At 71.2% G+C, this 55,679-nt stretch carries 56 protein-coding genes (1 of these 56 running past the window's edge); 29 read left to right on the top strand and 27 right to left on the bottom strand.

From position 1 onward, the window contains the following. Positions 1-79: 79 nt before the first annotated feature. On the bottom strand, positions 80-1,006 hold the full coding sequence (locus DT019_RS13750; RefSeq protein ID WP_114037072.1) for an SMP-30/gluconolactonase/LRE family protein: 927 nt from the start codon (positions 1,004-1,006) through the stop codon (positions 80-82). Between the two features lie 85 nt (positions 1,007-1,091). Here DT019_RS13750 and DT019_RS13745 point away from each other — a divergent pair, with 85 nt between their 5' ends. After that, a complete protein-coding gene (locus DT019_RS13745) occupies positions 1,092-1,544 on the top strand; it encodes an Lrp/AsnC family transcriptional regulator (RefSeq protein ID WP_114037071.1) in 453 nt (150 codons plus the stop codon). Positions 1,545-1,634: 90 nt separating this feature from the next. Here DT019_RS13745 and DT019_RS13740 read toward each other — a convergent pair whose 3' ends face one another. From DT019_RS13740 to DT019_RS13720, 5 genes are all read right to left on the bottom strand, one after another. Next, positions 1,635-2,411 carry a succinate dehydrogenase iron-sulfur subunit gene (locus DT019_RS13740; protein ID WP_114037070.1) on the bottom strand — a complete coding sequence of 259 codons (777 nt, stop codon included), beginning with the start codon at positions 2,409-2,411 and terminating at the stop codon, positions 1,635-1,637. Continuing rightward, complete coding sequence (gene sdhA / locus DT019_RS13735) at positions 2,411-4,165, bottom strand: succinate dehydrogenase flavoprotein subunit (RefSeq protein ID WP_114037069.1); 1,755 nt, start codon at positions 4,163-4,165, stop codon at positions 2,411-2,413. Before sdhA ends, DT019_RS13740 begins: the two co-directional genes overlap by 1 nt. A gap of 31 nt (positions 4,166-4,196) precedes the next feature. Continuing rightward, positions 4,197-4,679 carry a succinate dehydrogenase hydrophobic membrane anchor subunit gene (locus DT019_RS13730; protein WP_114037068.1) on the bottom strand — a complete coding sequence of 161 codons (483 nt, stop codon included), beginning with the start codon at positions 4,677-4,679 and terminating at the stop codon, positions 4,197-4,199. Between the two features lie 7 nt (positions 4,680-4,686). Then, complete coding sequence (gene sdhC, locus DT019_RS13725) at positions 4,687-5,067, bottom strand: succinate dehydrogenase, cytochrome b556 subunit (protein WP_114037067.1); 381 nt, start codon at positions 5,065-5,067, stop codon at positions 4,687-4,689. 166 nt (positions 5,068-5,233) lie between these two features. Further along, a complete protein-coding gene (locus tag DT019_RS13720) occupies positions 5,234-5,881 on the bottom strand; it encodes a 2-oxo-4-hydroxy-4-carboxy-5-ureidoimidazoline decarboxylase (protein ID WP_223279485.1) in 648 nt (215 codons plus the stop codon). A 263-nt stretch (positions 5,882-6,144) separates the two neighbouring features. On the opposite strand from DT019_RS13720, the gene DT019_RS13715 reads away from it, so the two are divergent. Next, complete coding sequence (locus DT019_RS13715) at positions 6,145-7,893, top strand: beta-N-acetylhexosaminidase (protein ID WP_223279484.1); 1,749 nt, start codon at positions 6,145-6,147, stop codon at positions 7,891-7,893. A 254-nt stretch (positions 7,894-8,147) separates the two neighbouring features. On the opposite strand, the gene DT019_RS13710 is transcribed toward DT019_RS13715, so the two are convergent. Beyond that, a complete protein-coding gene (locus DT019_RS13710) occupies positions 8,148-8,348 on the bottom strand; it encodes a DUF397 domain-containing protein (protein ID WP_114037066.1) in 201 nt (66 codons plus the stop codon). Then, positions 8,345-9,166, bottom strand: coding sequence for a helix-turn-helix domain-containing protein (locus DT019_RS13705; protein ID WP_189389509.1), 822 nt, complete (start codon positions 9,164-9,166; stop codon positions 8,345-8,347). The genes DT019_RS13710 and DT019_RS13705 overlap by 4 nt, the downstream gene beginning before the upstream one ends. 367 nt (positions 9,167-9,533) lie before the next feature. Between DT019_RS13705 and DT019_RS13700 the strand changes: the two genes are divergently transcribed. The 4 genes from DT019_RS13700 to DT019_RS39540 all read left to right on the top strand — a co-directional run bounded on the left by DT019_RS13700 (position 9,534) and on the right by DT019_RS39540 (position 13,139). Further along, positions 9,534-9,731: a hypothetical protein gene (locus DT019_RS13700; RefSeq protein ID WP_147267309.1), complete on the top strand. Its 198-nt coding sequence runs from the start codon at positions 9,534-9,536 to the stop codon at positions 9,729-9,731. Positions 9,732-10,722: 991 nt separating this feature from the next. Beyond that, positions 10,723-11,148 (top strand): hypothetical protein, encoded by a 426-nt coding sequence (locus tag DT019_RS13685; RefSeq protein WP_114037061.1) that lies wholly within the window; start codon positions 10,723-10,725, stop codon positions 11,146-11,148. Positions 11,149-11,487: 339 nt separating this feature from the next. Then, positions 11,488-12,150 (top strand): RNA polymerase sigma factor, encoded by a 663-nt coding sequence (locus DT019_RS13680; protein WP_114037060.1) that lies wholly within the window; start codon positions 11,488-11,490, stop codon positions 12,148-12,150. Next, the gene (locus DT019_RS39540; protein WP_189389507.1) at positions 12,150-13,139 is read left to right on the top strand and encodes a hypothetical protein; all 990 of its coding nucleotides are present in this window, start codon (positions 12,150-12,152) and stop codon (positions 13,137-13,139) included. The genes DT019_RS13680 and DT019_RS39540 overlap by 1 nt, the downstream gene beginning before the upstream one ends. Positions 13,140-13,434: 295 nt before the next feature. On the opposite strand, the gene DT019_RS13670 is transcribed toward DT019_RS39540, so the two are convergent. Then, complete coding sequence (locus tag DT019_RS13670) at positions 13,435-14,298, bottom strand: L,D-transpeptidase family protein (protein ID WP_114037059.1); 864 nt, start codon at positions 14,296-14,298, stop codon at positions 13,435-13,437. A gap of 193 nt (positions 14,299-14,491) precedes the next feature. Between DT019_RS13670 and DT019_RS13665 the strand changes: the two genes are divergently transcribed. Both DT019_RS13665 and DT019_RS13660 read left to right on the top strand, forming a co-directional pair. Further along, the gene (locus DT019_RS13665) at positions 14,492-16,072 is read left to right on the top strand and encodes a methylmalonyl-CoA mutase (RefSeq protein WP_114037058.1); all 1,581 of its coding nucleotides are present in this window, start codon (positions 14,492-14,494) and stop codon (positions 16,070-16,072) included. A gap of 103 nt (positions 16,073-16,175) precedes the next feature. Then, on the top strand, positions 16,176-16,760 hold the full coding sequence (locus tag DT019_RS13660; RefSeq protein WP_223279482.1) for a Uma2 family endonuclease: 585 nt from the start codon (positions 16,176-16,178) through the stop codon (positions 16,758-16,760). Between the two features lie 24 nt (positions 16,761-16,784). On the opposite strand, the gene DT019_RS13655 is transcribed toward DT019_RS13660, so the two are convergent. The 4 genes from DT019_RS13655 to DT019_RS13640 all read right to left on the bottom strand — a co-directional run bounded on the left by DT019_RS13655 (position 16,785) and on the right by DT019_RS13640 (position 21,022). Next, positions 16,785-17,936: an acyltransferase family protein gene (locus DT019_RS13655; RefSeq protein WP_223279480.1), complete on the bottom strand. Its 1,152-nt coding sequence runs from the start codon at positions 17,934-17,936 to the stop codon at positions 16,785-16,787. 182 nt (positions 17,937-18,118) lie between these two features. Beyond that, positions 18,119-18,607, bottom strand: coding sequence for a MarR family winged helix-turn-helix transcriptional regulator (locus DT019_RS13650; protein ID WP_114037055.1), 489 nt, complete (start codon positions 18,605-18,607; stop codon positions 18,119-18,121). Positions 18,608-18,713: 106 nt separating this feature from the next. Then, positions 18,714-20,039, bottom strand: coding sequence for an alpha-2,8-polysialyltransferase family protein (locus DT019_RS13645; protein WP_114037054.1), 1,326 nt, complete (start codon positions 20,037-20,039; stop codon positions 18,714-18,716). Further along, entirely contained in the window at positions 20,039-21,022 is a 984-nt protein-coding gene (locus DT019_RS13640; protein ID WP_114037257.1) for a glycosyltransferase family 2 protein, read from the bottom strand. The genes DT019_RS13645 and DT019_RS13640 overlap by 1 nt, the downstream gene beginning before the upstream one ends. Positions 21,023-21,210: 188 nt before the next feature. Between DT019_RS13640 and DT019_RS13635 the strand changes: the two genes are divergently transcribed. The 12 genes from DT019_RS13635 to DT019_RS13580 all read left to right on the top strand — a co-directional run bounded on the left by DT019_RS13635 (position 21,211) and on the right by DT019_RS13580 (position 34,951). Continuing rightward, positions 21,211-22,557: a DUF6716 putative glycosyltransferase gene (locus tag DT019_RS13635; RefSeq protein ID WP_114037053.1), complete on the top strand. Its 1,347-nt coding sequence runs from the start codon at positions 21,211-21,213 to the stop codon at positions 22,555-22,557. Then, the gene (locus tag DT019_RS13630; protein WP_114037052.1) at positions 22,557-23,846 is read left to right on the top strand and encodes an acylneuraminate cytidylyltransferase; all 1,290 of its coding nucleotides are present in this window, start codon (positions 22,557-22,559) and stop codon (positions 23,844-23,846) included. Before DT019_RS13635 ends, DT019_RS13630 begins: the two co-directional genes overlap by 1 nt. A gap of 15 nt (positions 23,847-23,861) precedes the next feature. Beyond that, positions 23,862-24,791 carry an N-acetylneuraminate synthase family protein gene (locus DT019_RS13625; RefSeq protein WP_114037051.1) on the top strand — a complete coding sequence of 310 codons (930 nt, stop codon included), beginning with the start codon at positions 23,862-23,864 and terminating at the stop codon, positions 24,789-24,791. 15 nt (positions 24,792-24,806) lie between these two features. Beyond that, positions 24,807-25,898 carry a hypothetical protein gene (locus DT019_RS13620; RefSeq protein ID WP_114037050.1) on the top strand — a complete coding sequence of 364 codons (1,092 nt, stop codon included), beginning with the start codon at positions 24,807-24,809 and terminating at the stop codon, positions 25,896-25,898. A 238-nt stretch (positions 25,899-26,136) separates the two neighbouring features. After that, a complete protein-coding gene (locus DT019_RS13615; protein WP_114037049.1) occupies positions 26,137-27,363 on the top strand; it encodes an amidohydrolase in 1,227 nt (408 codons plus the stop codon). Between the two features lie 140 nt (positions 27,364-27,503). Beyond that, positions 27,504-28,565: a BMP family protein gene (locus tag DT019_RS13610; RefSeq protein WP_114037048.1), complete on the top strand. Its 1,062-nt coding sequence runs from the start codon at positions 27,504-27,506 to the stop codon at positions 28,563-28,565. A 227-nt stretch (positions 28,566-28,792) separates the two neighbouring features. Then, complete coding sequence (locus DT019_RS13605) at positions 28,793-30,358, top strand: ABC transporter ATP-binding protein (RefSeq protein WP_189389533.1); 1,566 nt, start codon at positions 28,793-28,795, stop codon at positions 30,356-30,358. Beyond that, entirely contained in the window at positions 30,355-31,479 is a 1,125-nt protein-coding gene (locus tag DT019_RS13600; protein ID WP_114037047.1) for an ABC transporter permease, read from the top strand. Before DT019_RS13605 ends, DT019_RS13600 begins: the two co-directional genes overlap by 4 nt. Continuing rightward, entirely contained in the window at positions 31,476-32,765 is a 1,290-nt protein-coding gene (locus tag DT019_RS13595) for an ABC transporter permease (protein WP_114037046.1), read from the top strand. Before DT019_RS13600 ends, DT019_RS13595 begins: the two co-directional genes overlap by 4 nt. Beyond that, positions 32,762-33,148, top strand: a complete 387-nt coding sequence (locus tag DT019_RS13590) for a cytidine deaminase (RefSeq protein ID WP_114037045.1) — start codon at positions 32,762-32,764, stop codon at positions 33,146-33,148. Before DT019_RS13595 ends, DT019_RS13590 begins: the two co-directional genes overlap by 4 nt. Positions 33,149-33,247: 99 nt before the next feature. Next, positions 33,248-34,525 carry a thymidine phosphorylase gene (locus tag DT019_RS13585; protein ID WP_114037044.1) on the top strand — a complete coding sequence of 426 codons (1,278 nt, stop codon included), beginning with the start codon at positions 33,248-33,250 and terminating at the stop codon, positions 34,523-34,525. A 99-nt stretch (positions 34,526-34,624) separates the two neighbouring features. Continuing rightward, positions 34,625-34,951, top strand: coding sequence for an STAS domain-containing protein (locus tag DT019_RS13580; protein ID WP_223279478.1), 327 nt, complete (start codon positions 34,625-34,627; stop codon positions 34,949-34,951). A gap of 155 nt (positions 34,952-35,106) precedes the next feature. Here the strand turns inward: DT019_RS13580 and DT019_RS13575 are convergent, their stop codons facing one another. Both DT019_RS13575 and DT019_RS13570 read right to left on the bottom strand, forming a co-directional pair. Then, positions 35,107-36,111 carry a sigma-70 family RNA polymerase sigma factor gene (locus DT019_RS13575; protein WP_114037042.1) on the bottom strand — a complete coding sequence of 335 codons (1,005 nt, stop codon included), beginning with the start codon at positions 36,109-36,111 and terminating at the stop codon, positions 35,107-35,109. Positions 36,112-36,203: 92 nt separating this feature from the next. Then, positions 36,204-37,487, bottom strand: coding sequence for an MFS transporter (locus tag DT019_RS13570; RefSeq protein ID WP_114037041.1), 1,284 nt, complete (start codon positions 37,485-37,487; stop codon positions 36,204-36,206). Between the two features lie 120 nt (positions 37,488-37,607). On the opposite strand from DT019_RS13570, the gene DT019_RS13565 reads away from it, so the two are divergent. Further along, a complete protein-coding gene (locus tag DT019_RS13565; RefSeq protein WP_114037040.1) occupies positions 37,608-38,513 on the top strand; it encodes a LysR family transcriptional regulator in 906 nt (301 codons plus the stop codon). Between the two features lie 5 nt (positions 38,514-38,518). Here the strand turns inward: DT019_RS13565 and DT019_RS13560 are convergent, their stop codons facing one another. Continuing rightward, entirely contained in the window at positions 38,519-39,283 is a 765-nt protein-coding gene (locus DT019_RS13560; RefSeq protein ID WP_114037039.1) for an alpha/beta hydrolase, read from the bottom strand. 114 nt (positions 39,284-39,397) lie between these two features. Between DT019_RS13560 and DT019_RS13555 the strand changes: the two genes are divergently transcribed. The 3 genes from DT019_RS13555 to DT019_RS13545 all read left to right on the top strand — a co-directional run bounded on the left by DT019_RS13555 (position 39,398) and on the right by DT019_RS13545 (position 41,741). Next, complete coding sequence (locus DT019_RS13555) at positions 39,398-40,552, top strand: adenosine deaminase (protein WP_114037038.1); 1,155 nt, start codon at positions 39,398-39,400, stop codon at positions 40,550-40,552. A gap of 124 nt (positions 40,553-40,676) precedes the next feature. Continuing rightward, positions 40,677-40,964, top strand: coding sequence for a hypothetical protein (locus DT019_RS13550; protein ID WP_114037037.1), 288 nt, complete (start codon positions 40,677-40,679; stop codon positions 40,962-40,964). 81 nt (positions 40,965-41,045) lie between these two features. Continuing rightward, on the top strand, positions 41,046-41,741 hold the full coding sequence (locus DT019_RS13545) for a hypothetical protein (RefSeq protein ID WP_114037036.1): 696 nt from the start codon (positions 41,046-41,048) through the stop codon (positions 41,739-41,741). Here the strand turns inward: DT019_RS13545 and DT019_RS13540 are convergent, their stop codons facing one another. The 5 genes from DT019_RS13540 to afsQ1 all read right to left on the bottom strand — a co-directional run bounded on the left by DT019_RS13540 (position 41,742) and on the right by afsQ1 (position 45,515). After that, entirely contained in the window at positions 41,742-41,945 is a 204-nt protein-coding gene (locus DT019_RS13540; RefSeq protein ID WP_114037035.1) for a PspC domain-containing protein, read from the bottom strand. Between the two features lie 96 nt (positions 41,946-42,041). Continuing rightward, positions 42,042-42,602, bottom strand: a complete 561-nt coding sequence (locus DT019_RS13535) for a VanZ family protein (RefSeq protein ID WP_223279476.1) — start codon at positions 42,600-42,602, stop codon at positions 42,042-42,044. Positions 42,603-42,671: 69 nt separating this feature from the next. Then, complete coding sequence (locus DT019_RS13530; RefSeq protein WP_114037034.1) at positions 42,672-43,295, bottom strand: hypothetical protein; 624 nt, start codon at positions 43,293-43,295, stop codon at positions 42,672-42,674. Further along, on the bottom strand, positions 43,292-44,797 hold the full coding sequence (locus tag DT019_RS13525; protein ID WP_114037033.1) for a sensor histidine kinase: 1,506 nt from the start codon (positions 44,795-44,797) through the stop codon (positions 43,292-43,294). The genes DT019_RS13530 and DT019_RS13525 overlap by 4 nt, the downstream gene beginning before the upstream one ends. 40 nt (positions 44,798-44,837) lie before the next feature. Then, a complete protein-coding gene (gene afsQ1 / locus DT019_RS13520) occupies positions 44,838-45,515 on the bottom strand; it encodes a two-component system response regulator AfsQ1 (protein WP_174248559.1) in 678 nt (225 codons plus the stop codon). Between the two features lie 191 nt (positions 45,516-45,706). Between afsQ1 and DT019_RS13515 the strand changes: the two genes are divergently transcribed. Next, complete coding sequence (locus DT019_RS13515) at positions 45,707-46,465, top strand: SigE family RNA polymerase sigma factor (RefSeq protein ID WP_114037032.1); 759 nt, start codon at positions 45,707-45,709, stop codon at positions 46,463-46,465. Positions 46,466-46,577: 112 nt separating this feature from the next. Here the strand turns inward: DT019_RS13515 and DT019_RS13510 are convergent, their stop codons facing one another. After that, positions 46,578-47,273 (bottom strand): uridine kinase, encoded by a 696-nt coding sequence (locus DT019_RS13510; protein ID WP_114037254.1) that lies wholly within the window; start codon positions 47,271-47,273, stop codon positions 46,578-46,580. A 66-nt stretch (positions 47,274-47,339) separates the two neighbouring features. On the opposite strand from DT019_RS13510, the gene DT019_RS13505 reads away from it, so the two are divergent. After that, the gene (locus DT019_RS13505; RefSeq protein ID WP_114037031.1) at positions 47,340-47,753 is read left to right on the top strand and encodes a hypothetical protein; all 414 of its coding nucleotides are present in this window, start codon (positions 47,340-47,342) and stop codon (positions 47,751-47,753) included. Between the two features lie 55 nt (positions 47,754-47,808). On the opposite strand, the gene DT019_RS13500 is transcribed toward DT019_RS13505, so the two are convergent. Genes DT019_RS13500 through deoC form a run of 3 tightly spaced genes read right to left on the bottom strand, consistent with a single transcriptional unit; the run spans position 47,809 to position 51,093 of the window. Then, a complete protein-coding gene (locus DT019_RS13500) occupies positions 47,809-48,702 on the bottom strand; it encodes an aldehyde dehydrogenase family protein (RefSeq protein ID WP_114037030.1) in 894 nt (297 codons plus the stop codon). Then, positions 48,695-50,131, bottom strand: a complete 1,437-nt coding sequence (locus DT019_RS13495) for an aldehyde dehydrogenase family protein (RefSeq protein WP_114037029.1) — start codon at positions 50,129-50,131, stop codon at positions 48,695-48,697. Before DT019_RS13495 ends, DT019_RS13500 begins: the two co-directional genes overlap by 8 nt. Before the next feature lie 5 nt (positions 50,132-50,136). Beyond that, entirely contained in the window at positions 50,137-51,093 is a 957-nt protein-coding gene (gene deoC / locus DT019_RS13490) for a deoxyribose-phosphate aldolase (protein WP_114037253.1), read from the bottom strand. A 245-nt stretch (positions 51,094-51,338) separates the two neighbouring features. Here deoC and DT019_RS13480 point away from each other — a divergent pair, with 245 nt between their 5' ends. The 3 genes from DT019_RS13480 to DT019_RS13470 all read left to right on the top strand — a co-directional run bounded on the left by DT019_RS13480 (position 51,339) and on the right by DT019_RS13470 (position 53,805). After that, complete coding sequence (locus DT019_RS13480) at positions 51,339-52,454, top strand: hypothetical protein (protein WP_189389504.1); 1,116 nt, start codon at positions 51,339-51,341, stop codon at positions 52,452-52,454. Between the two features lie 65 nt (positions 52,455-52,519). Then, on the top strand, positions 52,520-53,131 hold the full coding sequence (locus tag DT019_RS13475) for a class F sortase (protein WP_114037027.1): 612 nt from the start codon (positions 52,520-52,522) through the stop codon (positions 53,129-53,131). 38 nt (positions 53,132-53,169) lie between these two features. After that, positions 53,170-53,805 (top strand): PH domain-containing protein, encoded by a 636-nt coding sequence (locus DT019_RS13470; RefSeq protein WP_114037026.1) that lies wholly within the window; start codon positions 53,170-53,172, stop codon positions 53,803-53,805. A 6-nt stretch (positions 53,806-53,811) separates the two neighbouring features. On the opposite strand, the gene DT019_RS13465 is transcribed toward DT019_RS13470, so the two are convergent. Further along, positions 53,812-55,035: a glycosyltransferase family 39 protein gene (locus DT019_RS13465; RefSeq protein WP_114037025.1), complete on the bottom strand. Its 1,224-nt coding sequence runs from the start codon at positions 55,033-55,035 to the stop codon at positions 53,812-53,814. 180 nt (positions 55,036-55,215) lie between these two features. After that, positions 55,216-55,679, bottom strand: partial view of a phospho-sugar mutase gene (locus DT019_RS13460; RefSeq protein ID WP_114037024.1) — the 3' portion only. 1,198 nt of this gene lie beyond the right edge of the window; 464 of the gene's 1,662 nt are visible here — the last part of the coding sequence; its start codon lies beyond the right edge, outside the window; the stop codon is at positions 55,216-55,218.

Here is a 55,679-nt window from a genome sequence, read left to right as displayed (position 1 = left end):
GGTCTCTTCAGGCGCGTTCTCTGCTGGCACGGCAAGAGCCTAATCGGCCACGTGTCGGCCGCGGCCGCTGGGCCCGTCCTCAACCCCGCACGCGCGGCAGGCCCGTGACGCTCATGACGGCGGAGTACAGGGAGGTGGTGGCGGTGATGAAGAGCCGGTTGTTCTTGGGGCCGCCGAACGCGATGTTGGAGACGGGCTCGGGCACGAGGAGCCGCCCGATCAGCGTGCCGTCGGGGTCGTAGCAGTGCACGCCGCCCGCCATGGCGGCGGCCCAGAGCCGCCCGCCGTCGTCGAAGCGGATGTTGTCGAAGCGGCTGACGCCGTCGGTGGCCTCGGCGAACACCTTGCCGGCGCGGAGCGTCCCGTCGTCCGAGACGTCGAAGACGCGGATGGTTCCACCCCGGGTGTCGGACACGTACAACTGGCGCTCGTCGGGGGAGAAGACGAGCCCGTTGGGCGCGCCGAACCCGTCCGCGACGAGCCGTACCTCGCCGGTCGCCGGGTCGGCCCGGTAGACGTGGCAGCCGCCGATCTCGGGTTCGGCGCGGACGCCCTCGTAGTCGCTCGTGATGCCGAAGTCGGGGTCGGAGAACCAGATGGACCCGTCCGAGCGCACGACCGCGTCGTTGGGGCTGTTGAGCCGCTTGCCGTCGTACCGCTCGGCGATCACGGTGACGCGGCCGTCGGGCTCGGTGCGGGTGACCCGGCGGTGGCCCTGCTCGCAGGTGACGAGCCGGCCCTCGCGGTCGAGCGTGTTGCCGTTGGGGTGCCCGGCGGGGGAGCGGAAGAGGGAGACCGCGCCGGTGTGCTCGTCCCAGCGCAGCATCCGGTCGTTGGGGATGTCGCTCCAGACGAACTGGCGCCAGGCGGGCAGGTAGAGCGGTCCCTCGGCCCAGCGGCAGCCGTCGTACAGGACGTCGAGGCGGTCGTCGCCGTTGGCGCAGCGGCCGGTACGGAACCGCTCGTCCAGGATCTCGTACAGCGGAGTGCGGGCCTGTGTGGACATGGTCTCCCCTTGCCGTCATGTATCCGAACTATATTCGGTCGATGACGACTATGTCAGAACGGGATATGGTTCAGCCATGGGGAATGTGGATGACATCGACCGCAGGCTGGTGGCCCTGCTCCAGCGGGACGCGACCACGGCGTACGCGGCGCTGGGCAAGGAGGTGGGCCTGTCGGCCGGCGCGGCGCACGAGCGGGTGCGCAAGCTGCGCGAGCGGGGAGTGATCCGGCGCACAACGGTCGAGGTGGACCCCGCGGCGCTCGGCCAGGGCGTGCTGGCCTTCGTGATGGTTGACTCGACGTCCTGGATGGGCGATTCGGCGGCCGCCTTCGCGGCGATCCCGGAGATCCAGGAGGCCCATGTGATCGCGGGCACCGCCTCGGTCCTGGTGAAGGTGCGCACCGCCACGACCGAGCAGCTCCAGTCCGTGCTGCGCAGGCTGTACGCGATCGACGGGGTGAGCGGGACGCAGGCGACGGTGTCCCTGGAGACGTTCTTCGAGCGCCCCGTCTCCCCGCTGGGCGAGCCGGGCCACTGACGGCGATTCCGGCCGTTCGCGCAACGGCGAGGGCCCCGCACCGGGAAGCGGACTTCCGGGTGCGGGGCCCTCGTCGGAGCCGTACGGGAATCAGAAGCGGCGCGTGATCAGGGCGCGCTTGACTTCCTGGATGGCCTTGGTGACCTCGATGCCACGCGGGCACGCGTCGGTGCAGTTGAACGTGGTGCGGCAGCGCCACACACCGTCCTTGTCGTTCAGGATCTCCAGGCGCTGCTCGCCCGCCTCGTCACGGCTGTCGAAGATGAAGCGGTGCGCGTTCACGATCGCGGCCGGGCCGAAGTACTGGCCGTCGTTCCAGAAGACCGGGCACGAGGACGTGCACGCGGCGCACAGGATGCACTTCGTCGTGTCGTCGAAGCGCTCGCGGTCCTCGGGGGACTGCAGGCGCTCGCGCGTCGGCTCGTTGCCCTTCGTGATGAGGAAGGGCATCACGTCGCGGTACGCCTGGAAGAACGGCTCCATGTCCACGACCAGGTCCTTCTGGACCGTGAGGCCCTTGATGGCCTCGATGGTGATGGGCTTGGACGGGTTGATGTCCTTGATCAGCGTCTTGCAGGCGAGGCGGTTCTTGCCGTTGATGCGCATGGCGTCGGAACCGCAGATGCCGTGGGCGCAGGAGCGACGGAAGGTCAGCGACCCGTCCATGTCCCACTTGATCTTGTGGAGACCGTCGAGCACACGCTCCTTCGGGTCGATCTCCAGCTGGAAGTCCTCCCACGTCGCTTCCTCGGAGATCTCCGGGTTGAAGCGGCGGATGCGGAAGGTGACCGTGATGTACGGCGAGTCGGCGAAGCCGGGCTCCGGCGCGCCGGCCTGGTCGGCCTTGTCGAGAGTCGGGGTTGCCATCAGTACTTACGCTCCATCGGCTGGTAGCGGGTCTGGACGACAGGCTTGTAGTCGAGGCGGATCGAGTCCTTGCCGCCGTCCGCGACCTCGCGGTACGCCATGGTGTGGCGCATGAAGTTGACGTCGTCGCGGTTGGGGTAGTCCTCGCGGTAGTGACCGCCGCGGGACTCCTTGCGCGCGAGGGCGGAGACGGCCATGACCTCGGCCAGGTCGAGCAGGTTGCCCAGCTCGATGGCCTCCAGGAGGTCGGTGTTGAACCGCTTGCCCTTGTCCTGGACGGACACGTTCTTGTACCGCTCGCGCAGCTCGGCGATCTTCTCGACCGCCGTCTTGATCGTCTGCTCGGTGCGGAAGACCATGACGTTGGCGTCCATGGTCTCCTGCAGCTCCTTGCGGATGACCGAGACGCGCTCGGTGCCGGTCGCCGACAGCAGGTTCGCGACCTGCGCCTCGACCATCGCCGCCGGGTTCTCCGGAAGCTCGGCGAACTCCGTGGTGTGCGCGTACTCGGCGGCGGCGATGCCCGCGCGCTTGCCGAACACGTTGATGTCCAGGAGCGAGTTGGTGCCCAGGCGGTTGGCGCCGTGCACGGACACGCAGGCGACCTCGCCGGCCGCGTACAGACCCGGCACGACCGTGGTGTTGTCCGCGAGGACCTCACCCTGGACGTTCGTCGGGATGCCGCCCATGGCGTAGTGCGCGGTGGGCTGGATCGGGATCGGGTCCGTGTACGGCTCGATGCCCAGGTAGGTGCGCGCGAACTCCGTGATGTCCGGGAGCTTGGCGTCGAGCTGCTCCGGCGGGAGGTGCGTCAGGTCGAGGTAGACGTGGTCGCCCTCGGGACCGCAGCCCCGGCCCTCGCGGATCTCGGTGTAGATGGAGCGCGAGACGACGTCACGGGACGCGAGGTCCTTCATGACCGGCGCGTACTTCTCCATGAAGCGCTCGCCGTCCTTGTTGCGGAGGATGCCGCCCTCACCGCGGGCGCCCTCCGTCAGCAGGATGCCCATGCGCCAGATGCCCGTCGGGTGGAACTGGAAGAACTCCATGTCCTCCAGGGGCAGCCCGCGGCGGTAGCACGCGGCCTGGCCGTCACCGGTCAGGGTGTGCGCGTTGGACGTCACCTTGAAGAACTTGCCGGTGCCGCCCGAGGCGTAGATGACCGACTTGGCCTGGAAGACGTGGATCTCGCCGGTCGCCAGCTCGTAGGCGACGACGCCCGCGGACTTCTTGACGCCGTCTTCCTCCACCAGGAGCTGGTCGAGGACGTAGAACTCGTTGAAGAACTCCACGCCCTCCTTGATGCAGTTCTGGTAGAGCGTCTGGAGGATCATGTGGCCGGTGCGGTCGCCCGAGTAGCAGGCACGGCGGACCGGGGCCTCGCCGTGGTTGCGGGAGTGACCGCCGAACCGGCGCTGGTCGATCTCACCCTTGGGCGTACGGCCGAAGGGCAGGCCCATCTTCTCCAGGTCGAGGACGGCGTCGATGGCCTCCTTCGCCAGGATCTCGGCGGCGTCCTGGTCGACCAGGTAGTCGCCGCCCTTGATCGTGTCGAAGGTGTGCCACTCCCAGTTGTCCTCCTCCACGTTGGCGAGCGCGGCGGCCATGCCGCCCTGCGCCGCGCCGGTGTGGGAGCGGGTGGGGTAGAGCTTCGTGAGCACGGCGGTGCGGCTGCGCTTGGTCGACTCGATGGCCGCGCGCATGCCGGCGCCGCCGGCGCCGACGATGACGGTGTCGTACTTGTGGATCTTCATCAGAGAATTCCTCAGTCCCTCAGCCCGTGGCCTAGCGGATGTTCGGGTCGAAGGTGAAGATCACCAGCGTGCCCAGCAGGACGGTGAACACCGTGGCGGTGTAGAGAAGCATCTTCAGCCAGAAGCGGGTGTTGTCCCGCTGCGCGTAGTCGTTGATGACGGTGCGCAGGCCGTTGGCGCCGTGCAGCATGGCCAGCCACAGCATGGTCAGGTCCCAGACCTGCCAGAACGGGGACGCCCAGCGGCCCGCGACGAACGCGAAGCCGATCTTGGAGACGCCGCCGTCCAGGACCAGCTGGATGAGCAGGTGGCCGAGGACCAGGACGACCAGCACGATGCCGGACAGCCGCATGAACAGCCAGCCGTACAGCTCGAAGTTGGTGCGGGTCGACTTCGGGGTCTTCGCGGTGCGCTTGCGCGGGGCCTCGATGAGCGGGGCCGGGTGATCGGTGTCGTACAGGCTCGCGCCCTCGACCTCGCCGATCGCGGAAGCGGAAGAGGTTTCGGCAGACATTCAGTCCTCAGCTCCCGAACAGTTCACGTGCGGCGTGCCCGAGCACCGGGTAGAGCGCGCCCGCCATCAGCACGACCCAGATGACCACGACGGTCCAGAGCATCTGCTTCTGGAGACGCGGCCCCTTGGACCAGAAGTCCACGGCGATGATGCGCAGGCCGTTGAGCGCGTGGAACAGGATGGCGGCGACGAGGCCGTACTCCAGACACGCGACGATGGGCGTCTTGTAGGTGGCCACGACCTTGTCGTACGCCTCGGGGGAGACACGCACGAGAGCGGTGTCGAGGACGTGTACGAACAGGAAGAAGAAGATGAGGACGCCGGTGACTCGATGAGCCACCCAGGACCACATTCCTTCCCGGCCGCGGTACAGCGTTCCAGCCGGCACGGAAGAACCCTCCGGGAGCGGTGTTGAGGGCCGGCCGGCTTCAGTGTCGGTCTGACCCGGCCGGGTACGGTCCACCGGCCCCGGTCATCGTAGCGACGAGATGTCGGTTCCCTTGCGCCGGGTCCATAGGTGTGATCAAACAGGCAATCAAACAGGCTCGTACGGCCTAGAGAACGCCATGCGCGGGGCTCGGGGTGTCTGGTTCGGGGTGGTTGGACACGAGATGGGCGAGTCGGGCGCGGGCGAGACGGCGCAGTTCCTCGGCCGCGATCGAGTGCTCCTCGTCCCGTTCGTTGTTCATCCGCACCCGGATCCCGGCGAGTACCTCGTCCAGGTGCTCGGCCGGGCTGACCCCGTCGAGGCAGATCACGAAGGCGTGCCCGAAACTGCTCTCGTACCGCGCGTGCGCGGCGCCCAGCGCCATGTGGGCCGCCTGGGGCGCGCTCTCGTGCAGCCCCGGCGACGGCTCCTCGGCCAGCGCCTCGGCGAGGTCGCCGGCGGACAGGTCGTAGCTGGCCTCGTCGGCCGCCGCGAGCAGGGCGTCCAGGTCCGGGTAGGGGCGGTGGGCCGTGATCCGCGCGGCCCAGCGGCGGCTCGCGCAGCAGGAGAGCAGGGCCGCTTCGGCGGCGCCGACGGAGGCGCGGTTGAACCGGTCGAGCCCGCCGGGCTCCGGGGCGGCCGTCGGAACGGATGTGCCCCGCAGCTGATTCGGTATGGCCGCCCGCCCCTGGGCACGAGGAGTGTGATGGAGTGTCGGCGGTCGCTTCCGGGGGCCGGCGTGGGAATCGCTGGACAGCGTGGGCTCCTCGAACACTGCGCGGGACGCGGTAGTACGGAACGGGAAGGGCTGGGGAGCACGGAGACTGGAGTGGCAAGGGAGGTGGGAGTGCCGCCACGCTATCCACGTGGAGCGGGAGGCGCCCGGAGGTCGCGCGAAGTTCACCCGGACGTGCAAGCCGGGTCATGCGCGGTGGACGGGCACCCGGGCACTTCGGCGTACCTTCACCCCAGTTGTCCGACCGCTGTCCGGGGTCTCCGGATCGCCCTTACTGTCGTTGGACGGGAGGTTTCTGAGTGATGTCGCGTTTCAGGATGTCACGGGCCCGGACGCCGGAGCCCGGTGACCCGAAGCGGTCGTCCTCGCCGTCGTCCGAGGCGCGCGCCTCCCGGCCGCGTACGCCCCGGTCCCGCCCCGCCTGGCCGCCCCGGCCCCGCGGCCGCCGCGCCCTGGTCCTGAAGGTGGCCCTCGCGGGCCTCGTCGTGCTGGCGCTGATCATCGCGGTCTGGCCGGACGACGACACTCACGGCGGGCACGGCGGCCCGATCGACAACAGGCCCGCCTCCTCGGTGCTGCCGTCCCCGTCGCCGATCTACCCGATCTCCTCGCCGCCCCGCACCATCCCCTCCGTACGCGAACACCGCCCCGCGCGCGGGCCCGGCTTCCGGCCCGTCGACTCGACGCGGGTGATCGTGGCGGCCGGCAGCGAGAGCCTCACCGACGAGGGCAAGCTGCTCGCGCAGGAGCTCGGCGCCGACTACGCCCAGGGCGGGCAGCCCCGCGAGGGCGACATCGAGCTGGCCCTGACCCCGCCGCCGAAGGGGCAGAAGGCGGTGGCCGAGTCGTACACGCTGACCACGCACGACCGCCGGGTACGGATCACCGGGCCCGACGACGCCGGGGTCTTCTACGGCACCCGCACCCTCAAGCAGGCGCTCAAGGGCGGCGCGGTGATGCCCGAAGGGGTGGTCGAGGACCGGCCGGACAAGCCCCAGCGCGGGCTCAACCTCGACATCGCGCGCAAGGCGTACAGCGCGGCCTGGATCGAGGACCAGCTGCGGCAGATGGCCGACCTGAAGCTCAATCAGCTCGGGCTGCACTTCTCCGACGACCAGGGCTTCCGCATCGAGTCGGCGAGCCACCCCGAGGTCGTCTCGCGCGAGCACCTCAGCAAGCGCGAGGTCCAGCGGATCGTGGCCCTCGCCACCAAGCTGCACATCACCGTGGTCCCCGAGATCGACTCGCCGGGCCACCTCGGCGCGGTGCTCGCCGCCCACCCCGACCTCCAGCTGCGCGACAAGGACGGCAAGCCGGTCAAGGGCGCCGTCGACCTCGCCAACCCCGACGCCGGGCGCATCGTCGACGACCTCCTGCGCGAGTACGCCGACCTGTTCCCCGGGGCGTACTGGCACCTGGGCGGCGACGAGTACCAGGCGCTGTCGGTGAAGGCCCCGGCCACGCCCGAGACCGCCTATCCGACTCTCGCCGACGCCGCCCGCGCCAGGTACGGGCCCAAGGCGGGCATCCAGGACCTGGCGGCGGGCTGGCTCAACGACCGTGCCGCGACGCTCCGTTCGGCCGCCGCGGGCCGCACCTTCAAGGCGTGGAACGACGGCTTCTTCCCCGGCGGCAAGGTGGCCGCGGACCAGGGCCGCGAGGTGGAGTACTGGACCGGCAAGGAGCCCGGCGAGCGCGCCCCCGAGGAGTACCTCGCCGAAGGGCGCGCGGTGGTCAACCTCAACGACGAGTACCTGTACTACGTCCTGGGCGAGCCGGGGAGCTACAAGTACCCCACCGGCAAGCGGATCTACGAGGAGTGGACGCCGCTGGTGCTGCGCTCCACCAAGCCCGTGGACGCCAAGTACGCCGGGCAGGTCCTGGGCGGGCGGTTCGCTCTCTGGTCGGACGTGCCCGGCGCCCAGACCGAGGAGCAGGTGGCGCGCGGCATCCGGATGCCGCTGCGCGCGACGGCCCAGAAGCTGTGGGACGCGCGGACGCCGTCGATGGACTGGGAGGAGTTCAAGGCCCTGGCGGACCGCCTGGGCTGAGCCCGGCCGCGACCGGGCCGGGGTGCGGAGGACGACCGGGGCCGCCACCCCTGGCCCAGCTAGTCAATAAAAGGGCCCCTGACCAGGTGTTTTATCGCCTGATCGGGGGCCCTTTGTTGCTGTCCGATGCATCCTCTGTCCAGGCGTTTCTGGGCGTTCCTGACCGCTGTTGGACACGCGTTGGTCACGTGGCCAACGCGTGTCCTGGTCTGTTTCGGGGCCTAGAAGGAGTGCGGGGCCGAGGTGGGAAGTGCTTAGTTCTTGAGGCTGTCAACGAACGCCTGCCATGCGCGGGCGCTGTGGGCGAGCTGGGGTCCGTTGGGGCGCTTGCTGTCACGGACGGGCACGGCACTGGGGGTGGCGGACGCAGGGGCCCACTCGACACAGTTGCCGCCCTGTCCGTCGCTGTAGGACGACTTGATCCATGTCATCCCCGGGCCGTGGATGCTGCTCATGTGCGGTACTCCTCGATGATCTTGGTAATCAGGCGTACAGATCGGGCGGGAGGCTCTGCCTCCGCGCAAAGCCGCTCGTAAACGGCCGTCCAGTGGCGTACGCCATCGGTCGCGTCGTCTATGTGGCCACGACCGGCGGACTCCGCGTAGTGGTACGTCGTGTCCCCGCCCATGGAAAGCAGCGTAAACGGAAGCCCCGAGGCTGGGACAGCGGCTTGAAACGGGTACACCTGCAACGTTACGTCTGGAACCTCGACCAGCGTCACCAGGTATTCAAGCTGATCCGCCATGACGGTGGATGAGCCAACGATCATGCGTAGCGCCGCCTCATGGACGACCAGCCACACCAGCGGGGGTGATGGTCGTTCAAGGATCTCGCGCCGCCTCATCCGTTCCTCGACTCGCGCCGCGATGTGGTCTGGCGCTTCGTGAGGATGCGCGCCACGGAAGGACGCTTCAGCGTAGGCGGGCGTCTGGACCAGCCCCGTCAGGAAGGCAGTTGAGTAGTCGCGAATCCTGGTCGCTTGGGGTTCGAGCGTCAGGAACGGCGCGAACCAGGTGGGCGAGACGCCTGTAACCATCCGCTGAAAGTTCCGGCCGATCATGCCACCCGTACCAAAGACGCGGTCGCGCCCCTCTACGAATCGTGAGCTTGGTTTGACCTCCCCAGCTTCCACCTTACTGACGTACGACTCGCTGTAGCCGACAGCCAGCCCCAGAGCCTTCATGGTGATTTTTCTGGCCTTCCGGATCTCAGCCAGATCCCTACCAAAGACTTGAAGCGGATTCATGTCCTGGGGTTCCAACTCGTCGCTCACGCCCACAACCTCATGCGATGGAACCGACTCAACTGTCATACCAGGCTGCGGACTTGAACATTCGTGTTCAAGCGGTTCAAGTAAGCCGACGGAGTGCTGAGCTAGGTACGAACGATCTGCTTCCACGCCGAGAGGGCGCCTCCATGTCTAGACCGCGCCAGCCGATTGCCGAGCCCGACATCACCAGGACCACCAGCGCGCCGGACAGCGTGGCCGAGCTGGTCACGCTCATAAAGGAAGTCGGTCCCTGGGGGTTGCTCGGCTGGCGCCCACGCGGGGGCTTCGTTCATCCGGCTGAGGTTGATCTCAGGGCTGTTGAGGCCGGGCTCCGGCGGATGCTGTGGGCGCCCGCCAGGCGGCCCGGCGCATGCCGAGCCGCGTCACGGTCGGAGCCGTCGTCTACGACGCGGCCACGAAGCGCACGGGGCGTGTGATGGACCTGTTGTGGTCGCCGCGCATCGTGCTCCGCCCGCTCAAAGGGGGCGTGGAGTGGTGGGCGCACTGCCACACCCTCAGCCCCTGCACGACCCACCAACTCCAAGGGGAACTGACGCAATGCCAATGACCATGCAGGAATGGCGGGACGCAACAATCACCGCCAGCTCCGCTGCCGAGGCCACGCGCGAAGCGCTGAGGCTGGTAGGCGCGTCTGAACGGACGATCAACAGCATCCGGGGCTCTGCCACTCATCGGGGGGAGCCCTTGGTACATGTCGGCCATCTGCCCGCCGAAGTCGCAGAGCGGCTGTCCGAGCGCGTACGGCTGAGGGTGGCCCCGTGAAGAGCCACTTACGGAACCTCATCCAGGACGGCGCCGCGGTCCTGCTGATCCTGATCAGCGGATCAACCGGCCTGTACGTCGGGGCGGCGCTCGCGATGCGATGACTTCCGTTCCTCATGGCATGAACCCCGAGCCGATCAGCGCAACCGGCCACGCGGGCAGTCGCCAACGAGAGCGGAGCACTGCCCCCGCCCCTGCTGTGGGAGACCGGACACGTTCCCCCACGTGCCAGGGAGGCTCGGCAGGGGCGGGCACCTGCAAACCACGGAACGGAAGAGCGAGGAGACGCAAAATGGGATGCCCAAGGTGTGGAGCAGCGACGACGCAGGGGCCCGACGGGTCGTGGTCGTGTGGCAACTGTGGCTGGTCTTCCGGGGTCGCTCCGGCTCCGGCCGGGTACGCTCCGGAATATGAGTCCATGGCCGCCGGAACTGGAACCGCTACCCGAGCCTGAGCCCGTGTTTACTCCGGAGATCACGGAGGCGGACTGTCGGAAGTGCGGTACCCGCGTGGCGGGACTCGATGGCCGCTACGCGTGTGGTGTCTGCGGGTGGACCAATGATTGGTCCGAGGGGCACCGTCCTTTGCCCAGCTCCGAGGCTGACCCTGACTACCCGGGGCCTGACGCTCCAAGCAACCGTCTGACCCGCTAGTAGAAGCCCCGTTCGTCTGCCGTTCCCCCACGGCCGATGAGCGGGGCTTTCCCATTGTGTTTACGGTCCGCGCTCGCCGACTGAGGCTCTGCAGGCCTGGTTCGGCTGCTCAGGGTTACGGAAATGGGGAAGGACGACCAAGCGCTGATGAAGGTTCTCAAGATCCAGTGGGAACGGCAGCAGGCTTGGAAGTCTCAGCTCGGCTCACGCTGGAACGAACAGGGTCTCGTCTTCGCCCGCGACGGATACATGCTCCGCAATGACGGACTCAGGCCCGGTGACCCGCAGGACGCCGGACAGGTCAGCGCCAGGTGGCGCACTGTGCGTACGCGCCTGGATCTGCCGAAGGACTTCCGTGTTCACGACTGGCGGCACAGCAAGGTCACCAATGACCTGGAGGCGGGGGAGAACCCCGTAGAGGTCTCCGCGAACGTACGGCACGCCTCGCCGGGCTACACGATGAAGCAGTACGGCAAGCGTCGCGTCGAGGGAGCTCTCAGGCTGGCATCGGGGACGGCTCAGCGGATCGGTCTGGGGAACGTCACGTGAGGTGCCTGACCCGTTGGTCACGCTGTTGGTCACGCGGACTCATCACACACAAGATCTGCGCAGGTGAGAGCGCTAGAGATCGGAAGGACGACCGGGGCCGCCACCCCCCACAGGAGAGGCCCCGGCCGTCTTCCGGCGGGGCCGTTGTGGCGGCCCCGTACTCTCTTCAGCGCCGTGCGTGCGTTTTCTGTCACACCCCGCTGTGTCAGCAGGTTGTTGCAGGTTGTACAAGTCATGGACTACGGGGCGCCGAGGCCGTAGCGTGCTGATTCGCGTTGGGGGACGCGACGCGATGACCAGCGGTGACATCAGGACAAGTCAGTCAGACAGGTGCAGGGATTGCTGGGGGACGACGCGGAGCTGACCGCCGCGGTGCTCAGGGCGCAGGACGGGGACGAGGAAGCCTTCCGTGCTGTCTATCGCGCTGTGCACCCGCGCCTGCTCGGCTATGTGCGCACGCTGGTCGGGGAACCCGACGCCGAGGACGTGACCTCGGAGGCCTGGCTCCAGATCGCCCGCGACCTCGCCCGCTTCGAGGGCGACGCCGACCGCTTCCGCGGCTGGGCCGCCCGCATCGCCCGCAACCGGGCCCTCGACCACATCAGGATGCGCGGCCGCAGGCCCGCCGTCGGCGGCGACGAGAGCGAGCTCGTCGCGCGCCCCGCCCCCTTCGACACCGCGGACGAGGCGATGGAGGCGCTCGGCACCGGACGTACGATGGCGCTCATCGCCCAGCTCCCCCAGGACCAGGCCGAGGCCGTGGTGTTGCGCGTGGTGGTCGGTCTGGACGCGAAGAGCGCGGCGCAGACCCTGGGTAAACGGCCCGGCGCGGTGCGGACCGCCGCGCACCGGGGCCTGAAGCGGCTGGCTGAACTGCTCGGCGCCGACGGCTCCGCGGGGGAGGGGGCCCAGGACGTGGAGGAACTGGGTGCCGTGCCGTCGCAGCGTGCGCCGGAACGCGGTGTGACGCAATCGCGCGCCCGGACGCAGAAGGACATGTGATGGCTGACGAGCGGCACGAGTGGCTTGACGGGGATGCCGTCGAGCGACTGCTGCGCGGCGAAGGGGTCGAGCCCGGTGACGAGCGGGCCCGCGCCGAGGCCGACCGGCTCGCGGCCCTGCTGCGCTCCCTCACCCCCACCGAACCGGCCACCACCGAACTCCCCGGCGAGGCCGCGGCCCTGGCCGCCTTCCGCAAGGCCCGCCCCGAGGGCACGGCCGCGGCCGAGGGGCTCGGTGTCGTACGGGTCGGACGCGTCGCCGAGGTGCGCGAGGCCCCCCGGCGCAGGCGCTTCGCGCCGGTGCGCCTCGGCCTTGCCGCGGCCCTCGCCTGCTGCGCGCTCGGCGGGGTCGCCGTCGCCGCGGGCACCGGTGTGCTGCCGGGTCCCTTCGCCTTCGACGAGCAGGACCCCACGCCCGCGTCCAGCGTCTCCGCCGAGGTGACCCCGGGCCCGGTCACCGCCTCGCCCTCGCACTCCCTGCCCCCGGGCTCACCGACACCCGGCCGGCACAGCCCGTCGACCGGCACCGGCACGCCCGGCGACCCCTCGCACCCGGCGAGCCCGGACGGCTCGGCCGCCGGCGGCAGCGGCGACCCGGGCAGGAAGGACGGCGCCCCGTCCGGTGGTTCGGGGGACGACAACGATGGCGCGGGCAAGGGACAGTGGCTCGCCAAGACGGCCGAGGACTGCCGGGACTACCGCTCGGGCCGGCTTGACCAGGACAAGCGCCGCAGTCTGGAGTCCGCGGCCCACGGCCCGGGCGCGGTGAAGGCGTTCTGCGACGTGCTGCTCGACGGCGACGGCGGCGGCAGGTCCGGCGGCTCGGACGACCAGGGCCAGGGCGAAGGTCAGGGCAAGGGCAAGGGCGACGGCCAGGGCAACAAGAACGGCGGCGGGGGCGGCGGCAAGCAGAACTCCGTGACCACCCGCCCCGGCAAGCTCCTGGACTGGATCAGGCCCGGCGCGCTCGGCTCCGCGGTCCCGCACTGAGCGAGCCGCTGCGAGGCGCCTTCCGCGGGCCCCGATGCCCGGGACCAACAGCCCCGCGGGGTCTCGCCGAGGTCCGAATCCCTCCGTGGAAGCGCAGCTCAGAACCCGGAGTAACGTTTTTTGAGACGGCGGCGCAGTACTGAGTGAGCCGACTGGTCATCGGCGGCGCAGAAGAGCCGGGGTTCCCCCCGTACCCACGGCTCCGCGCGAATGGCGCGGGCGGGACACGTTCCCCCGGTCCCGCCCGCGCCCTCCCTTCCTCCGACCCCGGCCCACGGGTCGGCGACGGACCGGATCACCAGTAGACGACGACCTTGTCGCCGATGCGCACCTGGTCGAAGAGCGCCGCGATCTTGCCCTTGTCCCGTACGTTGACGCAGCCGTGCGAGGCGCCGTTGTAGCCGCGCGCCGCGAAGTCCGACGAGTAGTGCACCGCCTGGCCGCCGCTGAAGAACATCGCGTACGGCATGGCCGTGTGGTAGATCGTCGAGACGTGGTTGCGGCTCTTCTCGAAGACCTTGAAGACGCCCTCGCGGGTCGGGGTGTACTGGGAGCCGAAGCGCACGTCCATCGTCGACTGCACCTTGCCGCCCACCACCCACGACAGCGAGCGGCTGGTCTTGCTGATGCACAGCACACGGCCGGTCATGCAGCGCGGGTCGAGCTTGGCGGCCGGCTTGTTGACCGTCTGCCCCGCCAGCTCCTCGGCCGTCGGCTTCGTCGTCATCGCGAGCAGCCGGTCCCAGGTCACGCTGTCCGTCGTGCCCGTGGCGGCGAGGGCGCGCTTGTCCTGGAAGCCCTTGACGGCCGCGGTGGTCGCGGCCCCGTACGTACCCGTCGGGGTGTCGTCGTACCAGCCGATCTGCGCGAGCCTGGCCTGCAACTCCTTGACGCGGTCACCCTTCGCGCCGTTCGACATCAGGACCCGCGGCGCGGGCTTGGCCGCGGTGGTGGCCGAGGCGGCGGGGGCGGGCGCGTCGGCCGGCTTGTCGTCGGCGACGGCCGAGACGGGCGAGGCCGAGGGGGCCGGTGCCCCGGGCGGCGCGGGGGTGGCCGCGCCCGCCTTGTCGTTCCCCGGACTGCATCCCACGGCCACCGTGATGACGGCGGTCGCGGCGAGGGTCTTGGCTATGACAGTGGTGCGGTGGTTCCGGCGCATCGGTCGCCCCCCTGAATCTCTCGTGTCCCCAGAGACAGATTCCCGCGCTGAACGGTTGCAAAAGCAGCCGGTCGCATCAGGAAGGCTGTGAGCAAGCTCCCAGCGTGCGCCTCTCCACCCGCCGCACGCCCGCCGCTACAGTCCGTCGCGAGGGTTGGACCAGCCAGTAGAGCTCTAGCGGGAGGCACAGCACATGGCGCGCGAGTCGGAATCCGGGTTGCCCATCGAGCCGGTCTACGGACCGGAGACCCTCGCCGGATGGGATCCCGCCGAGAAGCTGGGCGAGCCCGGCTCGTACCCCTTCACGCGTGGTGTGTACCCGTCGATGTACACGGGCCGGCCGTGGACGATGCGGCAGTACGCGGGCTTCGGCACCGCCGTCGAGTCCAACGCCCGTTACAAGCAGTTGATCGCCAACGGCACGATGGGTCTCTCAGTCGCCTTCGACCTGCCCACGCAGATGGGGCACGACTCGGACGCCCCGATCGCGTCCGGCGAGGTCGGCAAGGTGGGCGTCGCCATCGACTCGGTCGACGACATGCGCATCCTGTTCGGCGGCATCCCGCTGGACAAGGTGTCGACGTCGATGACGATCAACGCGCCGGCCGCCCTGCTGCTCCTCATGTACCAACTGGTGGGCGAGGAGCAGGGAGTTGCGGCGGATCAGCTCACGGGCACGATCCAGAACGATGTGCTGAAGGAGTACATCGCGCGGGGGACCTACATCTTCCCGCCGAAGCCTTCGTTGCGGCTGATCGCGGACATCTTCAAGTACTGCAAGGCCGAGATCCCGAAGTGGAACACCATCTCGATCTCCGGCTATCACATGGCCGAGGCGGGTGCCTCGCCCGCGCAGGAGATCGCCTTCACGCTGGCCGACGGCATCGAGTACGTGCGCACGGCGGTGGCGGCGGGGATGGACGTGGACGACTTCGCGCCGCGCCTGTCGTTCTTCTTCGTCTCCCGTACGACGATCCTGGAAGAGGTCGCCAAGTTCCGTGCCGCGCGCCGCATCTGGGCCCGGGTGATGCGGGACGAGTTCGGCGCGAAGAACCCCAAGTCGCTGATGCTGCGCTTCCACACCCAGACCGCGGGGGTGCAGCTCACCGCGCAGCAGCCCGAGGTCAACCTGGTCCGGGTCGCCGTCCAGGGCCTGGCGGCGGTGCTCGGCGGCACCCAGTCGCTGCACACCAACTCCTTCGACGAGGCCATCGCGCTGCCCACCGACAAGAGCGCCCGCCTCGCGCTGCGCACCCAGCAGGTCCTGGCGTACGAGACCGATGTGACCGCCACCGTCGACCCCTTCGCCGGGTCGTACGTCGTCGAGAAGATGACCGACGAGGTGGAGGCGGCGGCCGTCGAACTCATGCAGAAGGTCGAGGAGCTGGGCGGCGCGGTCAACGCGATCGAGCACGGCTTCCAGAAGGGCGAGATCGAGCGCTCCGCCTACCGCATCGCCCAGGAGACCGACTCCGGCGAACGCGTCGTCGTCGGCGTCAACCGCTTCCAGATCGAGACCGAGGACCCCTACGAACCGCTGCGCGTCGACCCCGCGATCGAGGCCCAGCAGGCGGCCCGGCTGGCCACCCTGCGCGCCGAGCGCGACCAGGCGGCGGTCGACGCGGCGCTGGCCGAACTGAAGAAGGCCGCCGAGGGCGACGACAACGTCCTGTACCCGATGAAGGACGCCCTGAAGGCCCGCGCCACGGTGGGCGAGGTCTGCAACGCGTTGCGCGAGGTGTGGGGGACGTACGTGCCGACCGACGCGTTCTAGGGGCGGAGCCCGAGGACGTGTCCCCCCTACGGGTGACCGGAGGCGGAATCGGGATGCCTCCGGTTACTCTCGGTGGAGAGTGGTCTCCCGAATGGAGGATGCCGTGGCCGTAATACTGAACGAGATGACGATCGGCGAAGCCGCCGACCGCCTCTCGGAGGCGCTGCCCGGACATCGCGTGGAGGTCCTCAAGGGGAGCATCGTCGTGACACCACCGCCTGACGGCCCGCACCAGGAGACCGTGGCTGAGCTGGTCTACCAGTTCCGGCAAGCCGGGGGCAGGGAATCCGGGCTCAAGTCACTGCCTGGCATCGGCGTCTGGCTCGGTACGGGTCCCGATGACTACGCCGAGCCGGACTGGGCCATCGTCGACGCCGACTACAAGGACGCCCTGGTCACGAAGAACTGCTACGCGGCGAACGTCTTCCGCCTCGTCCTGGAGGTGACGTCGTCCAACTGGGGCAACGACCTGGTCACCAAGGCCGAGACATACGCCGAGGCCCGGATCCCGGTGTACGTCATCGCCGACCGCAAGCACGGCGAGGTCCTGGTGCTCACGGATCCGGTGGGGGACACGTATCGGACCCGCTCCCGCTACGAACGGGGCGCGACCGTGGTCCTGCCCCCGTCCGTGGGGGTCGCCCTGGAGCTTCCCGTCGACGTGCTGCTCGACGGGGACGGTGACTGACCGCTCTGGTCGACGTCGACCCGGTCAGGACGGTGCGGGGCCCCGGGCCAGGGCTCGACGCAGCAGTGGCGTCGCCCAGCGCTCCACGTAGCGGTTGAGCAGCCAGGCCAGGAGCAGCATCGCCGCGATGGTGAGGGCGAAGGTGGCCGGGGCGGGGATGTGCAGGTCCTTGTGCAGCACGCCGACGACCACCCAGCCCAGGTGTTCGTGGACCAGGTAGAACGGATAGGTGAGGGCGCCCGCCACGGTGAGCCAGCTCCAGTCCGCCCAGCGGAACCAGCCGAGTGCGACGGCGCCGACCAGCAGGAATCCCAGGGTGACGATGGCGATGATCACCGAGGCGTGCCGGTTGGAGAAGGCCGCGGGGTTCGGCTTGTGCCACAGGCCCACGACCGCCCAGTGCTGGCCGATCGCCCAGCTGACCGCGACGATGCCCCACGCGGTCACGTCGCGCCGGTTGCGGTGCAGCAGGTACAGGCCCATGCCGCCGATGAAGAAGGGCGCGTACTCGGGCATGAACACGGCCTCCAGGAACGGCTGCTGGGCCGTCGCGGTGAGCGCGGCCGCGAGCGTCCAGCCCGCGCAGAACAGCACGACGCGGCGGCGGGTCGCGCCCGGCAGGACGACGCACAGGGCGAACAGGGCGTAGAAGCGGAGCTCGGCCCAGAGCGTCCAGCACACCCCGAGCACCCGGTGCACGCCGACCGGCATCTGGAGCATGGTCAGGTTCACCAGGAACTCGCTGGGCGTGACCGTCCGGTAGACGACCCACGGCAGCGCGAACACCGCGGTGACGATGACCAGCGCCGCCCAGTACGCCGGGTAGAGCCGGGCCACGCGCGAGGCGAAGAACGAGCGCAGGGGGCGGCCCCACCCGCTCATGCAGATGACGAAGCCGCTGATGACGAAGAAGATCTGCACGCCGAGGCAGCCGTAGGAGAACCACTCGTGGGTGGCCGGGAACAGCTTCTTGGGCGAGGCGCCCCAGCCCTTGCTGATGTCGCCGGACCGGCCGCCGTAGTGGTACAGCGCGACCATGAGGGCGGCGACCAGGCGCAGCCCGTCGAGCGCGCGCAGCCGGGAGACCGGGGCCGCGACCGGCGCGCGCCCGGCCGCCGGTGTCGGCCGCGGCTGACCGCCGGCGTCGCTTCGTACCCGCGGCAGGGTGTTGGTCACGGCTTTCCTCTTCCCGGCGTCCCGCTGCGGCCCGTCGGGCCTTGGCGTCGACAGAGTAGGACCGCCGCGGCCCGGAATCGGGGCCGCGGCGGTGGTGTTCCGCTGTCCGACGCGGCCCGTTCACCTCGTGCCGGAACGGGTTTGCCTGGGCGTCGATTTCGCCGTCGGTTCGGGCCCGCCGCTCAGTGGTGCCAGGCCTTGCCGCCCACGTTGTGGATCATGCGCTGGAGGACCTTGAGGGTGCGGACGTACTCCTCGTCCGTGATCCCGGCGTGGATCCGGTCGCGTGTCTCGCCCTGCCGGGCGGCGGCCGTCTCGCGCAACTCCCGTCCCGCGTAGGTGAGTTCCAGGAAGTCGGTCGGGTCCTGGGTGAGGAGGCCGCGGGCCACGAGTTCGTCGATGCCGTCCCCGATGACCGGGGCGCCCGCGTCCAGATAGCCCTGGAGGACGGCCACCACCTCGGCGCGCGGACGGCCGTCCACCGCCTGGTTGAGGATCCACCACTGGGGCTGGGTGAGGCCGAGCTCCGCGAGCATGGCGCGGATGTGGGTGACCACCGCGATGTGGGCGGCCCAGCTCCAGTAGCCGATCGGCTGGGCGGCGAGCCCGGCGTCGTCGTGGGAGTAGGTGAGGTCGTCGGTCCGCGGGGTGGGCTGTGTGTCGGTGTCCATGACTCAGGACCGTAGAAGCTCAACCGCGCTTGAGGTCAAGGGCGTTGGATTCCCCGGACGAGCGCGGGCGGGCCGCACGATCGTGGGCGGGAGAGGCGATCCCGCCCTACGCCCCCCGCCGCACCACTGCGCGGGCCCGCCGGGCCACCCGGCGCACCGTCGCGTTGCGCGGGATGAAGGCCAGCTGGGAGGGGATCGCACCCGGCAGAGCGAGCGCGGTGAGGCGGCGGCGCTTGAAGTACCGCCAGGTGTGCGAGTCCAAGGACCCCGCCAGGTACTGCTCGGCCGCACCCCGCAGATCCGGGCGCAGCTCCGGCTGCATCGCGTAGCCCACCGCGCCGAGCAGCCCGGCCAAGTCCACGAAGGGGGTCGAGACGTCCCCCTCCAGGGGCGGGAGCAGCGCGTCGGCGATGGTCACCGGCACCCGGTTGCTGTTCTGGTAGGGCGCGAGCCGGTCCAGGAGGAGTTCGGTGCCGACCCGGGCGACCGGGATGTCGTAGAACGTCGACGCCGTGAGCAGCGCCGTGGAGAAGCAGCCCACCACGAGCGCCGGGGAGATCCGCTCGTACAGCACCTCGGCCAGCAGCGGCCGCTCCAGCACGGTCAGTCGGACTTCCAGCGCCTGTGCCTCGCGGACCAGGGCGTGCGACCACGCGGGTGGCGCCGAGGGGTGCGGCTTGAAGACGATCCGGCGGTATCCGCGCGCCGCCGCTCCCCGCAGCATGCGCAGGTGCAGCTGCTCCTCCTGCTCCGGAGTGAGGATGGACAGCGCGGAGAGGTACTGGCCGAGGAGCAGCGCCACCGGCTCGTTCGCGTCGGCCGCGACCTCCAACTCGGTTTCCGCCGCCGCCAGTTCACTCACCGTCTTGACGAAGGCGGCCGTCGGAACCGTCTCGCTCGGCACCCCGAACTCGCCGAGCAGCAGCGGCCTCAGGCCCGGTACCAGATCGAGGTGGAGCACCCGCCGGACCCGTGACCCGATCAGCGGGTCGAGCTTGTTGCGGGTGGGGCCGTACGTCATCAGGCCGTCCGCGTACACGGTCAGGGGCGCGTCGGGGAAGAGCTGGGCAAGCGCCTGGGCCGGGTTCACCTGGATGGACTCCAGGGCGAGTTCGACCCGGTCGTCGCCGAGCCCCCACAGGACCCGCAACTGCCGCTCCCACAGCGGGACGTCGTCCGGCCGGGGCGACCAGCCGCCCGGGTGGAAGGGGGCGATGGTGTCGTTCCAGGAGAGCACCCCGTCGAAGCGGCCGCGCAGCTGCGCGAAGCCCGGCATGGTGTCGAGCGGGGGCGAGGTCTCCGGCACGGGCGCGTTGTTGCTGACGAGCAGCAGGCGGCGGTCCGCCGCGGGGAAGCAGTCGCTGTCGAGCGCGGCGGCCAGCGTGGCCACCCCGTACAGCGTGGACGCCGCGAAGATCTGGGTCGTGGGCATCAGGCGGCCGCCCCCGCCGAGGAGACGGCCGGGCGGTGGCGCAGTCGGCGCAGGCGTGCGGCGCGGCGGGAGTCCATCGAGTTCAGCGCGTCCTTGAGGTGGTCCTGCGGCATCCGCCGCAGGGCGGCCGCACTCAGGGTCCGCAGTTTTCTCGCCACGGCCGGTTCGAACCTTTCGATGGTGCTCATGTGGTGGGAAATGATCGCGCAATAGGTCCGCACCGCTTTCGGCAGCAGTTCGGCCGCATTCGGGTCCTTCGCCGTGTCGTCGATTACTTGATCGAAAGCGCGAATGAAATCGAGTTGTCGCACATCACCGATTTGAGTCAGTGAGGAGGCGACCCCGCGGCGGTAGAAGACGCCGAGCTGCCCGGTCACCGCGAACGACTCCGCCTCGCGGTGCAGCCGCCAGATCCACGGCCGGTCCTCGGCGGTGCGCAGGCCGTCTGTGAAGTGCAGCAGACCGCGTTCGGCGAGTCTGCGGTGGTACATCCCGGCCCAGGCGTACGCGTAGTCCACCGAGGTCGAGCGGGTGGTGGGCAGTATGGCGTCCCGCGGCGACATCACCTCCCCGCGCCGGCCGTGCGGAACGCGGTGCACCGTGCGCTCCTGACCGGTCACCTGGACATGGTCGGTACGGATGAAGTCGCATCCCAACTCATCGATACATGACAGCAGTTGGGCGAAGTGTCCGGGTGCGATCCAGTCGTCGCCGTCCAGGTACGTCAGGTATTCGCCGCGGGCCGCGTCCAGGCCGGTGTTGCGCGCCGTGGCCAGGCCGCCGTTGCGTTCGTGTCTGAGCAGCACCGCCCCCGGCAGTTCGCGTTCGGCGCGTTCGAGCAGCTCGATCGTGCCGTCCGACGAGCAGTCGTCGACGAGCAGGAACTCGAAGTCGTCGCGGGCGTTGGCGCGCAGACTTCGCAGGGTGTCGGGTGCGTAGGCGCGCACGTTGTAGAACGGCACGATGACGGAGAGCTTGACCACGGCGGTGACGCTATGGCGGCCGCCCGTCATTCGTCCTGTCCGGGACAGGGATGCGGGGTGAACGAAGAATGGCGGGACTGTTAACCGGCCCGTCCGCCCGTCCCGCACGCCTTTCGTAGTTGCGCTGTTAACCAGCTGTTGCAGTCGAGTTGGGCCGCGAATCCGCGCGGCTTTCTAGTTTCTACGGCGTGCCATCACGTACCGATTCAAGGCTGCGGATCGCGGTTCTCGCGGATTCGGACACCCGGTGGAAATGGGGTGCGCTCACCGCGCGCCGCCTCGCCGAACAGGCGCCCGGGGCCGAAGCCGCCGCACCCGAACTCGACGGCTTCCTGCTGCGCGGCCGTGCCACCCCCACCCCTCGCCAGCTCGCCGAGGTGGGGGCCGCCACGGGCGCCCCGCGCGAAGTGACGATGGCCCAATTCCTCGACCTGGCTGGCCCGTTGGGCTCGACGGCCGCGTACGACGTCATCGTGCTCGCGCTCGTGGGAGGCGCCGCCCAGGCCGCGCTGCACGGGCTCGCCGCCCGGTGGCCGGGGCACACCCGGCGGCCCGTCGTCGTCACCGGCTACGTGGGCGTCGTCTACGAGAAGCTCGCCGACGGCCTGCTCCTGCGGCACGGCGCCGACGTCGTACTCGCCAACTCCCGCCACGACGCCTCGCGTTTCCGCGCGGTCTACGAGGGAGTGGGCGCGGACGCGTCCGCCGTCACCGAGGCCGCGCTGCCCTTCCTCGGCGGCGCCGCCTACGCGCCGGAGCCCGGCCGCGACACGGTCGTCTTCGCCGCCCAGCCCTCGGTTCCGGAGAGCCGCGCCGACCGGCAGTACCTGCTGCGCCGCCTGGTCGCCCACGCCCGGCGCCACCCCGGCCGCGAGGTCGTCCTCAAGCTCCGCTCCAAGCCCGGCGAGCACACCACGCACATCGAGGAGCACCCCTTCCAGAAGCTCGCCAAGGGCCTGGACCTGCCGCCCAACTTCTCCCTCGCGTACGGGAACATGGGCGAGATCCTGGACCGCGCCGACCTCCTGGTGACCGTCTCCTCGACTGCCGCCCTGGAGTCCCTGCACCGCTCGGTGCCCACGGCCGTCCTCACCGACCTCGGCGTACGCGAGGCCCTCGGCAACCACCACTTCCTCGGCTCCGGCTGCCTCACCTCCTGGGACCGGCTCGACGCCGGACACCGGCCCACCCCCGACGCCGACTGGCTCGCCGACCAGGGCGTGGCCCCGGGCGAGGCGTACCACCGCGCCTTCGACCAGGTGCGGGCGCGCATGGGCGAGTTGCTGTCCGAGGAGAGCCTGCCGCCCATCGCGCCCTACTACACCGCCGCCACCGCGCCCGGCTACCTCCCGGGCATCCTCGCCCGCCACCACCTCGCCCCCGACGGCACCCCGCTGCCGGGCGCGGCCCCCGCGCACGAGCCGACCGGCCTGCGCCGGCTGGTCCGGGACGCCGTGCGCGACGCGGCCCGCGGCGCCTACCGCCACGGCGTACAGCGGGTCGCGCCCGTGATCCGCCGGATGGGAGAACTCTGATGCCCCCGACCAACGGCGCCCCCGACACCGCGAACCGGCCCGCGCAGCGGCCCGCCGCGCCCGCCGCGCCTCCCAGGGTCCTCGCCGTCGTCCCGGCCCGGGGTGGCTCCAAGGGCGTGCCCGGCAAGAACCTCGCCCCCGTCGCCGGGGTGCCGCTCGTCGTGCGGGCCGTGCTCGCCTGCCGCGCCGCCCGCCACGTCACCGACGTCGTCGTCTCCACCGACGACCCGGCGATCGCGGCCGCCGCCCGCTCGGCCGGCGCCGAGGTGGTCGACCGCCCGGCCGGGATCTCGGGCGACACCGCCACCAGCGAGGCCGCCGTCCTGCACGCACTGGACGCGTACCCGGCCACCGACGTGGTGCTGCTCGTGCAGTGCACCAGCCCGTTCCTGACCCGCGAGGACGTCGAGGGCGTGGTGGCCGCGGTCGTCGAGGACGGCGCCCAGAGCGCGGTGACCGTCGCCCCCTTCCACGGCTTCCTGTGGCGTGAGGGCGAGCTCGGCGAGGGCCAGGGCATGGGCCACGACAAGTCGGTCCGCCCGCGCCGCCAGGACCGCCCGCAGGACTTCCTGGAGACCGGCGCCGCGTACGCCATGGACGCCGAGGGCTTCCGCACGCACAAGCACCGCTTCTTCGGCCGCACCGCGCTGGTGCGCACCGACCCCGCCCGGGTCCTGGAGATCGACGAGCCGCACGACCTGGCGCGGGCCCGCGCGCTCGCCCCGCTCCTGGACCGCCCGGCCACCCCGGCCCGCGACGACGTCGACGCGGTCGTCCTCGACTTCGACGGCACCCAGACCGACGACCGGGTCCTCATCGACTCCGAGGGCCGCGAACTCGTCGCCGTGCACCGGGGCGACGGCCTCGGCATCGCCGCCCTGCGCCGGGCCGGACTCAAGCTGCTCATCCTGTCCACCGAGCAGAACCCGGTCGTCGCCGCTCGCGCGCGCAAGCTGAAGATCCCCGTGCTGCACGGCATCGACCGCAAGGACCTCGCCCTCAAGCAGTGGTGCGAGGACGAGGGAGTCGACCCCCAGCGCGTGCTCTACGCCGGCAACGACGTCAACGACCTGCCCTGCTTCGCGCTCGCCGGCTGGCCCGTCGCCGTCGCGGACGCCCACGACGCGGTGCGCGCCGCCGCGCGCGCCGTCACCCGCACCCCCGGCGGCGAAGGAGCGGTCCGCGAGATCGCCGCCTGGCTCCTCGGACCCGAGCTCGACCCCACCCCGCGGGCCCCGCACCTTCCCCAGCCCCACCGGGCCCCGCAGTCCGACCACACCCCCGCTTAGCTAAGGAACGCCCTCATGAGCAACCGTCTGCGCACCCTCGGCAGCCGTACCGCAGGACCGGGTCACCCCGTCTACGTGACCGGCGAGATCGGCATCAACCACAACGGCGACCTCGACAAGGCGCTCGCCCTGATCGACGCCGCCGCCGACGCCGGCTGCGACGCGGTCAAGTTCCAGAAGCGCACCCCGGAGATCTGCACCCCGCGCGACCAGTGGGACATCGAGCGGGACACCCCGTGGGGCCGGATGACCTACATCGACTACCGCCACCGGGTGGAGTTCGGCGAGGTCGAGTACCGCGCCATCGACGAGCACTGCCGCACCCGCGGCATCGACTGGTTCGCCTCGCCGTGGGACACCGAGGCCGTCGCCTTCCTGGAGAAGTTCGACGTGCCGGCCCACAAGGTGGCCTCCGCCTCGCTCACCGACGACGAGCTCCTGCGCGCCCTGCGCGCCACCGGGCGCACCGTCATCCTCTCCACCGGCATGTCCACGCCGAAGCAGATCCGGCACGCCGTGGAGGTGCTCGGCAGCGACAACATCCTTCTCTGCCACGCCACTTCGACCTACCCGGCCAAGGCCGAGGAGCTCAACCTGCGCGTGATCAACAGCCTGATGGCCGAGTACCCCAACGTCCCGATCGGCTACAGCGGCCACGAGACGGGCCTGCAGACCACCCTCGCCGCCGTCGCCCTCGGCGCCGCCTTCGTCGAGCGCCACATCACCCTCGACCGCGCCATGTGGGGCTCCGACCAGGCGGCCTCCGTCGAGCCCGGCGGTCTCACCCGCCTGGTCCGCGACATCCGCACCATCGAGGCCGCGCTCGGCGACGGCGTCAAGAAGGTGTACGACTCCGAGCGCGCCCCCATGAAGAAGCTGCGCCGCGTCGCCGGGGTCGTCGCCCAGGCGGAGGCCGCCGGGGACCGCGCTCCGGCCGCGGTCTGAGGGGGCGGGCCCGCCGTGCCTCGGGACACCTCCGCCACCGTCGCCTTCGTGGAGAGCCCGGTCCAGCTGCTCAACGTCCTGGAGTGGGCCCATTCGCCGGGCCCGCTGCTCGACGGCGTACCCGCGCAGCAGCGTCCCGGGGCGCCGGACCTGTCGGAGCTGACCGTCGTGGTGCTCTCGCCGACCGACCCCATGTCGCGCGGCCAGCTGCGCCGGATGGCCGAACTCGCCCGCGACGCGGGCACCCGGGTGCGCTGGGAGGAGGCCCGGGGCGGGCTCACCGCCCCGCTGCACACGATAGGCGGGCTCACCCCGACGCTGCGGCGGGCCGACCGGATCGTCATGGGCGACCCGTTCTCGCGCTACGTACAGCTGCTGCTCACCGTCGCCCGCGCCCGTGACCTGGTGGTCGTCGACGACGGGACGGCCACCATGGAGTTCGTCTCCCAACTCGCCCGCGGCGAGCGCCTGGTGCGCTGGCACCGGCGGGGCAGCCGGGCCGGCGCGCGCGACCTGCTGTTCGCTCCGGTCTCCGCGGCGGCCCGCCGCCGGCTCACCCCCGCCCGGCGCCGCGACGTCGAGGTGTTCAGCGCGATGCCGGTCGAGGCGCCCGAGGGCGTCACCGTCACCCCCAACACCTTCGGCTGGACCCGGGCGAACTTCGGGCCGCCGCGCCTGACCAAGGGCGCCGACCTGGTGGGCACCTCCCTGGTGGAGACCGGCGTCGTCGACCCGGAGAGCTATCTCACCGCGGTCGGCATGCTGGCCCGGGCCCACGGCGTGACCCGGTACTTCGCGCACCGCAGGGAGTCCGCCGAGAAGCTGCACACCCTGCACGCGCGCACCGGTCTGGAGGTCGTACGCCCCGACCTGCCGCTCGAACTCATAGCCCGCCGGGGGCCGGTGGGCCGGACGATCCTGAGCTTCCCCTCCACCGTCGTCCACACGCTGCCGCTGGCGCTCGCGGGCACCGGCGTGTCCGTGGTGGTCTGCGACATCGACCCGCGCTGGCTCACGGACAAGGCCTCACCCCGGGCGCAGGGCTTCCTCGACGGGGTGACCGGGACGGCCCGCGCGGCCCACGGCCTGGCCACTGTGGCGGCCTAGCGGGATCTTCGCGCTGCGGTTCGCGCCCGCGTCTCCTACCCTGGGGAGTACGCCCCCTCCTCCTGTGGGGGGAACGCCAGTTCCAGGGCATCGGGCACAAGGACGAAATAGTTTACCCAGCCCAAGCGATCGGCATGCGCCAGGCGACCAGGTTTCTTTCCCCTATGCGGCTGAACTTTTGTTGATCGCGCGCCAGTTGACCCTTCAAGAGGCCTACCCTCAACGAGTGAACCAGTTGATGTCCCGTGAGTCGTACGAAGCCGATCTGCCCGGCGAAGCACCGCTGCCCGGCGAGCTGAGCGAGGCCCTGTGTGCCGAACTCATCGCCTTCCGCCGGGACTTGCACATGCACCCGGAGCTCGGCAACCAGGAGTTCCGGACCACCGCGGCGATCAAGGCCCGGCTCGAGGCGGCCGGGCTCGGACCGCGCGTGCTGCCGTCCGGCACCGGGCTCATGTGCGACATCGGGACCTGGGACGGCGTCCACCCGATGCTCGCCATCCGGGCGGACATCGACGCGCTGCCCATCCCCGACGCCAAGGCGGGCGTCCCCTACCGCTCCACCGTCCCCGACCGCGCCCACGCCTGCGGCCACGACGTGCACACCACCACCGTCCTCGGCACGGGCCTGGTCCTCGCCGAACTGGACCGCGAGGGTCTGCTGCCCGCGCCCGTGCGGCTGCTCTTCCAGCCCGCCGAGGAGGTGCTGCCCGGCGGCGCCGCCGACGCCATCGTGGCGGGCGTCCTGGACGGGGTCGGCCGCATCATCGCGGTGCACTGCGACCCGCGCGTGGACGCGGGCCGGATCGGGCTGCGCCACGGCGCCATCACCTCCGCCTGCGACCGCCTGGAGGTCTTCCTGGACGGCCCCGGCGGGCACACCGCGCGCCCGCACCTGACCACCGACCTGGTGACCGCCGTCGCACGGGTCGCCTCCGACGTGCCCGCGCTGCTCGCCCGCCGCATCGACGCCCGCGCCGGGCTCGCCCTCACCTGGGGCCGCATCGAGTCGGGCCACGCCTGCAACGTGATCCCGATGCACGCCGAGCTGGCCGGAACCGTGCGCTGCCTCGACCTCTCGGCGTGGCGCGACGCGCCCGACCTGGTGCACGCCGCGATCGACGAAGTGGCCGCCCTGCACGGAGCCAAATCGGAGATCAACTACGTCCGCGGAGTACCCCCGGTCGTCAATGATCCGGTCGTCACCGAGCTGCTCCGCGACGCCATGACGGCCCGCCGCGGACCGTATGCGATCGAGGACACGGAGCAGTCACTGGGTGGCGAGGACTTTTCGTGGTACCTGGAGCATGTACCTGGGGCGATGGCCCGTCTCGGGGTCCGTACGCCGGGCTCGAATGCCCGGCTTGACCTCCATCGGGGTGATTTCGACGCGGACGAAGCCGCCATCAAGGTCGGGGTGGAACTGTTCACCGCCGCAGCGCTCCTGGATGGCAACCGCTCGTAACCGGACACTTCATCCCCTGTTCGCGGCGATTCGATAACGGCTTCCGAACAGGGCTTTACGCGACATCTACGCGCGTTACGATCCGACGCGAAACCAGCGCCGGTAGGGGCGCCTCGGTTCAGGTTTGAAGGGACCTCCTCTTGCGCCGGGTATCCAAGATCGCTGCGGCCGGTATCGCCACCGCCGCGCTCGCGCTTTCCGCCACCGCCTGTGGCTCCACGTCCTCCCAGAAGGACTCGGGCACCTCGTCGTCCTCCGCGGGCGGCAAGGGCGTCAAGATCGGTGTCGCGTACGACGTCGGCGGCCGTGGCGACCACTCGTTCAACGACTCCGCCGCGCGCGGCATCGACAAGGCCAAGTCCGAGTTCGGCGGCTCCGTCAAGGAGCTGACCGCCAAGACCACCGACACCGAGGCCGACCGCGAGCAGCGGCTGACCGACCTCGCGGGCGCGGGCTACAACCCGGTCATCGGCATCGGCTACGCCTACGCGAACTCGATGAAGAAGGTCGCGGGCAAGTACCCGAACGTCACCTTCGGCATCGTCGACTCGGTGGTCGAGGGTCCGAAGAACATCGACAACATCGTCTTCACCGAGGAGCAGGGCTCCTACCTCGCGGGTGTCGCCGCGGCGCTGAAGACCAAGACGAACCACGTCGGCTTCATCGGCGGCGTGGACGTCCCCCTGATCAAGAAGTTCGAGGCGGGCTTCAACCAGGGCGTCAAGGACACCAAGCCCGACATCAAGGTCGACAACCAGTACCTGTCGCACGGCTCGGACACCTCCGGCTTCGCCAGCCCCGACAAGGGCAAGGAAGCCGCGCAGGGCATGCTCGACAACGGCGCCGACGTGATCTACACCGCCGCCGGTTCCTCCGGCACCGGTGCGATCGAGGCCGTCGCGGGCAAGAAGGGCGCCTGGGCGATCGGTGTCGACTCCGACCAGTACCAGCAGGCCTCGCTCGACAAGTACAAGAACTCGATCCTGACCTCGGTCGTCAAGAACGTCGACATCGGCGTCTACGACCTGATCAAGTCGATCAAGGACGGCAAGCCGCTGGTCGGCACCAACAGCTACCCGCTGGCCAAGAACGGCGTCTCGCTCGCCACCAGCGGCGGCTTCATCGCCGACATCCAGCCGCAGCTCGACGCGGCCAAGAAGAAGATCGTCGACGGCTCGATCAAGGTCAAGACGACCCCGTGACCCGCGGCGGTCGCCGACCGCCTCCGTCACAACCGGCCCGGTGAGCAGGGACCGCCCTGCCCACCGGGCCGTAACGAAGTGTCAACTCTACGCGCGTAGGCCGGAGTTGGCGCGCCAGGAGTGTGCTGAACTACTACGCCGGGAGCCCGGCGTGGCACATCAGTACGCTTCCCGGCTTCCCCGGAAGCTCCCCGCCCCCCTGCTCCTGCCCACGAGGAGAGTGCGCCATCAACGCGTCCAGCCCTCCCGCCGTCGAACTGCGCGGCATCACCAAACGATTCCCCGGTGTCGTCGCCAACAAGGACATCGACATCACCGTCCGCAAGGGCACCGTGCACGCCTTGTGCGGTGAGAACGGCGCCGGCAAGTCGACCCTGATGAAGATCCTCTACGGCATGCAGAAGCCGGACGAGGGCACCATCACCATCGACGGCGCCCAGGCGTCCTTCTCCAGCCCGGCCGACGCCATCGCGCTCGGCATCGGCATGGTCCACCAGCACTTCATGCTGGCCGACAACCTGACCGTCCTGGAGAACGTCGTCCTCGGCGGCGAGAAGCTGTACGGCATCGGCTCCAAGGCCCGCAACAAGATCAAGGAGATCTCGGACGCGTACGGCCTCGGGGTCCGCCCGGACGCCCTCGTCGAGGACCTCGGTGTCGCCGACCGCCAGCGCGTGGAGATCCTCAAGGTCCTCTACCGCGGCGCGCGCACCCTCATCCTCGACGAGCCGACCGCGGTCCTGGTCCCGCAGGAGGTCGAGGCGCTCTTCGACAACCTGCGCGAGCTCAAGGCCGAGGGCCTGACCGTCATCTTCATCTCGCACAAGCTGGGCGAGGTGCTCTCGGTCGCCGACGAGATCACGGTGATCCGGCGCGGCACCACGGTGGGCACCGCCGACCCCCGTACGACCACCACCAAGCAGCTCGCCGAGCTGATGGTGGGCAGCGAGCTGCCCTCGCCCGAGACGCGCGAGTCGACCGTCACCACGGTCCCGATGCTCCAGGTCGACGGCCTCCGGCTCGCGGCCACCGACCCCGACGGCGTGGTCCGCGAGGTGCTGTCCTCGGTCTCGTTCACGATCCACAAGGGCGAAGTGCTCGGCATCGCGGGCGTCGAGGGCAACGGCCAGGCCGAGCTCGTCGAGGCCATCATGGGCATGCGCATCCCCGACGGCGGTGTCATCACCCTCGACACCACCGACATCTCCACCGCCCCCACGCGCAAGCGCCGCGAGGACGGCATCGGATACATCCCCGAGGACCGCCACCGCCACGGCCTGCTTCTGGAGGCCCCCCTCTGGGAGAACCGCATCCTCGGCCACGTCACCGAGAAGCCCAACTCCAAGGGCGCCCTCCTCGACAACAAGGCCGCCCGCACCGACACCGAGCGGATCGTGCGCGAGTACGACGTGCGCACCCCCGGCATCGAGGTCACCGCGGCGTCCCTGTCCGGCGGCAACCAGCAGAAGCTGATCGTCGGCCGCGAGATGAGCCACCACCCCAAGCTGCTGATCGCCGCGCACCCCACCCGGGGCGTGGACGTCGGCGCGCAGGCGCAGATCTGGGACCAGATCCGCGAGGCCCGCCGTGAGGGCCTCGCCGTACTCCTGATCTCCGCCGACCTGGACGAGCTGATCGGCCTGTCCGACACCCTGCGGGTGATGTACCGGGGCCGTCTGGTCGCCGACGCCGACCCCGCCACGATCACCCCCGAGGAACTGGGCTCCGCCATGACCGGTGCCGCCACCGGCCACCTGGAGCACCAGCAGAACACTGGGGGAGAGGACCGATGAAGAAGCTCACCTCCCGCATCGACAAGGAGAAGCTGCTCCTCGCGATCGCGGCCCCCGTGCTCGCGCTCGTCGCGGCCCTTGTCGTCACCGCGCTGGTCATCCTCGCCACCGGCAGGAACCCGTTCCCGGCCTTCAACGACATGCTGTCGTACGGCTCCGCGAGCGACAGCCAGGTCTACATCCTCAACAAGGCGACGACCTACTACCTCGCGGGCATCGCGGTGGCCATCGGCTTCCGGATGAACCTGTTCAACATCGGCGTCGACGGCCAGTACCGCCTGGCCGCGTTCCTCGCCGCGGTGGTCGGCGGCGCGCTGAGCCTGCCCGGCATCGTGCAGATCCCGGTCATCATCATCGTCGCCATGCTGGTCGGCGCGGTGTGGTCGGCGATCGCGGGCATCCTGAAGGTGACCCGCGGCGTCAGCGAGGTCATCTCGACCATCATGCTGAACGCCATCGCGACCGCGATCATCGCCTATCTGCTCCAGCCCGACCGGCTCGGCCAGCTCGACGAGGCGGGCACGCTCGTCTCGACCAAGCCGCTGCCCAACTCGTCGTGGTTCTTCACCATCGACATGGGCCCGGCCGGCCAGCTGTGGGGCTTCATCGTCGTGGCCGTGCTCGTCGGCGTCGCGTACTGGTTCACGCTCGGCCGCACCCGCTTCGGCTTCGACCTGCGCGCGGTCGGCCAGTCCGAGTCCGCGGCCGCGGCCAGCGGTGCCAACGTCAAGAAGATGATCGTCACCAGCATGATCATCTCGGGTGCGGTGGCCGGTCTCGTCGGCATGCCCACGCTGCTCAACGACAGCCACCAGTTCGACAACAGCTTCCCGCTCGGACTCGGCTTCACCGGCATCGCCATCGCCCTGCTCGGCCGCAACCACCCGGTGGGCGTCGCGCTCGCCGCCCTGCTCTGGGGCTACCTGGAGCGCACCACCGGCCACTTCGAGGTGATCGGTTACGACAAGGAGATCCTCGGCGTGATCCAGGGCGTCATCGTCCTGTGCGTCGTGATCGCCTACGAACTCGTCCGCCGTTACGGCCTCAAGCGCCAGCAGCAGCGCGTCGGCGCCGAGCTCGCGGCCCAGGCCGCCAAGACCGAGACGGAGGTGACGGCATGAGCGTCACGACTGACACGACCACGACCCCACCGCCTCCGGCCGGGGTCAAGCGGGGCAACGCCCAGCGCAAGTTCTCGCTCGCGCAGGTCCTGATGATCATCGCGGGGGCGCTGATCCTCGTCTCCGCCGTACGCATGATCACCGGAGCCGACCAGCTCACCAGCGAGGGGCAGATCAGCGCCGCGCTCGGGCTCGCCGTGCCGATCGGGCTCGCGGGCCTCGCCGGTCTGTGGTCCGAGCGGGCCGGCGTGGTCAACATCGGCCTCGAAGGCATGATGATCCTCGGCACCTTCGGCGCCGGCTGGGTCGGCTGGCAGTCCAGCCCCTGGCTCGGTCTGCTCGCCGGTGTCGGCTTCGGCGTCGTCGGCGGTCTGATCCACGCCGTCGCCACCGTCACCTTCGGCGTCGACCACATCGTCTCCGGTGTCGCGATCAACCTGCTCGCGCTCGGTGTGACGCAGTACCTCGCCAAGCTCTTCTTCAACGGCGGCGAGGCCCAGGTCAAGGGCGGCAACCCCAAGCAGTCGCCGCCGGCCGACGCGCTGCCGAGCTTCAGCATCCCGGGCCTGTCCTCCGGCCTGGCGTCGGTCCAGAACCACCACTGGTTCCTCGTCTCCGACGTCGCGGGCATCCTCGGCGGCCTGGTCACCGAGGTCTCCTGGGTCACCGTCATCGCCGTCGCGCTCTTCGTCGGCACCTGGTGGGTGCTGTGGAAGACGGCCTTCGGTCTGCGCCTGCGCTCCTGCGGCGAGAACCCGATCGCGGCCGAGTCCCTCGGCGTGAACGTGTACTCCTACAAGTACGCGGCGGTCGCCGTCTCCGGCGGTCTGGCCGGTCTCGGTGGCGCCTTCCTCGCCCTGGTCACCTCGCACATCTACCTGGAGAACCAGACCGGCGGCCGCGGTTACATCGGCCTCGCCGCGATGATCTTCGGCAACTGGCGGCCGGGCGGACTCGCCATGGGCGCGGGCCTGTTCGGCTTCTCCGACGCGCTCCAGCTGCGCAACGGCGGCACCACCGTGCACGCCCTGCTGCTCCTGCTGGTCGTGCTGCTCGCCGCGCTGGCCGGCTGGAAGGCGTACAAGAAGGCGATGCTCCAGGCCGCGATCAGCGCGGTGATGGCCGTGCTCATCCTGGTCTGGTACCTGGTGACCGACGACGTGCCCGGCGACTTCGTCGGCGCGACCCCGTACGTCGTGACGCTGCTCGTCCTGTCGCTCTCCGCGCAGCGCCTGCGGATGCCCAAGGCGGACGGCATGCGCTACCGGAAGGGCCAGGGCAAGTGACGCCCGACTGGGAGGCGCTGCGCACGGCCGCGCGCGAGGCCATGTCCCGCGCGTACGCGCCGTACTCGGGCTACCCGGTCGGCGCGGCCGCCCTGGTCGACGACGGGCGCACCGTGACCGGCTGCAACGTGGAGAACGCCTCGTACGGCATCGGCCTGTGCGCCGAGTGCGGGCTCGTCTCGGCGCTCCAGCTCTCCGGCGGCGGCCGCCTGACGCACTTCACCTGCGTCGACGGCCACGGTGATGTCCTGGTGCCGTGCGGCCGCTGCCGCCAGCTCCTCTTCGAGTTCGGCGGCCCGGAGCTCCTGCTGGAGACTCCGGCGGGCATCCTCAAGCTGTCCGAGATGCTGCCCCAGGCCTTCGGCCCGGACCACCTGAAGTAACCCCGCGGCCCCCGCACCTGGTGTGGGGGCCGCACTCTCAACACCCCTCTATGCGCGTAGAGTCGCGTACGTAACGTGCACCAAGCCGGAAGGAATGCCATGGACGTCATCTCCGTCATCCGCACCAAGCGAGACCGGGGCGAGCTGTCTCCCGAGCAGATCGACTGGGTCATCGACGCGTACACGCGCGGCGTGGTCGCCGACGAGCAGATGTCCGCCCTGGCCATGGCGATCCTCCTCAACGGCATGAACCGCACGGAGATCGCCCGCTGGACCGCTGCCATGATCGCCTCCGGCGAGCGCATGAACTTCGACGCGCTCTCGCGCCCGACCGCAGACAAGCACTCCACCGGCGGCGTCGGCGACAAGATCACCCTGCCGCTCGCCCCGCTGGTCGCCGCCTGCGGCGCGGCCGTGCCGCAGCTCTCGGGCCGGGGCCTCGGCCACACCGGCGGCACCCTGGACAAGCTGGAGTCGATCCCGGGCTGGCGCGCGCTGCTCTCCAACGAGGAGATGCTGAACGTCCTGGACACCACGGGCGCGGTCATCTGCGCGGCGGGCGACGGCCTGGCCCCCGCTGACAAGAAGCTGTACGCGCTGCGCGACGTGACCGGCACGGTGGAGGCGATCCCGCTCATCGCCTCGTCCATCATGTCGAAGAAGATCGCCGAGGGCACCGGCTCCCTGGTCCTGGACGTGAAGGTCGGCACCGGCGCCTTCATGAAGAACATCGAGGACGCGCGCGAACTCGCCTCCACGATGGTCGCGTTGGGCACGGACAGCGGCGTGAAGACGGTCGCCCTGCTCACCGACATGTCCACCCCGCTCGGCCTGACCGCGGGCAACGCGCTCGAAGTGCGGGAATCCGTCGAGGTGTTGGCGGGCGGCGGCCCCTCCGACGTCGTCGAGCTCACCATCGCGCTGGCCCGCGAGATGCTGGACGCGGCGGGCATCAAGGACGCCGACCCCGCCAAGGCGCTGGCCGACGGCTCCGCGATGGACGTGTGGCGCCGGATGATCGCGGCCCAGGGCGGCGACCCGGACGCGACCCTGCCCGTCGCCCGCGAACAGCACGTCATCACGGCGGCGTCCTCGGGCGTCCTGACCCGCCTCGACGCGTACGACATCGGCGTGGCCGCCTGGCGTCTGGGTGCGGGCCGAGCCCGCAAGGAGGACCCGGTGCAGGCGGGCGCCGGCGTGGAGCTCCACGCCAAGCCCGGCGACACGGTCACCGCGGGCCAGCCGCTGCTGACCCTGCACACGGACACGCCGGAGAAGTTCGAGTACGCGCTGGAGTCGCTGGAGGGCTCGTACGACGTGGCCCCCGCCGGAACGGAGTTCTCGGCCGACCCCATCGTGCTGGAACGAATCGCCTGATCTGCGGATCTCCTGGCTGGGCCCGCGTACGGGCGAACGGGACCGGTGGACCTCCACCGGTCCCGTTCGGCGTTCCGGTGCCCCGCCGGAGCTCCACCGATGAGTTCCGCCCGTCGCGCCGGTCCCACCAGCATGACCCTGGAAGCCACCGATCCCGCCGGGCAGCACCCCGTCCTCGTCGTCCCCGATCCCCTCACCCTGGCCGATGTCCCGCTCCTGTGCGAGCGGCTGCGCGCGCTGTACGGGGGCGGGGCCGAGCTCGTGGTGTGCGACCTCGCCGCGCTGAGCCGGGCCGACCTCGCCGCCGTCGAGGCGGTGGCCCGGCTGCGGCTCACCGCCCGGCGGGCCGGACGCCGCGTCCGCATGCGGAATGCCGGGGCCGGTCTTGTGGCGCTGCTTGAGCTGACGGGGCTGGGGGGCGACTGAGGGGGCCTTGGTGGTTCGTCGGCTGCGGGCTGCCCGTGGCTGGGCGCGCAGTTCCCCGCGCCCCTTCAACCCCCTTCGATCTGCGGACCGTGGCCGCTTCTCGCGCAGTTCCCCGCGCCCCTGGCGGTGCTGGTCGTCCGGCGATTGAGAGCGGCTCAGCGGGCCGGGGACGGGTCGCCGTCCTCGTCCAGGCGGGCGGGGAGGTTGAACAGCGGGAACCAGCGGGCCGTGTCCAGGAACGAGCAGATGCCCGTGACCTTGCCCCCGCTGGTCTCCAGCACCATCAGGGCCCAGGGTGTGAAGCCGCCCTTCTCGTGGTCCGGGTGGTAGTGGGCGAAGGCGGGGCTGCCGTTGGCCACCGTCGGCAGGAGACGGGAGCCGCGGCAGACCGAGCCCACCCCCAGCATCCAGCCCACGATGTCGTCGTGGCCGCGCAGCCACAGGTCGTACGGCGGCATCGACAGCGTGGCGTCCTCATGGAGCAGGGCGGTCAGGGCCGTCATGTCGTAGCCCTCGAAGGCCGCCACGTACCGGTCGAGGAGCTTCTGCTGCTCCTCGTCGAGCGGGTCCGCCGCGTCGGACTCCTTCGGCGCCGACTCCGCCAGCGTCGCACGGGCGCGCTGGAGCGCGGAGTTGACCGAGGCTACCGAGGTGTCGAGCAGCTCGGCGACCTCCGACGCCTTCCAGGCAAGCACCTCGCGCAGGATCAGTACGGCACGCTGCTTGGGCGGCAGGTGCTGGAGGGCGGCGACGAAGGCGAGCCGCACCGACTCGCGGGCCAGCGCCGCCTCGGCCGGGTCCTCCACGGTCGGCAGCACCCGGCCGTCCGGCACCGGCTCCAACCAGGTCACTTCCGGGCGGGAGTTGAGCTGCGCGTTGGCCACCGGGGTGGCCGCCGTCAGGTCCATGGGCCTGGCCCGTTTGTTGCCCGCGCTCAGCATGTCCAGGCACACGTTCGTCGCGATGCGGTACAGCCACGAACGCAGCGAGGAGCGGCCCTCGAACTTGTCGATGCTCCGCCACGCCCGCACCAGCGTGTCCTGCACCGCGTCCTCCGCCTCGAACGCCGAGCCGAGCATCCGGTAGCAGTACCCCGTCAGCTCCGTCCGGTGTCCTTCGAGGCGTACGTCCAGATCCGTCGCCGCTGCCAGATCACTCATCGGTCCACCCCATGTCGCGCCCTTGTGGTGCCAGCACTCCGGAAGCTACCGGACCCCACTGACAATCGCGCGGCTACCGACAAAGGCGCAGGTCAGTGACGGGCGTGGGCCAGCCGCAGCGAGTGGGTGCGGCGCTCGGCGCGGGCCGCGTGCGAGCCGTACAGGGTGACCGAGACGACGCCGAGCACGGCGAGGACGCCGAGCAGCACCGTGGCCGGCCAGCCCGCCGCGTGGAAGGCGACCGCGCCGAGCGTGCCGCCCGCGCTGGAGCCCAGGTAGTAGGCGGACTGGTAGAGCGCGGACGCCTGGGCGCGGCCCTGCTTGGCGGTGTGGCTCACCGAGGACGAGGCGACCGCGTGGCCCGCGAAGAAGCCAGCCGTGATGAGGACGAGTCCCGCCAGGATCGCGGTGAGCGAGGAGGCCAGCGACAGGAGCAGGCCCGCCGCGGTCGTCGAGACCGCCAGGTACAGGGCGCCGCGGCGGCCCACCCGGGCCACCAGCCTGCCGGCCGCCGCGGAGGAGACCGTACCGACCAGGTAGACCAGGAAGATCGAGCCGATCAGGCCCTGCGGCAGGTGGAACGGCGCCGCGGTGAGGCGGTAGCCGATCACCGTGTAGACCGAGCCGAACACCGTCATGAACAGCGCGCCGATGGCGTACAGGCGGACCAGGAGCGGGTCGGAGAGGTGGCCGCGCACCGTGCGGGCCAGGGCGCGCGGGTTCAGCGAACCCGGCGTGAAATGACGGGCCTTGGGCAGGAGCAGGCGGAACGCCACCGCGCACACCGCGGCGAGCGCGCCGACCGCGAGCAGCGCCGCGCGCCAGCCCCAGGCCTGTGCGACCCAGCCGGTCAGGATGCGCCCGCTCATGCCGCCGATCGAGTTGCCCGCGACGAACAGGCCGATCGCCGCGACCAGCGCCTTCGGCTTCACTTCCTCCGCCAGGTACGCCATCGCCGAGGCGGGCAGCCCCGCGATCGCCGCGCCCTGGACGGCGCGCAGCGCCACCAGCCAGCCCACGCCGGGCGCGAAGGGGACGAGCAGGCCCACGGCCACCGCGACCGCCAGTGACACCGTCATCATCCGGGTCCGCCCGAACCGCTCCGACAGGGCGCTGAGCGGCAGTACGAACAGGGCGAGGGCGCCGGTCGCCGCCGAGACCGTCCAGCTGGCCGCGCTCGCCGTGGCTCCGAGATCGGCGGAGATCAGCGGCAGCAGGGCCTGGGTGGAGTAGAGGAGGGCGAAGGTGGCGACCCCGGCGGCGAAGAGCGCGAAGCTCATCCGGCGGTAGCCGGGGGCGCCCGGGGTGAGCTGGAGCGGGGACGGCGCGGTGGAGGCGCCCACGGTGGTGGACGCCCCGGTACTGGCAGGAGGCATGGGTCGACCGTAGGCCCGCCCGCGTTTATGCGTCCAATGCACAGATGGGCGACAATCGATTCACTCCCGCATCAGTGAAGGTCAGAGGCGCGCGTGTCATCGAACAGTTACGAAGAATCCATGGAAGAGGCGGCGATGGCCCTCGCCCCGCGCCTCGCCTATTTCGCCGGGGTGGCCCGCCACGAGCACGTCACCCGCGCCGCCCACGAGCTCGGCGTGCCCCAGTCGACCCTCTCGCGCGCCATGGTCCGCCTCGAAGAGGACCTGGGCGTCGCCCTGTTCGCGCGCAAGGGCCGCACCGTCTCGCTCACCGCCGCGGGCCGCGCCTTCCTCGGCTCCGCCGAGCGGGCGCTCGCCGAGGTCGGTCGGGCCGCCGAGTCGGTGCGCGCGGACGCCGACCCGGCCGCGGGGCGGGTCGCCTTCGGCTTCCTGCACACCATGGGCTCCGAGACGGTGCCCGGTCTCATCCGCGCCTTCCGCGTCGACCACCCCCGCATCCGCTTCACGCTCGTACAGAACTACGGCGAGGCGATGATCGAGCGGCTGCGGGCTGGGGAGCTCGACCTGTGTCTGACCTCGCCCGTGCCGGACGCGCCCGATCTGGCGGCCCGGCGCCTGGACGAACAGCGGCTGCGCCTGGTGGTGCCCGACGATCACCGCCTCGCGAGCCGCAAGCGGGTGCGGCTGGCGGAGGCCGCCGACGAGACGTTCGTGACCCTGGAGCCCGGCTACGGGCTGCGCCGCATCACCGACGACCTGTGCGCGGAGGCCGGGTTCGCGCCGCGCATCGCCTTCGAGGGCGAGGAGGCCGAGACGCTGCGCGGTCTGGTGGCGGCCGGGCTCGGGGTGGCGTTGCTGCCGCCGCCCGCGGTCGCCCGGCCCGGGGTCGTCGAGCTGACCGTCACGGCGCCGCGCGCGGTGCGCGAGATCGGGGTCGCCTGGCTCGACGGGCACCCGGACACCCCGCCGGTCGCCGCCTTCAAGGCCTTCCTGCTGTCCCGGCGCGGAAAGCTCATTCCCCAGTAACCCGCCTACGGGCGCAGGGACTTGCCGAAGCCCGCGGCGAGCGGCATCCGCAGCCCGAGCGGTGGGGGCGCGGCGAACGCGTCGGTGACCGGGCGGGCGTACGGGCGGGAGAACAGGGCGCCGAAGACGAAGTCCACGGCCAGCGCGTGGACTTCGGGCCGGTGCTGGCGCATCGTGTGGCCGTCGGAGTGCACCTCGAAGCGGCAGGTGTCCCGGTTGGCCTTCTTGGCGCGCTCGGCCAGCCGGTAGGACAGCTCCGGATTGCTGCGCGCGTCATTGGTGCCGTGCACGATCATCACGCGGCGGCCCACCAGCTGCTTCACCGGCTCCGGGTCGGCCGCCACGTCGTCCTCGGGGATCCAGGGGGCCAGCGCCAGCACCGAGTTGACCGCCGGGTGGCCCGCCGCCCGCAGCGCCGCGCGGCCGCCCATGCCGTGTCCGGCGAGGCACACCGGCACGTCCCCGTAGCGGCGCACGACCTCGTCGGCGGCCCATTCGGCGTCCGTGACGAGTCGCGCGTCGCCGCCGTTCCAGCCCTGGCCGCGGTAGTGGACGGCGTGCGCCACCAGGCCCTCCGCGCGGCCGTCCCTGGCCAGCCTGCGGGCCAGCGGCAGCGCGGCCGCGTAGGCGAGGGGGGAGGGCCGGCGTGCCGAGACGGGGTCGCCGTCCGGGAGCACCAGGACCACACCGCTGACCGTCGCGCCGCCACCGGTCGCACCGGCGGCCCGTCCGAGCCGGGCAGCAGGCAGGGGAATCGCTTGCTGTGCCATGGCAGAACAGTCTCAGAAGGCGAGGTGTACTCCACCCGTCCGCGCGGTCACTGTTACGTATCGACGGCGTTCGTACGCCGGGTGATCTACGCGCGTAGGGGCTAGAGTGCGCAGATGACGAGCCAGACCGCATCCGTACCCACCCCGGATCAGATCAGCCGTGCCCCGAAGGTGCTGCTCCACGACCACCTCGACGGGGGTCTGCGTCCCGGGACCATCATCGACATCGCCGCGGAAACCGGGTACGCCGGTCTGCCCGAGACCGAGGCCGACAAGCTCGGCATCTGGTTCCGCGAGGCCGCCGACTCGGGCTCCCTGGAAAGGTACTTGGAGACCTTCGCGCACACCTGCGCCGTCATGCAGACCCGGGACGCGCTGTTCCGCGTCGCCGCCGAGTGCGCCCAGGACCTCGCCGAGGACGGCGTCGTCTACGCCGAGGTGCGCTACGCCCCCGAGCAGCACCTGGAGCAGGGGCTCACCCTCGAAGAGGTCGTCGAGGCCGTCAACGAGGGCTTCCGCGAAGGCGAGCGCAGGGCCCGCGCCAACGGCCACCGCATCCGCGTCGGCGCGCTGCTCACCGCGATGCGGCACGCCGCGCGCGCCCTGGAGATCGCCGAACTCGCCAACTCCTACCGGGACTCGGGCGTCGTCGGCTTCGACATCGCCGGCGCCGAGGCGGGCTTCCCGCCCACCCGGCACCTGGACGCGTTCGAGTACCTCAAGCGCGAGAACAACCACTTCACCATCCACGCGGGCGAGGCCTTCGGGCTCCCGTCGATCTGGCAGGCCCTCCAGTGGTGCGGCGCCGACCGGCTCGGCCACGGGGTGCGCATCATCGACGACATCGAGGTCGCCGAGGACGGCGGGGTGAAGCTGGGCCGGCTCGCCTCGTACGTGCGCGACAAGCGGATCCCGCTGGAGATGTGCCCGACCTCCAACCTCCAGACCGGGGCGGCGACCTCGTACGCGGAGCACCCCATCGGGCTGTTGCGCAAGCTGCACTTCCGGGCCACTGTCAACACGGACAACCGGCTGATGTCGGGCACCAGCATGAGCCAGGAATTCGAGCACCTGACGAATGCCCTCGGTTACACCCTCGACGACATGCAGTGGTTCACGGTCAATGCGATGAAATCAGCATTCATTCCTTTCGATGAACGACTGGCCATGATCAATGACGTGATCAAGCCGGGTTATGCCGAGCTGAAGTCCGAATGGCTGTTCCAGCAGACCGCCACGACCAGCGGTTCTGCGGTCGCGGGCAGTTGATCTGAGGAAGCGGAAAACCGCCGGGAGTGTGAACTCTCGGCGGTTTTCCCATGTTTGCGGCCGGGCGGTCGGCTGACTAGCTTGGCGAGTCGCTCACCTTTCCCACCCCAAGGACACATTTCTGATGAAGCAGTCTGCCAAGACGCTCGGTGTAGTTGCCCTCGGTGCCGCCTTCGCCGCCGCCGCCGCGGGGACGGCGTCCGCCGCCCCCGCGCTCCCGATGGGAGCGCTGTCGACCGTGACCGCCGGGACCCCGCTCGGCATCGTCGCCAAGGCGCTGCCCGCCGCCACCGGGCAGTCGGGTCAGAAGGGCACGAGCTCCGACCCGGTCCAGGGTCTGCTGGGCGGCCTGCCGACCGGCCCGGTGGCCAGCAACCTCGCCGGCGGCGGACTGCCGGGCCTCTCCGGCTGACCCCCCAGCACCACGCGCCGCCGGGGCGCACACCCGTGAGCCGGGTGTGCGCCCCGGCGGTGTGTGAGTAGGGTCCTGATCATGCGTCCGAAGGCGGCCGTCCTCGCGGCGGGGCTCACCGTGACCGCGTTGCTCGCCGCCGCGGCCTGCACCGGCCCGCCGGACGGCCCGGTCGAATCCGTGAGCGGCCCGGGCGGCACCCAGGCCGCACTGCGCCGGGCGGCCCTCGACGCGGGCGACGTGCCCGGCTACCGGATCTCCGGCGACACCCCGCCCGGCGACACCCAGGGCACGCCGAGAGCCGACCGCCCCGCGTGCGCGCCGCTGGCGGAGGTGATGGGGGAGCGCCCGGACGACCGGGCCCGGGCCACGGTGAGCCGGGGCCTCGGCTCGCAGCGCACGCCGGGCCTCGCGGTGTCGGCCTCGCTGTCCGCCTACTCCGCGCCGGACGCCCACCGCCTCATGACCGGGCTGCGCACGGCGCTGGCCCGCTGCGGCACCGGTTTCGCCACCCTACTCGACGGCCGCAGGGCCGCGTATCGCGAGGTGCGTGAGGTGCCGTACGCGGTGCGGGGCGACGAGTCGGTCGGCTGGACCGCGTCCGCGCTCGCCCAGGGGGCCCCGGCCCCGGTGCACATCGTGGTGGTGCGCCTCGGCGCGACCGTGGTGCGGTTCATGGCGATCGACCTCTCCGGGCGCGCGCCCTCGACGGTGACGGTCCCGCACGAGATCGCCGACCGGCAGCTCGACAAGCTGGCCCGGACCCTCGGGGGCTGACTACCAGGCGGTGCGCGGCGCCTTCTCGGCGGGGATCAGCGCCCACAGGGCCAGGTAGAGCAGGAACTGCGGCCCCGGCAGCAGGCACGAGAGAACGAAGATCACGCGCATCGTGGTGGCGGAGGTGCCGAAGCGCCGTGCGAGCGCGGCGCACACCCCGCCGATCCGGCGGCCTTCGGTGGGGCGGAGAAGAGGGGCGCTCATGGAAGGCTCCTTCGGAGCTGGAGTGGGGGAGCCGCTCGTGGTGGGCTCCCTCGCGATGTCTCCATGGTCCCTCCCCGGCGCCGCCCGGCCGTCGGGCTACGGGGCGATCCCGACCCTGGGAATCGTCGGGGTGCGTCCCTGGGGGGTGTCATCCCGAAGGACGGGGGCGGGCGGCTCCCGGTCCTCCTTCTGGTTCCTGCGGCGCAGTCCCCGGCGGCCGGCCGGCACCACCGCGAGGTGGGCGAGCGCGACGCCGGCCGTGTTCAGGAGCAGCGAGTCCACGTCGGGGACCTGGCCGGGCACCGCCGTCTGCAACAGGGCGATGCCGAGCGAGATCAGCGCGCCGGCCAGGACGGTGCGTACCAGCGAGGCGAGCGGGGAGACCTGGAGCCGGCCGCCCACTATGGGCAGCAGCACCCCGAGCGGGGCGAGCAGTAGCAGCCCCTCGCCGATCTGGTGCGCGGCCTCCAGCGGACCGAGCGCGAGATCGGCCTTGATGCCGGCGAACGGCGTCAGATTGGTGGCCGTCACCCACATCACGTTCCGGGGCCGCAGCGAGGTCCACGCCACGAGCAGCAGATGCGCGAGGAGGAGGACGAACCCCACCACGCGGAACCGGATGACGGCGCTGCCGCCTTGACCATGAAGCTGCTGCACGCCCCCCAAGACGCGGCCCGCGGCGGGAACGGTTCCGCCGCGGCCGGGTGACTTGGCCGGGGTGTCGCGCTAGGTGCGGGTGGGCCGGGGGATGTCGCCCAGGGTCGCCGCGCTGTCCGGCCGGGACTTCATCTCCGACGTGCAGGTGTAGCCGCGCGCCGGGTCCTCGCCGGGCCCGCCGAGCACCACCTGCTGGCTGCCGGGCGCCGTCGGGGTGTTCTCCGCGTACGTGCAGACCACCTGGGACAGGGCGAGCGCGGAGAGGTCCGCCGGGTTGCGGCTCAGCCGCAGCGCGCCCGCCGGATCGTTCTTGTGCGCCGCCGTGACGGTGAGCGGGCCCTTCACCTCGGTGGTGAACCCGGCGTCCTTCTCGTCGCCCGACGGCTGCGCGATCAGCTCGTCGAGCAGCGCCTGCGCGAAGCGGAGCCGGTCCGCCGCGCCCGTGCTCTCCGGGATGCGCACCGAGCGCCGGGCCGTGACCAGCTGCGCCCCGCACACCAGGTAGACCTGGGCGGTGACGCCCTCGAACTGCGGGGTGACCGCGTTGTCCGGCACCTCGCACGGCACCCGGGAAGGAGCCGGTCCCGCGTCGACCGGGACCGAGGTGGGCCGGATTCCGCAGCCGGTGGCGGCCGCGCCCAGCGCGAGCAGCCCGGCCAGCGCGGCGGCTGCCCGGTGACGTCGTCCTCTCACTGCGCCGCGCCTCCTTCCGGCGTCTCGGCGGTGGCGGGCGGGGTGGCGTCCAGCGGAAGCCGCAGCACGAACACCGCGCCGCCTTCGGGGGAGTTGGAGGCGGAGATGTCGCCGCCGTGGATGTGCGCGTTCTCCATCGCGATGGACAGGCCCAGACCGCTGCCCTCGGAGCGCGGCCGCGAGGCGCTGGCCTTGTAGAAGCGGTCGAAGACGTGCGGCAGTACGTCCTCGGGGATGCCGGGCCCGTGGTCGCGTACCGCGATGACCAGCTCGTCGTCCTCGACGCGCACCGAGACCCGCACCGGGGAGCCGCCGTGCTTGAGGGCGTTGCCGATGAGGTTGGCGAGCACCACGTCCAGGCGGCGCGGGTCGAGGCGGGCCATGATGCCGCGCTCGGCGTCCAGTTCGACGGCGTCCAGCCAGGCCCGGGTGTCGATGCACGCGGTGATCTGGTCGGCGATGTCCACGTCGTCCAGGACCAGGCGGGCGGTGCCCGCGTCGAAGCGGGTGACCTCCATCAGGTTCTCGACCAGGACGTTCAGGCGCCGGGTCTCGGAGACCACCAGGCGCACGGCGGGCGCGATCATCGGGTCGAGGCTGTCCTCCTCCTCGTCCAGGACCTCGGCGACCGCGGTGAGCGCGGTCAGCGGCGTACGCAGCTCGTGCGACATGTCGGCGACGAAGCGGCGGCTCGCCTCCTCGCGTGCGCTCATGTCGGTGACCTTCTTCTCCAGGGCCTCGGCGGTGCGGTTGAACGTCCGTGACAGATCGGCGAGTTCGTCCGTGCCGGAGACCCTCAGGCGGGTGTCGAGCTTGCCCTCGCCGAGCCGGCGCGCCGCGTCCCCGAGCCGCTGCACCGGCCGCAGCACGGTGGTGGCGGCCGCCTGCGCGAGCAGCGCCGAGGCGAGCAGCGCGAGCAGGGTGGCGATGCCGAGCGACCAGGCGAGCGAGTTGAGGTCGCGCCGCTCCTGGTCGAGCGGGGCCAGCATGTAACCGGTCGGCCCGGCCCCGATGATCTTCGTCCCGCCGACCAGGTACGGATGGCCGTGCAGGGTGATCCGCTGCCAGAACAGGTGGTACGGGTAGGCGTTGGTCTGGGTGACCTTCTGCTTCTTGGTGACCGCCTCCTGGAGGGAGCCCGGCACGTCGTCGAGTGTGAAGCCGTCGACGTTCGACGCCCCCACGATCGGCTTGCCCGGGGCGCGCTCGGCCACCAGCAGCACGTTGTAACGGGAGTTGCTGCTGTCCGCCATCTGCTTGGCGGCCACCTGCAGCTCGTGCTCGGTGGGCTGCAACGGCAGCGAGGCGGCCCGGTTCTGCATGCCCTGACGGAAGTCGTTGAGCGCCGAGTCCTGGGTGCGGACGAGGACGGCCTCACGGTTGAGCCAGTACGCGATGCCGGACGCGGAGACGGCCGCGGTGAGCGCGACGAGCGCGAACACGACGACGAGCCGCAGCCGCAGACTGGTCCAGCGCAGACCGGCGAGTATCGCTCGCTTCACATGCCCTGCTTATCGGAGGTGCGGAGGTGGTGCGACAGGTTCACGAGGGGGTGTCCAGGCGGTAGCCCACACCACGGACCGTACGGATCAGCGTCGGCGAGGACGGCACGTCCTCGACCTTGGCGCGCAGCCGCTGCACACAGGCGTCGACGAGGCGGGAGTCGCCCAGGTAGTCGTGCTCCCACACCAGCCGGAGCAGCTGCTGGCGGGAGAGCGCCTGGCCGGGGCGGCGGCTCAGTTCGAGCAGCAACCGCAGCTCGGTGGGCGTGAGTTGGAGGTCCTCGCCGTTCTTGGTGACGGTCATCGCGGCCCGGTCGATCACCACGTTGCCGAACGCCGCCGAGTCGGTGGCCTCGCGCTCCCCCCGCCGCAGCACCGCCCGGATCCGGGCGTCGAGGACCCGCCCCTGGACCGGCTTGACCACATAGTCGTCGGCGCCGGACTCGAGGCCCACCACCACGTCGATGTCGTCGTTGCGCGCGGTCAGCAAAATGATCGGCAGCTGGTCGGTGCGCCGGATCCGGCGGCACACCTCGAAACCGTCGATCCCGGGCAGCATCACGTCCAGCACGATCAGGTCCGGCCGCTGCTCACGCAGCAGTTTCAGACCGTCCTCGCCCGTCGCCGCGGTGGCCACACGGTGGCCCTGGCGGGACAGGGAGAGTTCGAGGGCCGTGCGGATGGCGTCGTCGTCCTCGATCAGCAACAGGAAAGGCACAGAGGTCATTCTGGCCCATGGGGGACAGGAGCACGACCCCCGTCCGGCCCCCGGCCCGCATCCACGTGCGACGCGGCCGCTGTGACAGGCCTGTGACACTCGGCGGACAGCTCGATGAAGTCGCCCGGGCAAGCTCTTCCTCGTAACCCAGCACGGCACGAAAAACAGACTCCACCGACGGGGGGCGCGAGATGAACGCACTGCACAGCACCAACTCCGGCGCAGTTGTGACGCGTCTCCACGACGTCGTACGGAGCACCGAGAAGTCCGGTGCCGCTGTGAGCGGGCGGGGGTGCGCTCGCGGCACCGGGCGCCAGCACACGTCGTACATGACGGTGATGGACACCTCCGCGGTTCCGGCCGCGGGGAACAGGCCGCAGGGCGGCGGGGCGGCGTACCGGGAGGTCACGGGGGAGCGGCAGAGCCTGTCGGAGGCGGAGTTCACCGCCTACGTCCAGGAGCGCCGCGCCTCCCTGTACGCGACCGCCTACCACCTGACCGGCGACCGCTACGAGGCGGAGGACCTGCTGCAGAGCGCGCTGTTCTCCACCTACCGGGCCTGGGATCGCATCAGCGACAAGGCGGCGGTCGGCGGCTACCTGCGCCGGACCATGACCAACCTGCACATCAGCGCCTGGCGGCGGCGCAAGCTCAACGAGTACCCGACCGAGGAGCTGCCGGAGACGGCCGGCGACACGGACGCGATGCGCGGCACCGAACTGCGCGCGGTGCTCTGGCAGGCGCTGGCCCGCCTTCCCGAACTGCAGCGCACGATGCTGGTGCTGCGCTACTACGAGGGTCGTACCGACCCGGAGATCGCGGAAATCCTGGACATCAGTGTCGGCACGGTGAAGTCCAGCATCTGGCGCTCGCTGCGCCGGCTGCGCGAGGACGAGGTCCTCAGCTTCGGGCGTGACGAGGAGGAGTCCTTCGGCGAGTTGGTGGCCTGAAGGTCTGGGGGAGGGGAACGGGAGGTCCACGGGGGGACACGGGGACCGCCCACGGGGGAAACGGGGGAAGCGGCGGGGCCATCGGCCCCGCCGCTTCATTGTGTGCGCGTGCTCAGGCCGCGGCGGCCGTGCGGCAGCGTCCGGCCGCCGCGCCCGCGATCCGGCCGAGCGCCTCCTCCTTGCCGCAGGGGTGGGCGCCGAGCGCGGTCTGGCGGGCGACGATCGCACGCTCGGCGCGCATCAGCCGCCAGCCGCGCCGCAGCAGGAACGCCACCGACTTGCGGCCCTCCTTGAGGTCGCGCAGCAGCCTGCGGCGGAAGGTGGTGGAGGGCCGGCCCCGCAGGCAGATCGCGTCGGCAAGCACCCCGAGCTCCTGGCAGCGGGCCACGATGTCGGCGGCGAAGATGCCCTCCGCGATGAACAGCGGGGTGCGGTCGATGCCGAGCGCGGTGGTGCCGGTGATGGAACTCGTCGCGATCGAGTAGACCGGCACCGCGGTGCGGCCCGTGCGGCACAGGTCGGTGATGGCCCTGATCGCGGCGTCCGCGTCCCAGGACAGCGGGGAGTCCCAGTCGATGTCCGAACTGCCCGCCACCAGCGGCAGGGTCGGGTCGTCACCTTCTTTGTAGAAGTCGTCGAGGCGCAGCACGGGCAGGTCCGTGCGGGCGGCGAGGGACGACTTGCCGGAGCCGGAGGGCCCCGAGAGCAGGACGACGCGCGTCGGAATGGCAGATGAACTCACGGGACACCAGTGTGGGCCATGCACCCGGGAGTGGTACCCCCCGGGGAGGCCGTTGGTATCCAGCATCACATCTCAACTACGCTTCGTGACCGCGCGATGACGCATCCTTCGTACGAGAGTGAGTGGGATCCCATGGGACAGCACGAGGCCCCCGAACCCGCCAGGAACCGGCGCCGCCGGGCGCTGCTGCGGGCCGGGCTCACCGTCACGGCGGCCGGCGCGGCCCTGGTCGGCGCGGGATCGGCCGCCCAGGCCGCGCCGGCGGCCCCCGCGCCCGCGGTGGGCCCGAGCGCGACGGCCACCGACCTCGCGGCCGCCGCGGACGGGCTGACCGGAGCGGTCGGCCACGCGATCGGCCCCGCCAAGGGGCTGCGCCTGGACCCGCTGGCCAACACCGGGGTCGATCCGCTGACCAACGGCGTGGGCACCCAGGTGGCCGACTTCAAGCCGGTGTCGACGGCGATGGCCACGAGCCCGCTGACCAGCGGCGGCGCCCTCAAGGACCTGCCGCTCGTCGACGCGGCGGCACGGCTGCTGCCGGGCTGACGGGCGCATGCGAGGGGCCCCGCCGTCCACTCGACGGCGGGGCCCCTCGCGCGGCTCAGTAGGCGGAGCCGGACGCGCCCAGGGAACCCGTGGGGTGCCAGACCGTCTTGGTCTCCAGGAACGCGGTCAGGCGCTCGGTGCCCGGGTCCGCGGTGAAGTCCACGGCCTTGGCGCGCACCACGCGCTTGAGGTTGTCTGCCGCCGCGATCTCCAGCTCGCGCGCCAAGTCGGCGTCCGCGCCCGTCAGGTCGATCGCGTTGACGTCCTGGTGCGCGGCGAGCGGCGCCGCGATCTCGGCCGTCCTGCCGGACAGCACGTTGACCACGCCGCCCGGCAGGTCGGAGGTGGCGAGCACCTCACCGAGCGAGAGCGCCGGGAGCGGCGCCTTCTCGGACGCGACGACGACCACGGTGTTGCCGGTCGCGATGACGGGGGCGATGACCGAGACCAGGCCCAGGAAGGACGACTCCTGCGGGGCGAGCACCGTCACGACGCCGGTCGGCTCGGGGGTGGAGAGGTTGAAGAACGGGCCCGCGACCGGGTTCGCCCCGCCCACGACCTGGCCGATCTTGTCGGTCCAGCCCGCGTACCAGACCCAGCGGTCGATGGCCGCGTCCACGACCGCGGCGGCCTTGGACTTCGAGAGCCCCTCGGCCTCGGCGACCTCGCGGACGAACTGGTCCTTGCGGCCCTCCAGCATCTCGGCGACGCGGTAGAGGATCTGGCCCCGGTTGTACGCGGTCGCGCCCGACCAGCCGCCGAACGCCTTGCGGGCCGCGACGACCGCGTCCCGCGCGTCCTTGCGGGACGAGAGGGGTGCGTTGGCCAGCCACTTGCCCTTGGAGTCGGTCACCTCGTACACCCGGCCGCTCTCGGAACGCGGGAACTTCCCGCCCACGTACAGCTTGTAGGTCTTGAAGACACTCAGTCGTGCCGGGGAATCAGACATCGAGGTAGCCCTCCAGACCGTGCCGGCCGCCCTCGCGGCCGAAGCCCGACTCCTTGTAGCCGCCGAACGGCGAGGTCGGGTCGAACTTGTTGAACGTGTTGGCCCAGACGACTCCGGCGCGGAGCTTGTTCGCGACCGCGAGGATGCGCGAGCCCTTCTCCGTCCAGATGCCGGCGGACAGGCCGTACTGGCTGTTGTTGGCCTTGGCGACGGCCTCGTCCGGCGTGCGGAAGCTCAGCACCGACAGGACCGGGCCGAAGATCTCGTCGCGGGCGATGGTGTGCGCCTGGGTGACGTTGGTGAAGAGCGTCGGCGCGAACCAGTAGCCCGCCGAGGGCAGTTCGCAGGGGGCGGACCAGCGCTCGGCGCCCTCCGCCTCACCGGTCTCGGTGAGCGCGGTGATCCGGGCGAGCTGCTCGGCCGAGTTGATGGCGCCGATGTCGGTGTTCTTGTCCAGCGGGTCGCCCAGGCGCAGCGTGGACAGGCGGCGCTTGAGCGAGTCGAGCAGCTCGTCCTGGATCGACTCCTGGACGAGCAGGCGCGAGCCCGCGCAGCAGACCTGGCCCTGGTTGAAGAAGATGCCGGTGACGATGCCCTCGACGGCCTGGTCGATGGGGGCGTCGTCGAAGACGATGTTGGCGCCCTTGCCGCCCAGCTCCAGGGTGACCTTCTTCGAGGTGCCCGCCACCGAGCGGGCGATGGCCTTGCCGACGGCGGTCGAGCCGGTGAAGGCGACCTTGTTGACGTCGGGGTGCTCGACCAGGGCCGCGCCCGCGTCGCCGTACCCGGTGAGGATGTTGACGACGCCCTTGGGCAGGCCCGCCTGGCGGCAGACGTCCGCGAAGAACAGAGCGGACAGGGGGGTCGTCTCGGCGGGCTTGAGGACGACCGTGTTGCCGGTCGCCAGCGCCGGGGCGATCTTCCACGCCAGCATCAGGAGCGGGAAGTTCCACGGGATGACCTGGCCCGCGACGCCCAGCGGACGCGGATTCGCTCCGAACCCGGCGTGGTCGAGCTTGTCGGCCCAGCCCGCGTAGTAGAAGAAGTGCGCGGCGACCAGCGGGAGGTCCGCGTCGCGGGTCTCCTTGATCGGCTTGCCGTTGTCCAGGGTCTCCAGGACGGCCAGCTCGCGGCTGCGCTCCTGGATGATCCGGGCGATGCGGAACAGGTACTTGGCGCGCTCGGAGCCGGGCAGCGCCGACCACTTCTCGAACGCCCGGCGCGCGGCCTTCACGGCGCGGTCCACGTCCTCGGCGCCCGCCCGGGCGACCTCGGACAGGACCTCCTCGGTGGACGGCGAGACGGTCTTGAAGACCTTGCCGTCGGCGGCCTCGGTGAACTCGCCGTCGATGAACAGGCCGTAGGACGGCGCGATGTCGACGACCGAGCGCGACTCGGGAGCCGGTGCGTACTCAAACAGGGATGCCATGGTGATCAGTCCACCGTCACGTAGTCGGGGCCGGAGTAGCGGCCGGTCGCCAGCTTCTGACGCTGCATCAGCAAGTCGTTGAGCAGCGAGGAGGCGCCGAAGCGGAACCAGTTGTCGTCCAGCCAGTCCTCGCCCACCGTCTCGTTGACCAGGACCAGGAACTTCACCGCGTCCTTGGTGGAGCGGATGCCGCCGGCCGGCTTCACGCCGACCTGGATCCCGGTCTGGGCGCGGAAGTCGCGTACGGCTTCGAGCAGCACCAGGGTGTTGGGCGGCGTGGCGTTCACGGCCACCTTGCCCGTGGAGGTCTTGATGAAGTCGGCGCCGCCCATCATGCCGAGCCAGCTGGCGCGGCGGATGTTGTCGTACGTCGACAGCTCGTCGGTCTCGAAGATGACCTTGAGGCGGGCCCGGTCGCCGCACTCGGCGCGGACGGCCGCGATCTCCTCGTAGACCTTCAGGTAGTGACCGGCGAGGAACGCGCCCCGGTCGATCACCATGTCGATCTCGTCGGCGCCGGCCTCGACCGCGTCCCGTACGTCCGCGAGCTTGACCGGCAGGGCCGCGCGGCCCGCCGGGAAGGCGGTGGCGACGGACGCGACCTTGACGTCCGAGCCCTTCAGCACCTCCTTGGCGGTGGCCACCATGTCCGGATAGACGCAGACGGCGGCGGTGTGCGGGGTGGTGCGGTCGGTCGGGTCGGGGTGGACGGCCTTGGCGGCGAGTGCCCGGACCTTGCCCGGGGTGTCCGCGCCTTCCAGCGTCGTCAGGTCGATCATCGAAATGGCCAGGTCGATGGCGTACGCCTTGGCCGAGGTCTTGATCGAGCGGGTGCCGAGGGACGCGGCGCGCGCTTCCAGGCCCACCGGGTCGATGCCGGGGAGCCCGTGGAGGAAGCGGCGCAGCGCGCCGTCGGACGCGGTCGCGTCGGCGAAGGCAGCTGCTGGTGCATTGGTGGGCATGGTCACCAGATGAGCATATCTACGCGCGTAGCTGCCTGTACAGCCCTCGCGGCGCAGGTGGTCGGGGGTGAGCTCTGTCACGGGCCCGTGACATGGAGCGGACGCTTCTCGGACAGGTGATCCATAGATTTCTTCTTGCAGCCCCGCCCAGCCTCAACGGCCCCACCCGGCAGAGGAGGCGGCATGCAACCTCTCCCTCCTCATCCCTTCCGGCCACCAGGCCGCCCTGTTTCATGGAGTCGTTCATGTCGACCTACGCCCGCACCCCGCTCCGCGCCGCCATCGCCACCGCCGCCCTCGCCGGAGCCCTCCTCACCCCGGCCGCCGCCTTCGCGGCCACCCCGGCCGGCTCGGCCACCTCCTCCGCCACCCCCTGCCACGTCACCAAGGACGTCGCCTCGGTGCAGCCGTACCTGTTCGTCACGCTCACCAACGACCTGGCGAACGGCCCGAAGGCGGAGCTGCGCAACGACCAGGGCACCGTCGTCGCAAGCGTCGACCGGGCCCACCCCACTGACCTGAGCGCCGGCATCAGGCTCACGGCCGGCACCGGCGGCAAGGCCGTCTTCTTCCAGCGCAGCCAGGGCGGCGACGCCCCCTGGAAGTCGCAGGACTTCCCGGCGCTGCCCAAGACCTGCACCGACCCGGGCGACGCCACGTACAAGCTGGTCAACGGCGAGACGCTCGCGGTGCACCGGTTCGCGACCAACCACTACCGCGCCGAGTTCCTCACCGACGGCAAGGTCGTCGAGATCATGGAGACCGAGAGCGCGGACCACGACGTCGACGCGTACGTCCACGGCATGCACGTCACCCTCAACTCCGGTACGGGCAAGGTGAAGTCGGAGTACATCAGCGGACGCTCCGGCTGCACCGTGACCGAGGTCGTGCCCAGCGTCTTCCGGGACGGGATGTCGGTGAAGCTCACCAACAGCCCCCAGGGCCCCAAGGCCGTGCTGCGCGACAGCTCTTTCGCCACGCTCGGCTCCGCCGACAGCGCCTCGCCGGTCAACGGCGCCGCGGGCCTCCGCATCGACAACGCGGGCACCACCGCACCCAGGCTCGGCCAGCGCACCCAGGGCGGCGGCGCCCCGTACGCCTACACCGCCTTCCCGAAGCTCCCGGCCGGCTGCGCGAGCGGCACCGCCGCCACCGGCCTCGCCACGGCCACCCCCGCCAACGCGCCCACCCAGAACGGCGGTCAGACCACCGTCGTGCCCCAGGGCGCCGTCGCGGCCGGTGCCGAGATCAAGCAGTCCGGTGACGACACGACCGCGCTGGTCGCGGGCGGCGCGGGTCTCGCGGTCGTCGCGGCCGGCGGCTACGTGGCGCTGCGCCGTCGCGCCGCCGCCCGCGTCTGACCCGACCCCCGGGCGGGCCGCCACCTCGGCGGCCCGCCCTCCTCACGGCCCTTCCGGAGCACCCCATGTCCCGCACCCGTGCGGCTCGTTCGGCCGCCGCCGCCCTCTTCGTCCTCGCCCTCGGCGTCTCCGCCGTCGGCTGCGGCTCCGATTCCGCCAGGCCCACCCCGCCGCCGACCGTCTCCGCCGCCTCCAGCGCCCCCGCCGCCAAGGCCCCGGCCGCGCTGCCCGCCTCCAAGCCGGTACGGGTCGAGATCCCGGCGGCCGGGGTCGACGCGAGCCCCATCCTCGACCTCGGGCTCGCCGACGACGGCACCGTCGAGGTGCCCTCCGTCGCCGACGCCGACCGGATCGGCTGGTACGACAAGGGGGTCACCCCGGGCCAGACCGGGCCCGCCGTGCTCATCGGGCACTTCGACACGGTCAAGGGCCCCGCGGTCCTGAAGAACGTCTCCAAGGTCAGGGTCGGGGATGTCGTCTCGGTCGTCCGCGCCGACGGAAAGACCGCGAAGTTCACGGTCCGCGCGCTCGAACAGGTCGACAAGAAGACCTTCCCGACCCAGAAGGTGTACGGCAACACCGACCGTCCCGAGCTGCGGATCATCACCTGCGGCGGCGAGCTGACCGGCGGCCACCGCCCCGACAACATCATCCTGTACGCGGATCTGGTGGCCTGAGCACAACCGGCGCCAGGGGCGTGAGGCAGAATCGGGCCATGACGAGCCCCACGCCGCCCGCCGAGCCGGCCTACGCCGACCGGACCTACCGTTCCGCCCCCGGTATCGCCGGCGGCGCGCTGCTGCTCGTGATCGGCGGCTGGCTCGGCGTCGACGCCGTGGTCCAGGGCCACGGCAACGCCCCCTGGCTCGCGCTCGCCGTGCTGCTGTGCGCGGTACCGCTGGTCGTCGCCTTCAGCTTCCGCCCCGCGGTGTTCGCGAGCGCCGACCGGCTCCTGGTGCGCAACCCGTTCCGTACGATCACCTTGCCCTGGGCGGCCGTCGCGGACGTACGGGCCGGATACTCCAGCGAGGTCTTCGACCAGTCGGGCGGCAAGTACCAGCTGTGGGCGATCCCCGTCTCGCTGCGCCAGCGCAAGCGGGCCGCCCGCCGCCAGGTGCGGGACGCGACGGTCGACGGCCAGATCGGGGTGTCCGTGACGGCCGACGTCACCGACGCCAAGGCGCGCATGGCGCCCGCCGACCAGTCCATCCGGGACCTGCGCGACCTCGCCGAGCAGGGTGCCGCGCGCGAGGGCGCGCAGGGTGTGGTGAGCGTGCGCTGGGCCTACGAGGTCATCGCGCCCGCGATCGCCGGGGCGGTCCTGTTCGTCGCGCTGCTCGCCATCGGCTGAGCGCGCTCACGGCGGGCCCGGCCACACCAGGAGCATGTACGCGCCGAGCCACGCCGAGGACAGGGCGGCGGCGCCGAGCGCCAGGACCGTGACGGTGCGGCGGGCCCGCGCGAGCGCCACCGCGACCGGGAGCAGCAGCGGGAAGCCGGGAACCAGGAAGCGGGCCCGCGGGAAGTAGACGCCGCCGCTGCCGAGGACGACGAACAGCAGGGCGCCCGAGAAGACCAGCAGGGCCAGCGGCTGACGGTCGGCGAGCGAGAGCAGGTACAGCGCGCCGGACAGGATCAGGACCAGGGTGACGAGCACCAGGAACAGCGGCGGCCGGTTCGCGTACACCAGGATCGAGCGGATGTCGCGCAGGGTGCCGACGCCGCCGTCCCACTCGTTGTCCCACAGCTTCTGCACCGCGAAGTAGCCGTCCCAGCGGCCGACCCGCAGCCCCACCCAGGCCACGTACCCGCACCAGCCGAGGGGGGCGAGCAGCCCGCCGAGCACCAGGCGCGGCTCGGGCGCGCGGGTGCGTACGAGCGTGACGAGCGCGGTCAGCGAGACCGCGGCCGCGATCGCGATGCCGGTGGGGCGGGTCAGTCCCGCGAGCGCCGCGAGCGAGCCCGCCCACACCCAGCGCCGGGTGAGCACGCAGTACAGCGCCCAGGCCGTCAGGGCGGTGAACAGGGACTCGGTGTAGCCCATCCACTGGACGATGCCGACCGGCAGCGCGGCCCACAGGACCGTGAGCCAGGTGCCCGTGCGGCGCCCGTGCAGGCGGTCGCCGACGGCGAACACCCCGCAGGCGGCGACCAGCGAGAACCCGATGGCGAGCAGCAGTCCGGCGCTGGCCCGCGAGCCCGGCGTGACGGCGGCGACGGCCTTGACCAGGTACGGGTACAGCGGGAAGAAGGCCAGGTTGTTCAGCTGCGTGGTGTGCAGCGTGTGGACGTAGCCGTGGTCGGCGATGCCCAGGTACCAGTTGGAGTCCCAGGACGTGGCGAGCGTCGGCCAGATGCCGTGGTGGCGCACGTGCGCCCACTTCGCGAGGACGAGCGTTCCGAAGAGGCGGATCGCGAGATAGCCGAGCAGCGCGGGCCCTGCGTACGCGAGGGCGGTGCGCGCCCGCTCCCGCGCCGGCGGTCGGCCGCCGGCGCCGCGTGGCGCCGGGTGGCGGCGGGCGGCGGGGACGGGACGGCGACGGACCGGGGTGGTCGCCGGTGACGGTGCGGTCGGTGGCACGGCGACAGCTCCTTGCTCGGGCACGGCGAGAGGTACGGGTCACCCTTTCTCGCAAGTCCCGCCCGCTCGCCGCACCGCTGCGTCAACTGCCGTACGAAATCACCCGAAAGCAGGACCGGGGCGGTGGTCGCCCGACCACCGCCCCGGCCTTCGCCGCTCGGGCTCCTCGCGCCCCGCCGGTCAGATGCCGGCGGCCGCCGCGAGGTCCTTCTTGATGCCGGCCAGGAGTTCGGCGCCCCTGGCGCGGGCCGCGTCGAGCTCGTCGGCCGAGCCCACCGGGACCACGACCTCCAGGTAGCACTTGAGCTTCGGCTCGGTGCCGCTCGGCCGCACGATCACCCGCGCGCCCTCCAGGTAGTAGCGCAGGCCGTCGGTGGGCGGCAGGGCCTCGGTGCCCTCGGTGAGGTCCTCGGCCCGGGTGACGGCGAGGCCGGCGAGCGAGGTCGGCGGCTGCTCGCGCAGCCGCGCCATCGCGTCCGAGATCACCGTCAGGTCCTCGACGCGGACCGACAGCTGGTCGGTGGCGTGCAGGCCGTGTGCCAGGGCCAGTTCGTCGAGCAGGTCCAGGACCGTGCGGCCCTGCTCCTTCAGGACGGAGGCGAGCTCGGCGAAGACCAGGGCGGCCGTGATGCCGTCCTTGTCGC

This window comes from Streptomyces sp. SDr-06, from assembly GCF_003324565.1.
GTDB lineage: Bacteria > Actinomycetota > Actinomycetes > Streptomycetales > Streptomycetaceae > Streptomyces.
This window is presented reverse-complemented; position numbering and strand designations above follow the sequence as displayed.

What these genes read in the sequence shown, in the direction of transcription:
- DT019_RS13750 (WP_114037072.1), bottom strand. Translation starts at nt 1,006, where the DNA reads ATGTCCACACAGGCCCGCACTCCGCTGTACGAGATCCTGGACGAGCGG.
- DT019_RS13740 (WP_114037070.1), bottom strand. Translation starts at nt 2,411, where the DNA reads ATGGCAACCCCGACTCTCGACAAGGCCGACCAGGCCGGCGCGCCGGAG.
- sdhA (WP_114037069.1), bottom strand. Translation starts at nt 4,165, where the DNA reads ATGAAGATCCACAAGTACGACACCGTCATCGTCGGCGCCGGCGGCGCC.
- DT019_RS13730 (WP_114037068.1), bottom strand. Translation starts at nt 4,679, where the DNA reads ATGTCTGCCGAAACCTCTTCCGCTTCCGCGATCGGCGAGGTCGAGGGC.
- DT019_RS13715 (WP_223279484.1), top strand. Translation starts at nt 6,145, where the DNA reads ATGTCGCGTTTCAGGATGTCACGGGCCCGGACGCCGGAGCCCGGTGAC.
- DT019_RS13710 (WP_114037066.1), bottom strand. Translation starts at nt 8,348, where the DNA reads ATGAGCAGCATCCACGGCCCGGGGATGACATGGATCAAGTCGTCCTAC.
- DT019_RS13700 (WP_147267309.1), top strand. Translation starts at nt 9,534, where the DNA reads ATGCCGAGCCGCGTCACGGTCGGAGCCGTCGTCTACGACGCGGCCACG.
- DT019_RS13685 (WP_114037061.1), top strand. Translation starts at nt 10,723, where the DNA reads ATGGGGAAGGACGACCAAGCGCTGATGAAGGTTCTCAAGATCCAGTGG.
- DT019_RS39540 (WP_189389507.1), top strand. Translation starts at nt 12,150, where the DNA reads ATGGCTGACGAGCGGCACGAGTGGCTTGACGGGGATGCCGTCGAGCGA.
- DT019_RS13670 (WP_114037059.1), bottom strand. Translation starts at nt 14,298, where the DNA reads ATGCGCCGGAACCACCGCACCACTGTCATAGCCAAGACCCTCGCCGCG.
- DT019_RS13665 (WP_114037058.1), top strand. Translation starts at nt 14,492, where the DNA reads ATGGCGCGCGAGTCGGAATCCGGGTTGCCCATCGAGCCGGTCTACGGA.
- DT019_RS13650 (WP_114037055.1), bottom strand. Translation starts at nt 18,607, where the DNA reads ATGGACACCGACACACAGCCCACCCCGCGGACCGACGACCTCACCTAC.
- DT019_RS13645 (WP_114037054.1), bottom strand. Translation starts at nt 20,039, where the DNA reads ATGCCCACGACCCAGATCTTCGCGGCGTCCACGCTGTACGGGGTGGCC.
- DT019_RS13630 (WP_114037052.1), top strand. Translation starts at nt 22,557, where the DNA reads ATGCCCCCGACCAACGGCGCCCCCGACACCGCGAACCGGCCCGCGCAG.
- DT019_RS13625 (WP_114037051.1), top strand. Translation starts at nt 23,862, where the DNA reads ATGAGCAACCGTCTGCGCACCCTCGGCAGCCGTACCGCAGGACCGGGT.
- DT019_RS13615 (WP_114037049.1), top strand. Translation starts at nt 26,137, where the DNA reads ATGTCCCGTGAGTCGTACGAAGCCGATCTGCCCGGCGAAGCACCGCTG.
- DT019_RS13600 (WP_114037047.1), top strand. Translation starts at nt 30,355, where the DNA reads ATGAAGAAGCTCACCTCCCGCATCGACAAGGAGAAGCTGCTCCTCGCG.
- DT019_RS13595 (WP_114037046.1), top strand. Translation starts at nt 31,476, where the DNA reads ATGAGCGTCACGACTGACACGACCACGACCCCACCGCCTCCGGCCGGG.
- DT019_RS13585 (WP_114037044.1), top strand. Translation starts at nt 33,248, where the DNA reads ATGGACGTCATCTCCGTCATCCGCACCAAGCGAGACCGGGGCGAGCTG.
- DT019_RS13580 (WP_223279478.1), top strand. Translation starts at nt 34,625, where the DNA reads ATGAGTTCCGCCCGTCGCGCCGGTCCCACCAGCATGACCCTGGAAGCC.
- DT019_RS13575 (WP_114037042.1), bottom strand. Translation starts at nt 36,111, where the DNA reads ATGAGTGATCTGGCAGCGGCGACGGATCTGGACGTACGCCTCGAAGGA.
- DT019_RS13570 (WP_114037041.1), bottom strand. Translation starts at nt 37,487, where the DNA reads ATGCCTCCTGCCAGTACCGGGGCGTCCACCACCGTGGGCGCCTCCACC.
- DT019_RS13565 (WP_114037040.1), top strand. Translation starts at nt 37,608, where the DNA reads ATGGAAGAGGCGGCGATGGCCCTCGCCCCGCGCCTCGCCTATTTCGCC.
- DT019_RS13560 (WP_114037039.1), bottom strand. Translation starts at nt 39,283, where the DNA reads ATGGCACAGCAAGCGATTCCCCTGCCTGCTGCCCGGCTCGGACGGGCC.
- DT019_RS13555 (WP_114037038.1), top strand. Translation starts at nt 39,398, where the DNA reads ATGACGAGCCAGACCGCATCCGTACCCACCCCGGATCAGATCAGCCGT.
- DT019_RS13550 (WP_114037037.1), top strand. Translation starts at nt 40,677, where the DNA reads ATGAAGCAGTCTGCCAAGACGCTCGGTGTAGTTGCCCTCGGTGCCGCC.
- DT019_RS13545 (WP_114037036.1), top strand. Translation starts at nt 41,046, where the DNA reads ATGCGTCCGAAGGCGGCCGTCCTCGCGGCGGGGCTCACCGTGACCGCG.
- DT019_RS13540 (WP_114037035.1), bottom strand. Translation starts at nt 41,945, where the DNA reads ATGAGCGCCCCTCTTCTCCGCCCCACCGAAGGCCGCCGGATCGGCGGG.
- DT019_RS13515 (WP_114037032.1), top strand. Translation starts at nt 45,707, where the DNA reads ATGAACGCACTGCACAGCACCAACTCCGGCGCAGTTGTGACGCGTCTC.
- DT019_RS13510 (WP_114037254.1), bottom strand. Translation starts at nt 47,273, where the DNA reads ATGCTGGATACCAACGGCCTCCCCGGGGGGTACCACTCCCGGGTGCAT.
- DT019_RS13505 (WP_114037031.1), top strand. Translation starts at nt 47,340, where the DNA reads ATGGGACAGCACGAGGCCCCCGAACCCGCCAGGAACCGGCGCCGCCGG.
- DT019_RS13500 (WP_114037030.1), bottom strand. Translation starts at nt 48,702, where the DNA reads ATGTCTGATTCCCCGGCACGACTGAGTGTCTTCAAGACCTACAAGCTG.
- DT019_RS13495 (WP_114037029.1), bottom strand. Translation starts at nt 50,131, where the DNA reads ATGGCATCCCTGTTTGAGTACGCACCGGCTCCCGAGTCGCGCTCGGTC.
- deoC (WP_114037253.1), bottom strand. Translation starts at nt 51,093, where the DNA reads ATGCCCACCAATGCACCAGCAGCTGCCTTCGCCGACGCGACCGCGTCC.
- DT019_RS13480 (WP_189389504.1), top strand. Translation starts at nt 51,339, where the DNA reads ATGTCGACCTACGCCCGCACCCCGCTCCGCGCCGCCATCGCCACCGCC.
- DT019_RS13475 (WP_114037027.1), top strand. Translation starts at nt 52,520, where the DNA reads ATGTCCCGCACCCGTGCGGCTCGTTCGGCCGCCGCCGCCCTCTTCGTC.
- DT019_RS13470 (WP_114037026.1), top strand. Translation starts at nt 53,170, where the DNA reads ATGACGAGCCCCACGCCGCCCGCCGAGCCGGCCTACGCCGACCGGACC.